This window comes from Comamonas aquatica NBRC 14918, assembly GCF_000739875.1.
Classification (GTDB): Bacteria; Pseudomonadota; Gammaproteobacteria; order Burkholderiales; family Burkholderiaceae_C; genus Comamonas; species Comamonas aquatica.
This window is the reverse complement of sequence record NZ_BBJR01000022.1, coordinates 1-57,671: the sequence shown is the minus strand read 5'-3', so window position 1 is coordinate 57,671 and position 57,671 is coordinate 1. Positions and strand designations below refer to the sequence as shown.

The 57,671-nt window shown below is 63.3% G+C and carries 46 protein-coding genes and 4 tRNA genes; 32 read left to right on the top strand and 18 right to left on the bottom strand.

Annotated features, from left to right (window positions below):
• Positions 1 to 92 precede the first annotated feature (92 nt).
• Positions 93 to 941, bottom strand: coding sequence for a lytic transglycosylase domain-containing protein (locus CA2_RS02435; RefSeq protein WP_042412242.1), 849 nt, complete (start codon positions 939 to 941; stop codon positions 93 to 95).
• Between the two features lie 527 nt (positions 942 to 1,468).
• Between CA2_RS02435 and CA2_RS02430 the strand changes: the two genes are divergently transcribed.
• Together CA2_RS02430 and CA2_RS02425 are read left to right on the top strand one after the other, a co-directional pair.
• Complete coding sequence (locus CA2_RS02430; RefSeq protein ID WP_169741440.1) at positions 1,469 to 5,176, top strand: DUF748 domain-containing protein; 3,708 nt, start codon at positions 1,469 to 1,471, stop codon at positions 5,174 to 5,176.
• Positions 5,177 to 5,325: 149 nt separating this feature from the next.
• Positions 5,326 to 7,854 (top strand): DUF349 domain-containing protein, encoded by a 2,529-nt coding sequence (locus CA2_RS02425; protein WP_042412236.1) that lies wholly within the window; start codon positions 5,326 to 5,328, stop codon positions 7,852 to 7,854.
• A 141-nt stretch (positions 7,855 to 7,995) separates the two neighbouring features.
• On the opposite strand, the gene CA2_RS02420 is transcribed toward CA2_RS02425, so the two are convergent.
• The 4 genes from CA2_RS02420 to CA2_RS02405 form a co-directional block, all read right to left on the bottom strand.
• A tRNA-Leu gene (locus CA2_RS02420) sits at positions 7,996 to 8,080 on the bottom strand.
• Positions 8,081 to 8,158: 78 nt separating this feature from the next.
• A tRNA-Leu gene (locus CA2_RS02415) sits at positions 8,159 to 8,243 on the bottom strand.
• An 87-nt stretch (positions 8,244 to 8,330) separates the two neighbouring features.
• Positions 8,331 to 8,415: transfer RNA gene (locus CA2_RS02410), tRNA-Leu, on the bottom strand.
• Between the two features lie 140 nt (positions 8,416 to 8,555).
• Positions 8,556 to 8,640, bottom strand: a tRNA-Leu gene (locus CA2_RS02405).
• 33 nt (positions 8,641 to 8,673) lie between these two features.
• On the opposite strand from CA2_RS02405, the gene rnr reads away from it, so the two are divergent.
• Positions 8,674 to 10,998 (top strand): ribonuclease R, encoded by a 2,325-nt coding sequence (rnr, locus tag CA2_RS02400; protein WP_081770689.1) that lies wholly within the window; start codon positions 8,674 to 8,676, stop codon positions 10,996 to 10,998.
• A 170-nt stretch (positions 10,999 to 11,168) separates the two neighbouring features.
• Here rnr and CA2_RS02395 read toward each other — a convergent pair whose 3' ends face one another.
• On the bottom strand, positions 11,169 to 12,680 hold the full coding sequence (locus tag CA2_RS02395) for a bifunctional ADP-dependent NAD(P)H-hydrate dehydratase/NAD(P)H-hydrate epimerase (RefSeq protein WP_042412234.1): 1,512 nt from the start codon (positions 12,678 to 12,680) through the stop codon (positions 11,169 to 11,171).
• 8 nt (positions 12,681 to 12,688) lie between these two features.
• A complete protein-coding gene (locus CA2_RS02390) occupies positions 12,689 to 13,939 on the bottom strand; it encodes an NAD(P)/FAD-dependent oxidoreductase (RefSeq protein ID WP_042412233.1) in 1,251 nt (416 codons plus the stop codon).
• A 346-nt stretch (positions 13,940 to 14,285) separates the two neighbouring features.
• On the opposite strand from CA2_RS02390, the gene rpsB reads away from it, so the two are divergent.
• The 21 genes from rpsB (at position 14,286) to CA2_RS02285 (ending at position 36,156) form a co-directional block, all read left to right on the top strand.
• A complete protein-coding gene (gene rpsB, locus CA2_RS02385) occupies positions 14,286 to 15,038 on the top strand; it encodes a 30S ribosomal protein S2 (protein WP_042412231.1) in 753 nt (250 codons plus the stop codon).
• Between the two features lie 105 nt (positions 15,039 to 15,143).
• Positions 15,144 to 16,034 (top strand): translation elongation factor Ts, encoded by an 891-nt coding sequence (tsf, locus tag CA2_RS02380; protein WP_042412229.1) that lies wholly within the window; start codon positions 15,144 to 15,146, stop codon positions 16,032 to 16,034.
• Between the two features lie 69 nt (positions 16,035 to 16,103).
• Positions 16,104 to 16,826, top strand: a complete 723-nt coding sequence (gene pyrH / locus CA2_RS02375; RefSeq protein WP_042412227.1) for a UMP kinase — start codon at positions 16,104 to 16,106, stop codon at positions 16,824 to 16,826.
• A 71-nt stretch (positions 16,827 to 16,897) separates the two neighbouring features.
• Positions 16,898 to 17,458 (top strand): ribosome recycling factor, encoded by a 561-nt coding sequence (frr, locus tag CA2_RS02370; protein WP_042412225.1) that lies wholly within the window; start codon positions 16,898 to 16,900, stop codon positions 17,456 to 17,458.
• Between the two features lie 25 nt (positions 17,459 to 17,483).
• Positions 17,484 to 18,215 carry a polyprenyl diphosphate synthase gene (gene uppS, locus CA2_RS02365; protein WP_042412222.1) on the top strand — a complete coding sequence of 244 codons (732 nt, stop codon included), beginning with the start codon at positions 17,484 to 17,486 and terminating at the stop codon, positions 18,213 to 18,215.
• Positions 18,216 to 18,229: 14 nt separating this feature from the next.
• On the top strand, positions 18,230 to 19,081 hold the full coding sequence (locus CA2_RS02360) for a phosphatidate cytidylyltransferase (RefSeq protein ID WP_042412220.1): 852 nt from the start codon (positions 18,230 to 18,232) through the stop codon (positions 19,079 to 19,081).
• Positions 19,081 to 20,259 carry a 1-deoxy-D-xylulose-5-phosphate reductoisomerase gene (gene ispC / locus CA2_RS02355; protein ID WP_042412219.1) on the top strand — a complete coding sequence of 393 codons (1,179 nt, stop codon included), beginning with the start codon at positions 19,081 to 19,083 and terminating at the stop codon, positions 20,257 to 20,259. Before CA2_RS02360 ends, ispC begins: the two co-directional genes overlap by 1 nt.
• Before the next feature lie 33 nt (positions 20,260 to 20,292).
• Complete coding sequence (gene rseP, locus CA2_RS02350) at positions 20,293 to 21,651, top strand: RIP metalloprotease RseP (protein ID WP_042412218.1); 1,359 nt, start codon at positions 20,293 to 20,295, stop codon at positions 21,649 to 21,651.
• 37 nt (positions 21,652 to 21,688) lie between these two features.
• Positions 21,689 to 24,046 (top strand): outer membrane protein assembly factor BamA, encoded by a 2,358-nt coding sequence (bamA, locus tag CA2_RS02345; protein ID WP_042412216.1) that lies wholly within the window; start codon positions 21,689 to 21,691, stop codon positions 24,044 to 24,046.
• Positions 24,046 to 24,555, top strand: a complete 510-nt coding sequence (locus CA2_RS02340) for an OmpH/Skp family outer membrane protein (RefSeq protein WP_042412214.1) — start codon at positions 24,046 to 24,048, stop codon at positions 24,553 to 24,555. Before bamA ends, CA2_RS02340 begins: the two co-directional genes overlap by 1 nt.
• Positions 24,556 to 24,572: 17 nt before the next feature.
• Positions 24,573 to 25,562, top strand: a complete 990-nt coding sequence (lpxD, locus tag CA2_RS02335) for a UDP-3-O-(3-hydroxymyristoyl)glucosamine N-acyltransferase (protein ID WP_042412504.1) — start codon at positions 24,573 to 24,575, stop codon at positions 25,560 to 25,562.
• Between the two features lie 9 nt (positions 25,563 to 25,571).
• Positions 25,572 to 26,027, top strand: coding sequence for a 3-hydroxyacyl-ACP dehydratase FabZ (gene fabZ, locus CA2_RS02330; RefSeq protein WP_042412211.1), 456 nt, complete (start codon positions 25,572 to 25,574; stop codon positions 26,025 to 26,027).
• Entirely contained in the window at positions 26,027 to 26,818 is a 792-nt protein-coding gene (gene lpxA, locus CA2_RS02325) for an acyl-ACP--UDP-N-acetylglucosamine O-acyltransferase (RefSeq protein ID WP_042412210.1), read from the top strand. Before fabZ ends, lpxA begins: the two co-directional genes overlap by 1 nt.
• A gap of 4 nt (positions 26,819 to 26,822) precedes the next feature.
• Entirely contained in the window at positions 26,823 to 27,992 is a 1,170-nt protein-coding gene (lpxB, locus tag CA2_RS02320; protein ID WP_042412207.1) for a lipid-A-disaccharide synthase, read from the top strand.
• Positions 27,964 to 28,617: a ribonuclease HII gene (gene rnhB, locus CA2_RS02315; RefSeq protein WP_042412204.1), complete on the top strand. Its 654-nt coding sequence runs from the start codon at positions 27,964 to 27,966 to the stop codon at positions 28,615 to 28,617. Before lpxB ends, rnhB begins: the two co-directional genes overlap by 29 nt.
• A complete protein-coding gene (locus CA2_RS02310) occupies positions 28,614 to 29,390 on the top strand; it encodes a TrmH family RNA methyltransferase (RefSeq protein ID WP_042412195.1) in 777 nt (258 codons plus the stop codon). Before rnhB ends, CA2_RS02310 begins: the two co-directional genes overlap by 4 nt.
• Before the next feature lie 189 nt (positions 29,391 to 29,579).
• Positions 29,580 to 30,752: a glutamine-hydrolyzing carbamoyl-phosphate synthase small subunit gene (carA, locus tag CA2_RS02305; RefSeq protein ID WP_042412193.1), complete on the top strand. Its 1,173-nt coding sequence runs from the start codon at positions 29,580 to 29,582 to the stop codon at positions 30,750 to 30,752.
• Positions 30,745 to 33,993 carry a carbamoyl-phosphate synthase large subunit gene (gene carB / locus CA2_RS02300; protein ID WP_042412192.1) on the top strand — a complete coding sequence of 1,083 codons (3,249 nt, stop codon included), beginning with the start codon at positions 30,745 to 30,747 and terminating at the stop codon, positions 33,991 to 33,993. Before carA ends, carB begins: the two co-directional genes overlap by 8 nt.
• 218 nt (positions 33,994 to 34,211) lie before the next feature.
• The gene (gene greA / locus CA2_RS02295; RefSeq protein WP_042412503.1) at positions 34,212 to 34,688 is read left to right on the top strand and encodes a transcription elongation factor GreA; all 477 of its coding nucleotides are present in this window, start codon (positions 34,212 to 34,214) and stop codon (positions 34,686 to 34,688) included.
• A 7-nt stretch (positions 34,689 to 34,695) separates the two neighbouring features.
• Entirely contained in the window at positions 34,696 to 35,142 is a 447-nt protein-coding gene (locus CA2_RS02290) for a hypothetical protein (protein ID WP_052369796.1), read from the top strand.
• A gap of 216 nt (positions 35,143 to 35,358) precedes the next feature.
• Positions 35,359 to 36,156, top strand: coding sequence for a transporter substrate-binding domain-containing protein (locus CA2_RS02285; RefSeq protein ID WP_042412190.1), 798 nt, complete (start codon positions 35,359 to 35,361; stop codon positions 36,154 to 36,156).
• A gap of 76 nt (positions 36,157 to 36,232) precedes the next feature.
• Here the strand turns inward: CA2_RS02285 and fumC are convergent, their stop codons facing one another.
• The 10 genes from fumC to CA2_RS02235 all read right to left on the bottom strand — a co-directional run bounded on the left by fumC (position 36,233) and on the right by CA2_RS02235 (position 48,467).
• Positions 36,233 to 37,624 (bottom strand): class II fumarate hydratase, encoded by a 1,392-nt coding sequence (gene fumC, locus CA2_RS02280; RefSeq protein WP_042412187.1) that lies wholly within the window; start codon positions 37,622 to 37,624, stop codon positions 36,233 to 36,235.
• Positions 37,625 to 38,399: 775 nt separating this feature from the next.
• Positions 38,400 to 39,140, bottom strand: a complete 741-nt coding sequence (locus CA2_RS02275) for an aspartate/glutamate racemase family protein (RefSeq protein WP_042412185.1) — start codon at positions 39,138 to 39,140, stop codon at positions 38,400 to 38,402.
• Entirely contained in the window at positions 39,137 to 39,955 is an 819-nt protein-coding gene (locus CA2_RS02270; protein WP_042412183.1) for a M55 family metallopeptidase, read from the bottom strand. Before CA2_RS02270 ends, CA2_RS02275 begins: the two co-directional genes overlap by 4 nt.
• 59 nt (positions 39,956 to 40,014) lie before the next feature.
• Entirely contained in the window at positions 40,015 to 41,043 is a 1,029-nt protein-coding gene (locus CA2_RS02265) for a P1 family peptidase (protein ID WP_174435593.1), read from the bottom strand.
• Positions 41,040 to 41,948: a glutathione ABC transporter permease GsiD gene (gsiD, locus tag CA2_RS02260; protein WP_042412182.1), complete on the bottom strand. Its 909-nt coding sequence runs from the start codon at positions 41,946 to 41,948 to the stop codon at positions 41,040 to 41,042. Before gsiD ends, CA2_RS02265 begins: the two co-directional genes overlap by 4 nt.
• A gap of 10 nt (positions 41,949 to 41,958) precedes the next feature.
• Positions 41,959 to 42,879 (bottom strand): glutathione ABC transporter permease GsiC, encoded by a 921-nt coding sequence (gsiC, locus tag CA2_RS02255; RefSeq protein WP_042412180.1) that lies wholly within the window; start codon positions 42,877 to 42,879, stop codon positions 41,959 to 41,961.
• Between the two features lie 79 nt (positions 42,880 to 42,958).
• On the bottom strand, positions 42,959 to 44,509 hold the full coding sequence (gsiB, locus tag CA2_RS02250; protein WP_042412178.1) for a glutathione ABC transporter substrate-binding protein GsiB: 1,551 nt from the start codon (positions 44,507 to 44,509) through the stop codon (positions 42,959 to 42,961).
• 87 nt (positions 44,510 to 44,596) lie between these two features.
• Positions 44,597 to 46,462 carry a dipeptide ABC transporter ATP-binding protein gene (locus CA2_RS02245; protein ID WP_042412177.1) on the bottom strand — a complete coding sequence of 622 codons (1,866 nt, stop codon included), beginning with the start codon at positions 46,460 to 46,462 and terminating at the stop codon, positions 44,597 to 44,599.
• A gap of 47 nt (positions 46,463 to 46,509) precedes the next feature.
• Positions 46,510 to 47,490, bottom strand: coding sequence for an isoaspartyl peptidase/L-asparaginase family protein (locus CA2_RS02240; protein WP_439708924.1), 981 nt, complete (start codon positions 47,488 to 47,490; stop codon positions 46,510 to 46,512).
• Positions 47,491 to 47,504: 14 nt separating this feature from the next.
• Positions 47,505 to 48,467 carry a MurR/RpiR family transcriptional regulator gene (locus tag CA2_RS02235; RefSeq protein ID WP_042412173.1) on the bottom strand — a complete coding sequence of 321 codons (963 nt, stop codon included), beginning with the start codon at positions 48,465 to 48,467 and terminating at the stop codon, positions 47,505 to 47,507.
• 472 nt (positions 48,468 to 48,939) lie between these two features.
• On the opposite strand from CA2_RS02235, the gene CA2_RS02230 reads away from it, so the two are divergent.
• From CA2_RS02230 to CA2_RS02195, 8 genes are all read left to right on the top strand, one after another.
• Positions 48,940 to 50,496 carry a fumarate hydratase gene (locus CA2_RS02230; RefSeq protein WP_042412171.1) on the top strand — a complete coding sequence of 519 codons (1,557 nt, stop codon included), beginning with the start codon at positions 48,940 to 48,942 and terminating at the stop codon, positions 50,494 to 50,496.
• A 518-nt stretch (positions 50,497 to 51,014) separates the two neighbouring features.
• The gene (locus tag CA2_RS02225) at positions 51,015 to 51,593 is read left to right on the top strand and encodes an NAD(P)H-dependent oxidoreductase (RefSeq protein ID WP_042412169.1); all 579 of its coding nucleotides are present in this window, start codon (positions 51,015 to 51,017) and stop codon (positions 51,591 to 51,593) included.
• A gap of 120 nt (positions 51,594 to 51,713) precedes the next feature.
• The gene (locus CA2_RS02220; RefSeq protein WP_042412167.1) at positions 51,714 to 51,962 is read left to right on the top strand and encodes a Pathogenicity locus; all 249 of its coding nucleotides are present in this window, start codon (positions 51,714 to 51,716) and stop codon (positions 51,960 to 51,962) included.
• Positions 51,963 to 51,969: 7 nt separating this feature from the next.
• Complete coding sequence (locus tag CA2_RS18710; RefSeq protein WP_269147970.1) at positions 51,970 to 52,107, top strand: VOC family protein; 138 nt, start codon at positions 51,970 to 51,972, stop codon at positions 52,105 to 52,107.
• Between the two features lie 443 nt (positions 52,108 to 52,550).
• The gene (locus CA2_RS02210; protein ID WP_081888832.1) at positions 52,551 to 53,159 is read left to right on the top strand and encodes a DUF938 domain-containing protein; all 609 of its coding nucleotides are present in this window, start codon (positions 52,551 to 52,553) and stop codon (positions 53,157 to 53,159) included.
• A 202-nt stretch (positions 53,160 to 53,361) separates the two neighbouring features.
• Entirely contained in the window at positions 53,362 to 54,093 is a 732-nt protein-coding gene (locus CA2_RS02205) for a hypothetical protein (RefSeq protein WP_217997619.1), read from the top strand.
• Between the two features lie 60 nt (positions 54,094 to 54,153).
• Complete coding sequence (locus tag CA2_RS02200; protein WP_156105942.1) at positions 54,154 to 54,792, top strand: hypothetical protein; 639 nt, start codon at positions 54,154 to 54,156, stop codon at positions 54,790 to 54,792.
• Positions 54,789 to 55,871, top strand: coding sequence for a YcjF family protein (locus tag CA2_RS02195; protein ID WP_042412164.1), 1,083 nt, complete (start codon positions 54,789 to 54,791; stop codon positions 55,869 to 55,871). Before CA2_RS02200 ends, CA2_RS02195 begins: the two co-directional genes overlap by 4 nt.
• Positions 55,872 to 55,888: 17 nt before the next feature.
• Here CA2_RS02195 and CA2_RS02190 read toward each other — a convergent pair whose 3' ends face one another.
• The gene (locus CA2_RS02190) at positions 55,889 to 57,610 is read right to left on the bottom strand and encodes a methyl-accepting chemotaxis protein (protein ID WP_042412162.1); all 1,722 of its coding nucleotides are present in this window, start codon (positions 57,608 to 57,610) and stop codon (positions 55,889 to 55,891) included.
• Between the last annotated feature and the right edge of the window lie 61 nt (positions 57,611 to 57,671).

Genomic DNA, 57,671 nt, shown 5'->3' with positions numbered 1-57,671 from the left:
GCCACCGGGCCCGGAAAACAACACAGCGCAAGCACCGCGTCGGCGCTGGGCCATTGCGGGTGCTTGCGCTGCGGGCGCGATCCAGGCGGGGATTACAGGTTGGAGCTGCGCGCCAGGGTGCCGTCGTCGTGCACGTTGCTGGCGGCCACGGCCTCCGTGGCCTGGGCGGCTTCCGGGGTGATCAGACGCTTGGCCACCAGGGCCGGGCGTGTGGACGTGGTGGGTGTCGATGTGCCCGCGACTTGGCGCAGGCGGCGGTGCTCGGCCATCACCTTGGAGGCGTAGCCACCGTCGGAGTTCAGGTTGGCGGCGCCGACGTAGTACTTCAGCGCCCCTTCCACGGAGCCGGTGATGCGGATGTAGTCCTTGAGGATGGCCACGCCCACGCGCAGATTGCTCAGCGGGTCAAATGCCGCATGGTTGCCACCGAAGTTCTCGTACTTGTCGGTGTGGACCTTGGTCATCACCTGCATCAGGCCTTGCGCGCCGACCGAGCTCTGCGCAAACGGGTTGAAGCTGGACTCCACCGCCATGATCGCCAGGATCAGGGTCGGGTCGATCCGTTGCTGCGTGCCCAGCTCGAAAGCCTCGGCCACGATGGCGGCAATCGGCTCGGCCGCGACCTTGTACTTCTTGCTGATCCAGTAGGCGACCGCGGCCTGCTCCTTGGGCAGCTCTTTGGGGTTGGCCGCTGTGGTGCGCTCGATGGCTTCCGGTTCGGGCGTGTAGCCGACCACGGCCACATGGCGCTCTTGCAGCCAGTCGCGCAGCTGGGCTTCACCCTGGGTGCGCAACTCGGGCTTGGCCACGAAGGCCACCACGGCAAAAGCAACCGCCAGGCCGATCAAGGCGAAGCTGTTGTGAATGATTTCTAAAAAGCCTTCGGTGACATCCGACGCAAAGGTGCGTACGGCGCCCACCCAGTTTCCCGGCTTGGACATGGCGTTTCCTTTCTGGAGGCTGGGGTGGAGTGCCCGTAGGGGCGTTCCTGCGCGCCAGCCTGAGATCCGATAGCTACTGTTTCATGCGCTTACTCAGCGCCTCGAGGGCATGAACATCCCCAGGCGGGGATTGAAGTAACAACGATTGACAATCTTGCGATTTGAAGAGGGCGGATTCTAAATTTGCTCCAAATTACCAGTCAATACTTTAAAAGTAGTTTTTTATTACTTTTGGATCTTATTTGGCGATGTGGAATGCGGGCTACAAGCCGTAACTGCCTGTAAAAGCTGGGTTTGCGGCGTTTGTCAATGCCTTGGGCGCTATCAAACTGGGGGTGTGCTTATTTGATTTTTAAATTCATCAATCTGTTTGATAGTTGAAATATTTGAGAATGGCGCTGGATATGACAATTGATGACGTATCCCTGCTTGGATCAGTGTTAATTTTTTGGCGGGCTTCACCGGGGCGCCGGCGCGCGCGTTAAGGTTCTAGCAGGGCATCACCTATGTACGGAGCAGGTTTAACAATGACAAATACACAAGCACGGCCGGGGATGGGGATGGGGCGCAAGCTGGCGGTGGCCGCGGGCGCCGTGGTCTTGGTTTGGGGCGGGCTCTGGCTGGCCTTGCCCGGTGTGATCGCACGGCAGGTGCAGGACAAGGCCACTGAAGCCTTGGGGCGCACCGTGACCGTGCGCAGCGTCGAGGTGTCGCCCTGGTCGCTGGCCGTGGCGGTGCGGGGGCTGGAAGTGGCTGGCTTGCCGGGTCAGGCGCCCGCACTTTCTATAGAGCGTCTCTATATCAATGCCTCCGCCACCAGCCTGTTGCGCTGGGCGCCGGTGCTGGATGCGCTGGAGCTGGACCAGCCCGTCGTGCGCGTGCGCCAGGATGCCCCCGGCCACTGGGACTTTGCGGATGTGCTGGAAAAGCTGCAGCAGAACCCGGAGCCCAAGGACCCCGAGGCGGGGCTGGTGCGCCTGGCGCTCTACAACATCCAGATCCGAGACGGTCGCGTGGAGCTGGATGACCAGGTCGCTGGGGTGCAGCACAAGATTGAAGCGCTGCAGATGCAACTGCCCTTCATCAGCACGCTGCCTTCGCAGCGTGAGGTGAAGGTACAGCCCCAGTTGTCCATGCGGCTGAATGGCAGCGAGCTGGCCACCCAGGCGGTGGCTACGCCCTTTGATGAGGCGCATCGCGCGCAGGCCAAGCTGCAGATTCAGCAGTTTGATCTGGCGCCGTATGCGCCTTATCTGCCGGCCAGCGTGCCGGTCCAGCTGCAGCAGGGGCAGCTGGATGCCGAGCTGCTGGTGGCCTTCGAACAGGTCGAGCAACCGACGGTGCAACTACAAGGCAGCACGCTGCAGGTGTCCAACCTGCAACTGCAAGACCGTGCGGGCCAGCCATTGGCGGGGTGGTCGCAGCTCAAGGTCGAGCTGGGCGATACGCGCCCCTTGCAGCAGCAGGTGCGTGTGGCGGCGGTCAGCCTGCAGCAGCCTTTCGGGCATGTGCATCGCCGGGCGAATGGGGGATTCTTGCCCGCACCCGCACCCGCACCCGCACCCGCACCCGCACCCGCACCCGCACCCGCACCAGCGGTGGTGCCGGCTGTGGCTGCGACGGATGCTGCACAAAGCATAGCTGCCAGCGCTGAGTGGAAGCTGCTCATCGACCGATTGGATGTGGAAGGCGGTTGGGCCAGTTGGCGCGATGAGATGGGGCAGGTCGGGGCCGCCTTGCGCGTCGACCAGTTGCAGCTGCAAGCCCGGAATCTGGCATGGCCCATGGGGAGCGACGCCCAGTGGACACTGGCGGCGCAGCTGCAGGGGGAAGACCGCGCTGCGCGCGGCAGCCTGCGCAGTACCGGCAGGGGGGGTATCGACCGGGGGCAGGCCTCGGTGGTGGTGGACAAGTTCGATGCCCAGGCGGTCCAGGCCTATGCCCGGCAATGGATCAAGCTGCCGGTGGGCGGCCTGGCCTCGCTGACGGCCGACGTGACTTGGCAGTCTGGCCAGGTCCAGGCCACGGTGCCGACACTGGCCGTGGAGTCGGTGGCACTGGGGCGTGCGGCCGCGCCGGAAGTGGCGTGGACTGGCTTGCAACTGCGCAACCTGCAACTGGATACGGCCCGGCAGCAAGTCCTGGTGGAGCACGTCGGGCTGGAGGCGCCACGGGCCCGGGTGCAACGCAATGCCCAGGGCCGCTGGATGTATGAGCAATGGCTGCAGCCCGTGGCCGGGGCGCCGGCCAAGGGGCGCGAGACGGTCACATCCCCGGCCGGCAAGCCCTGGCAGGTGCTGGTGCAAGACATGGAGCTGGCTGCCGGGCAGGTGGAGCTGACGGATGCCTCGCTGGGCGACATGCCGCTGGCGATCCGCTTGTCGGACGTGCAGCTGCGCATGCAGAACCTGGACAGCGTCAAGGGCACGGCCCAGGCCAAGCTGTCGGCGCGCATGGCCGAGCGCACGGGGCGCGGTGGCTGGGGCAAGCCGGGATCCTTGTCCTACGACGGCGATGTGCAGCTGGACCCGTTGATGACCAAGGGCCGGGTCCAGGTCAACGCCTTGCCCTTGCAGGCGTTCGAGCCGTACATGGCGCCGCATCTGAATGTCCGCCTGGTGCGTGCCCTGGCCAGTTTTGATGGCACGGTGCAGTTCGCCCAGCGCTCCAAGGGGCCGCAGCTGCAGCTCCAGGGTCAGGGGCGGGTGACGGATGTGCACGTCCAAAGCCTGCTGGGGGATGCGCAAGCGGCCCACGCCGTCCAGGGGCCGCATGCGGCGGCCGCCCTGGCCGCCGAAGACCTGCTGCGCTGGAAGCAACTGCGCCTGCAGGGGCTGCGTGTGAACCTGCAGCCGGCGCAACCACCGCACATCCAGGTGCACAGCACCGAGTTGCAGGATTTCTTTGCACGGGTGGTGGTGTTGCCGGAAGGGCGGCTGAATTTGCAGAATCTGGTGAAGACGGCGCAGTCCGAGGGCGTCGCCGCCGCTGATGCGGTTGCTCCAGCCCCTGCGGAGCAGGCCCCAGCCGCCAGTGCCGCGCCCGCAGCGCCGTCGGCGCGCATCGACATGGGGCCGATCACCTTGCAGGGTGGGGTGATCAAGTTTTCGGACTTTTTCATCCGCCCGAACTACACGGCCGACTTGACCGCCCTGCAAGGCAGTTTGGAGGCCTTTTCCTCGCAACCAGTCGCCCAGGGCGAGGCGCCTGCCCTGGCCAAGCTGACTTTGGACGGGATTGCACAAGGCACGGCGCAGTTGCACATCGATGGACTGATCAACCCCCTGGCCCAGCCCTTGAGCATGGATGTGCGTGCCCAGGTACAGGGGCTGGATCTGTCGCCACTCACGCCTTACGCTATTAAATATGTGGGGCACGGGATCGAGAAGGGCAAGTTCAGCATGGATGTGCGCTACCAGGTGCAGCCCGACGGGCAGCTCACGGCGTCCAACCAGCTGGTGCTGAACCAGCTCACCTTCACGGATCCGGTTGAGGGGGCGCCAACGTCCTTGCCCGTGCGTCTCGCGGTGGCGCTGCTGGCTGACAGCCACGGCGTGATTGACTTGAACCTGCCGATCAGTGGCTCGCTCAACGACCCGCAGTTCCGCATCGCACCCGTGGTGTTCAAGATCATCGGCAACATCATTCGCAAGGCTGTGACGGCACCGTTCAGCTTGCTGACGGGGGCGTTTGCGTCCGAGGATGACAAGAGTGACATCGCGTTCGAGCCGGGGCGCGCCAGCCTCAATGCCCAGGCACAGAGCAATTTGCAGCAATTGGCCAAGGCCATGAACAGCAAGCCGCAGCTCAAGCTTACCCTGGTTGGCCAGGCCAATGGCGCCACGGAAGCGGAGGGCTGGAAGCGTGCCCAGCTGGAGCAGTTGATGAATGGCCCCAAAGCCGAATCCGATGACGAGGCGCCACCCGAGCGCAGCGACAAGCAGAAGCTGGCGGCCCTCAAGCAGGCCTATCGCAACACGGTCAAGGACCGTCCACGCAACATGCTGGGCTTGCCCAAGGACTTGCCCGCCGAGGAGATGCAGGCCCTGATCCTGCGGGACATGGTGATTCCCGCCACCGCCTGGCCGGATCTGGCCGCCGCGCGCGCCCAGAACGTGCGCGATTACTTGTTGACCCAGGGGGTGGATCCTGGCCGCGTGTTTCTGGGCAACGCGGAAACCAAGGCTGCCAACCCGGCGACCCCTTCGGTGTTATTGAACATTTCTGTCCAGTGATACTTTGGGTCTTTGCAATTAGCGGCGAAAATACACGCTAACCAGCGCGCAAGCTGGGAGTGCAGCTTGCGCGCAAGACAAAGCCCTTCATACCTTTGGGATGAAGGGCTGTTTTCCTATTTCATGATTCCTAATTTATCCGCAGCCACATGTCTGACGCACCTGAAATGAATCCCTCCCCAGCCAAGCAAGCAGAGGCTCATCCGCTCGATGCATTGACCGGCGGTGCGTTTTCTGCCGCGACCTCGGGTGATCGCGCTGCGCGCATCCGCGAATGGCTGGGCACGCAGCCGTCTGAGGAGCAACTGCAAGAAGTCTTCAAGGAACTGAGTGTGCGAGACAAGAGCGTGGCACGCCTGGTGCGCGAGCGCATCGACGACATCCGCCGTGCCAAGAGCCAGGAAGTGATTGCCGTGGAATGGGCGCAAAAGGCCCAGGACTTGCTGGCCGCGGCGCCGTTGAATGTGGCGGAGGCGGTGGCCTGGCAGCGGGAAGCGGCCAAGGCTGGAGCCCCCTTGTCGCGCGAGCCCTTGGCCGGCTTGAAGCAGCAATTGGCCGAGCGGGTCAAGACCATCGAAGACCTGCAGCACCGTGTGCAGGTGCAGCGTGAGGCTGCGGTGCTGCTGGCGCAGCGCATCGAGGTGTTGTCCACCAAGTCGTGGCACGACGCGGCGGCCGCCCAGGAAGGGCTGCGTGCGGATGTGGCCAACTGGCAGGCCCAGGCGTCCGAGCTGACAGGCGACGCCAGCTGGCCCAGCGTGAATGACCGTTTCCCGCCACAACTGCAAAACTCGCAAGCCCAGCTGCTGGTGGTATGGGAAGCTTTCGAGTCGGCGCTCACCCTGACGCAGGCTGCGGCAGCCGATGAGCAGGCACCTTTGCCGCCTGTGCCCATGTGGGCCGATGAAATCCGCGTGGCCCGAGGCCTGCCTTCCGAGCTGGTCGCGGCCGCACCCGTGAAGGCCGTGGCCAGCAAGCCTGCCAAGCTTGATGCCATGCACAAGCAGCAGGCGGCCGTGCAGGCGGTGCAGCCAGCGTTGCAGGCGCTGGCGGTGGCACAGGACAAGGCGGCGGCGATTGCCGAGGTGCGGGCCTTGCTCAAGCAGCAAGGGCGCTGGCTGGATGCAGCCACGGCACAGCAAGTGCACGAGCAGCTGCTGGCTGCGGGCGACACGCAAGGCTGGCAGCCTCAGCAGGTTGACCGCGTGCGTGAAGAACTGGTGGCCAAGGCGGAAGGCTTGCTGGCCCGTCCTGAAGGTCAGGCCCTGGGCGGACGCAAGCTTCAGGAGGCCTTGCGCCAGTTGCGCGAGCAGTGGAAGCAGGCCGACCAAGGCGCTACGCCCAACCATGCGCTGTGGAAAAAGTTTGACGATGCGTGCAACAGTGCCTACAAGCAGGTGGAAGCCTGGTTGGAGCGTGTGCGCGCGGAAGCCGGACAACACAAGGCCGCGCGCCTAGCGCTGATCGATGAAGTCAAGGCGTGGGCGGCGGCACACGCCCAGACCCAGGACTGGAAGCAGGCCACCCGCGCTTTGCGCCAGTTTGCAGAACGCTGGCGCGATGGTGGTCACGTGGGTGAAAAGCAGTTTGCCGAGTTGCAGACAGCTTGGAAGCAGGCCATGGCCCAGGCTGAAGCGCCGCTGCATGCCGCGCAAAAGGCCAGCATCGATCGCCGCCATGCCATGATTGCCGAGGCACAGGTACTGGCCGATGCACCCAGCCTGCGCATCGACGCCGTCAAGGCGTTGCAGCAGCGCTGGCAGGCCGAGGCGCAGGCCGTGCCTCTGGATCGCAAGCATGAGCAAAAGTTGTGGGACACCTTCCGCAAGCCCCTGGATGAGGCTTTCGACCGCAAGGGTGCTGAGCGCAGCCGTGCGCCTTCTCTGGAGCATCTGCCTCCCCACGATCGTGCGGTGTTGGAAGCTGCCAAAGCCTTGCAGGCAGCGAATGCCTCTGGCGACGCCTCGCAGATCCGGGGTGCCATGGCGGCTTTGGAAGCGGCGTTGCATGCACAGCCATCTGCAGAGACTGACGTTGCGGTGACTGAGGCAGCCTCCCATACAGATGCATCGCCGTCGGCGGTGGTTAAACAAGATCGCCCCGTGGTGGCGGTGCGCGGTGATGACCGTCCGGGCGCGAAGAAAGAAGCCGTTGCGCCGGTGCGCGACCTGCGTGCTTCGGCGCGCAAGGATGCGCGTCCGCAGCGGGCAGAGCGTGGTCCGCGCCTGGGAGATGCGGCTTTTCGTGCCCAGCGTGAAGCACTGGAGGGGGCGCAATTCGCCTTGCGCAAACTGGCCGCGCAAGCCCATGGCGAAGCCGTGTCCCATCTGGTGGATGCCTGGGTGCACCGTGATGCCGAGCGCTTGCCGTCAGCCCAGGAGTTGGGTGGCAAGGTGACAGCGCAGGTGCGCAATGCCTGGGTGCAGGCTGTGGCCGCGCCTGCGACAGGGGATGCGGGCGAAGCCTTGCTGCGCCTGGAGATCGCGGCCGATGTGCCAACGCCTGCCGAGTACTTGTCTGCCCGCCGCATGCTGCAACTGCAACTGCTCACACGCCGCAATGCAGCCACGCCCGACCAAACATGGTCGCAGGACGTGGCCACGGTGCTGGCTGCTGCCCACTCGGATGCTGCGGCACGCCGTTTGCACAACGTGCTCAAGCCGCTGATGCGCAAGTGATGGTGTAATAGTGTGAAGGGGTGGACATGCGTCACCCCAGTCGATGCAAAAAAGCCGCTGGATTCAGCGGCTTTTTTTATGGCGAAGAGTCGTAGGAGCAAACAAAAAAGCCATAGCTATAAGGCGATGGCTGGTTGTGTCTGGTGCCCAGGAGAGGACTCGAACCTCCACGGAGTTACCCGCTAGTACCTGAAACTAGTGCGTCTACCAATTCCGCCTCCTGGGCAAAATCAACTGCTTGCTTGTAGGTGTGGTAGCACCCGACAGTGTGATTTTGTTGGCATTGACAATGCCGCAAATTTTTTGGTGCCCAGGAGAGGACTCGAACCTCCACGGAGTTACCCGCTAGTACCTGAAACTAGTGCGTCTACCAATTCCGCCACCTGGGCAAAAGACAGTTGTTTTTAATGAAGTGAGGTAGCACTCAACAATCTGCTTTTGTTGATGTATGCCGAACAGACATGCATCGCAAATTTTGGTGCCCAGGAGAGGACTCGAACCTCCACGGAGTTACCCGCTAGTACCTGAAACTAGTGCGTCTACCAATTCCGCCACCTGGGCTGATTTCTATTGTCAACTTTTAAGGGTTAACGCTAGATTTCAATTTTTCTGAATTTCAAATTCTACTTCCAAACAAAACGTTCACTTGGTAGTTTGTGAACTTTTTGTTTTCCGACGCTGCATGCAGTTGTCGTTAAACTTGGTGCCCAGGAGAGGACTCGAACCTCCACGGAGTTACCCGCTAGTACCTGAAACTAGTGCGTCTACCAATTCCGCCACCTGGGCTTTCAGGAAAGATTTAGATTGTATAGCAAAAAAATGGACCAACGCACCAATTCACGCAATTCGCTCAAAGAGATTGAAGGCACGGTGCAGGGGCATCGCGATGGGCACGGTTTCATCATCCGTGACGACGGTGAGGCGGACATCTTCATTCCCGCCAATGAGATGCGGGCGGTGCTGCACAAGGACCATGTGCGTGTGACCATCGTGCGCCAGGATCGGCGCGGCCGCCCCGAGGGGCATATCGTTGAAATCATCGACCGTCCCACCAAGACCTTGATCGGTCGCCTGTTGCAGGAAAGCGGCGTGTGGCTGGTGGCCCCGGAAGACAAGCGCTATGGGCAGGATGTGCTGGTGCCGCAGGGGGCCACCAGCCAGGCCAAGACGGGCCAGGTGGTGGTGGTGGAGTTGACGGAGGCGCCGGCGCTGTTTGGTCAGCCCGTGGGGCGCATCGTGGAGGTGCTGGGCGAGGTCGACGACCCCGGCATGGAAATCGAGATCGCGGTGCGCAAATATGGCGTACCGCATGTGTTTTCGGAGGCTTGTCTGGCAGCGGCGAAGGCGCTGCCGGAAAAAGTCATGGCCAAGGACCGCAAGGGCCGTGTGGACCTGCGCGATGTGCCGCTGTGCACCATCGATGGCGAGGATGCCCGCGACTTCGACGATGCCGTGTATTGCGAGCCGGCCAAGGTCGGGCGTGCCAAGGGGTGGCGCCTGCTGGTGGCGATTGCCGATGTGAGCCACTATGTGCAAAACGGCAATGCCATCGACATCGATGCCTACGACCGCGCCACCAGTGTCTATTTCCCGCGCCGCGTGATTCCGATGTTGCCCGAGAAGCTGTCCAACGGCCTGTGCTCGCTGAACCCCGATGTGGATCGACTGTGCATGGTCTGCGACATGCTGGTCACGGCGAAGGGTGAGGTGCATGCCTACCAGTTCTACCCCGGGGTCATGCACAGCCATGCCCGCTTCACCTACACCGAGGTGGCGGCCATCCTGTCGAACACCCGTGGACCCGAGGCAACGCAGCGCAAGGCGCGCGTGCCGGACCTGTTGAACCTGCACGGCGTCTTCCGCGCCTTGCTGGAGGCGCGCAATACGCGTGGTGCGGTCGACTTCGACACGGTGGAGACGCAGATCGTGTGCGATGAGAACGGTCGCATCGAAAAGATCGTGCCCCGAACGCGCAACGATGCGCACCGCCTGATCGAGGAGTGCATGCTGGCGGCCAACGTTTGTGCGGCCGACTTCATTGAACAGAATGGGCGCACGGCCTTGTTCCGCGTGCACGACAAGCCGTCGGCCGAGAAGATTGACTTGCTGCGTGGCTATTTGAGGGCGGTGGGCGTGAATCTGTCGGTGTCGGATACGCCCAGCCCAGCGGAATTCCAGGCGATTGCCGATGCCACCAAGGACCGGCCCGATGCCCAGCAGATCCACACCATGCTGCTGCGCACCATGATGCAGGCCATGTACATGCCGGACAACGGTGGGCACTTTGGCCTGGCGTTCAGTGCCTACACCCACTTCACCAGCCCCATCCGCCGCTATCCGGACCTGCTGGTGCACCGCGTCATCAAGTCCATCCTGAACGATGCCAAGTACAAGCTGCCCAAGCTGCCCGAGCCCGGCGAGGCCCAGGCCAAGCTGGCCAAGCGCCTGGCCAGCCGGGTGGGGGAGCCGCAGATCCAGCCGCGCAGCCGTGCCGTGATGGCTGAGTTGCAGGCCTGGGAAGCTGCAGGCCTGCATTGCAGCGCCAACGAACGCCGTGCCGACGAAGCCAGCCGCGACGTGGAAGCCTGGCTGAAGTGCAAGTACATGCGCGATTACCTGGGTGAGGAATTCGCGGGCACGGTGACGGCGGTGACCTCCTTTGGCATCTTCGTGACCCTGGATGCGATGTATGTCGAAGGTCTGGTGCACATCACCGAGCTGGGGGGGGACTACTTCAAGTTCGATGAGCAGCGCCAGGAGTTGCGCGGCGAGCGCACCGGGGTGAGCTACACGATTGGCACGCGCCTGCAGGTGCAGGTCAGCCGCGTGGACCTGGATGGCCGCAAGATCGACTTCCGCATCGTGCAGGACGAGCAGGAGGCGCTGAACACGCGCAACCGGGGAGGCAAGCGCGCTGCGTTTGCCCCGCGGGGCGAGGGTGATCGCACGCACGAAGAGCCGACACCCCGTGCTCGCAAGGACAAGGGGCGCGGCTATGGCGGCGCCGGTGCTGGTGGAGCCAAGGCCAAGCCGGCGTCCGGCAAGTCCTGGCAGGATCCGGCGGCCGCTGGCTTTGGTGCCGTGCGCGGCAAGCCGCACGCCGAGGACAAGCCGGCGGGCAAGTCTGGACGGCGCCGCCGCTGAGGCAGGCTGCCGCAACCCGGGGCGGGGCCCTGTGGGTTGTGCGGCTGGCGCCCGGCATCATCGGCTGGGCTACCTTGAATTCAGGAGCTGCTCGCGCAGATCTGGCAAGGGTTTTGAATAGTTTTCTATTTGAAACGCTTGTCTAGTCAGCGCGAGCAGCTCTTTTTTATTCAAAGACTTTGTAATTGCGCCTGGGCCAGCGCGGAGGCGATCAGGGCGCGCTGGGCCGGCCACTGGTCGGCCAGGGCGCCATGCTCCCACGCGGCCTGGCTGGCGACGGCGTGGGCGGGCAGGTCGGCTTGCCAGCGCGCGGCCAGGATGCCGGCCAGCACATCGCCGGTGCCGCCGATGGCCAGGCGCGGATTGCCCGTGGGGTTGATGTGCGGGGTCTCGCCCGGGCTGGCGATGATGCTGCCCGAGCCCTTGAGCAGCACCGTGCACTGCAGGTTGTCGGCCAGCGTCTGTGCTGCGGTCAGGCGTTGGGCCTGCACCTCGGCGGTGCTCTGGCGCAGCAGGCGTGCGGCCTCCAGCGGGTGGGGTGTCAGGATGGTGGCGTGGCCGCGTGCACGGCGGGCCTGCACAGCGTGGTGCAGGGTCTCGTCACGGGCCAGTGCATTCAGTGCGTCGGCATCCAGCACCAGGCGCGGCGCCTGTTCCAGCACGGCGGGCAGCCATGCGTGCACGGCCTGCCCACCGCCGCAGCCGCACACCACGGTGGCGTGGGCCAGGTGGCCGCGGGCGCTGTCCGCATCCGGCAGCATCAGGTCGGGCAGTGGCGGGTAGACGCTGAATTCCGGGGTGTTCAACAGGTGCAGCAGGGTGCGGCCTGCGCCGTGGTGCAGCGCAGCACTGGCGGCCAGGATGGCGGCGCCGACCATGCCCGGGGCGCCGCCAATCACCAGCACGTCGCCAAAGCTGCCCTTGTGGCTGTTGTGCCGGCGCCTGGGTTGGGGTGTCGGGCCGCTGAGCCAGGCGCTGGGGGGCTGTTGCTGCAGCCAGTCGGTGCATTCCAAGTCGTCCCACCAGATGTCCCCGCAGGCGTCGCGCCCGTGGGCGGTGAACAGCCCGGGTTTCAGGGTCAGCAGGCTCAGGGTGTGGCGGCTGCTGGGCTGCCAGGTCTCGGGGGGCGTGTAGCCGGGGAGCCAGGTGCCGTGGTCGGTGTCCAGGCCCGTGGGCAGATCGACGGCGATCGAATGCCCGGCGCTGGTGTAACTGCGCTGCAGCAACTGCTGCAGCGGCGTGGCATCGGCATCACTGCGGGAGCGCTGGCCCAGTCCCAGTAGCGCGTCGATGACCACATCTTCGGTGGTCAGCGACGGAGTGGCGTGGGGCGACAGCCACTCCACCGGCGTTTGCCGGGCCTGCTGCCAGGCGGCATGGGTGTCGTCGCTGCACGCGTCTGGGTTGCCCAGCCAGTGCACGCCGACTTTCAAGCCGCGCCGCGCCAGATGGCTGGCTGCCACCAGTCCGTCGCCACCGTTGTTGCCCGGCCCGCACAGCACCCAGGCCTGGCGCGCCTGCGGCGCCACGGTGCGGGTCAGGTCGGCGATGGCCTGGCCGGCGCGCTGCATCAGGCTGGGGTGTTGGGGGTGGGTCAGTGCAGCCTGCTCGATGCTGCGGCTGGCTTGCGCATTCCAGAGGGGCCGTGATGTGGTGGCGTGCCAGTGAATGCGCTGCAGCATGGTGTCTCCTAAAACCGCAGGGGGCTGAAGGCCTGCATGTCGATGGCGGTGGGGCGGCCGGCCAGCATGTCGGCCAGGGCCCGGGCGCAGCCTGCCGCCAGGCTGGCGCCGTGGCTGCCGTGCGCCAGGTTGAGCCACACCCCGGGACGCCCGCTGGCACCCACGGCGGGCAGGCCATCGGGCAGGTGGCCGCGCACGCCGCGCCACACCTGTACCTGCGGGGAGGAGAGGTGTGCGCCACCGGGGAACCAGTCGTTGAGCAGACGGTACATGCGTTGCAGTGTAGCGGTGTGGTGCGGGGTGCTGGCGGTGCTGTCCAGTTCCAGTCCGGCGGTGATGCGCACGCGTTGCCCCATCCGGGTGATGGTGGCCTGCTGCGCCCAGTCCATGACGCTGCCGCGCGGGGCCTGCAGGGCGTCGCGCACGGGGGCGGTCACGCTGTAGCCCCAGTTGGTCATCAGGGGCAGTTGCAGGCCCAGGGCCTGGCTGCTGAGTTGCTGGTGCGCGCCGGTGCACAGCACGATGGCATCGTGCAGGTGCAACTGCTGGGCGGTTTGCACCCCCAGTGGCTGGGTGCTGATGCGCTGAATGGGCACGCCGGTGTGGATGTGCGCGCCCAGGTGCTGGGCCTGCATGCGCAGCAGGTGGGTCCACAGCCGGGGGTTGATGGACTCGCCCTGGGGGAAGTGCAGTGCGCTCAGCCAGGCGATGTCCTGACCCAGGCTGGGTTCGATGCCCAGGGCCTGCTGCGGGCTCAGCAGTTGGCAGGCAATCCCCTGTTCCTGCAACAGTGGCAGGCGCTGCTGCCAGAACTCCAGTTCCTGCGGGTTGCGCAGCAGGATCAGTGCCCCGGGGCGTTGCTCGGCAATCGATTCCGGATCCTCGCAGTCTTGCCAGCGCAGGTCTTGGCTGTAGCTGGACAGGGCCTGCAAGGCGGAGAACAGGGGATGGGTGCCCTGTTTGAGGGCTTGTTTTTCGTGCTTTTTCCACTGGCGCATCCAGCGCCAGGTGTTGCTGCCCAGAAAGGTCGAGGCCTGCAGCAGACCGCTGCCCTTTTGCAGCTGTTTCAGCGGCATGCCCACGCCGGGTGCCGACAGGCTGGGCGCCATGCACGGTGACAGCCAGCCGCCCGGGGCAAAACTGGCCTCCTCGGCGGTGGCGTTCATTTGTTCATAGACGGTGACTTGGTGCCCGTCGCGGGCGAGTTCCAAGGCCGTGGAGATGCCGGTGATACCGGCTCCCACGATGGCGATATTCATGGCGTGTCGGGCGCAATTCGTGAACCCGCGATTTTGACGCGCAATTGCAGTCGTCAAGCACCCACTTCGCAAAGAAATATCAAGTGTGGGTCAGTGGGGCTGCGGGCGGGGCGGTTGGGTGAAATATGTGGGTGGCGGATGGGGTGCAAAAGGGTGAATCCACAGCGCAGCGCTGGAGGGCGGTCTGGCTTGTGCTAAAATTTTTCGGCTTTGCAGTTGACTGTCCGGTAAAACACTGGGCGGGGCTGCCTAAGTGAATCGCAAATCAGCTCTCTTAAGGTGTTGCCAAACCTGGAGGTTTGCAAAATCGAGCTGCATTTAAGACCCAACCTTTTGGAGAAAAAACATGTCCGTTACCATGCGCGAAATGCTGGAAGCTGGTGTCCACTTCGGTCACCAAACTCGTTTCTGGAACCCTAAGATGGCTCCGTTCATCTTCGGTCACCGCAACAAGATCCACATCATCAACCTGGAAAAGTCCCTGCCCATGCTGCAGGACGCCCAGAAGTTTGCCAAGCAACTGGCATCCAATGGCGGCACCATCCTGATGGTCGGTACCAAGCGCCAAGCTCGTGAGCTGGTGGCTGAGCAAGCCCAGCGCGCAGGCGTGCCTTACGTGGATCAGCGTTGGTTGGGCGGTATGCTGACCAACTTCAAGACCGTGAAGACGTCGATCAAGCGTCTGAAGGACATGAAGGCTCAGCAAGAAGCGGGTCTGGAGTCCCTGTCCAAGAAAGAGCAGCTGATGTTCGCTCGCGAACTGGAAAAGCTGGAGAAGGACATCGGCGGTATTCAAGACATGAACACCCTGCCTGACGCCATCTTCGTGATCGACGTGGGCTTCCACAAGATCGCTATTTCCGAAGCCAAGAAGCTGGGTATTCCATTGATCGGTGTGGTGGACTCCAACCACAATCCCGAAGGCGTGGACTACGTGATCCCCGGTAACGATGACTCGGCCAAGGCTGTGGCTCTGTACGCCCGCGCCATCGCTGACGCCATCCTGGAAGGCCGCGAAGCCCGCCTGAACGATGTGGCCAAGGTTGCTGCCGGCGAAGGCTCTGACGAGTTCGTGGAAGTGGATGAATCCGCTGCCTAAGAGCTGGCTGCGCGACTTGTCGCGATAAGAAAGCGGGGCTCACGGTAGCCCCCTTTTTTTAAGCTGAAATCCTGTAACGATTTGAACTGAATACGGAGAAACAAGATGGCTGCAATTACCGCAAGCATGGTGGCTGAACTGCGCGCGAAGACCGACGCGCCCATGATGGAATGCAAAAAGGCCCTGACCGAAGCCGATGGCGACATGGCCAAGGCCGAAGAGTTGCTGCGCGTGAAGCTGGGCACCAAGGCTGGCAAGGCAGCTTCGCGCGTGACGGCTGAAGGCGTGGTGACCTCCTTCATCGACGGCAACGTGGGTGCCCTGATCGAAGTGAACAGCGAAACCGACTTCGTGTCCAAGAACGACAGCTTCCTGGCGATGGCTGCGGCTGCGGCCCAGCTGGTGGCCAAGCACAACCCCGCCAACGTGGAGGCCCTGGGCGCCGTGGCTTACGAGCAAGACGGCTTCGGCCCCACCCTGGAAGACGTGCGCAAGGGCCTGATCGGTAAGATCGGTGAAAACATGTCCTTCCGCCGCTTCAAGCGTTTCGAAGGCAACCTGGCTTCGTACGTGCACGGTTCGCGCATCGGCGTGATCGTGGAATTCGAAGGCGATGCTGCTGCTGCCAAGGATGTGGCGATGCATGTGGCCGCCATGAAGCCTGTGGCACTGACCTCCGCCGACGTGCCTGCCGAGCTGATCGAGAAGGAACGCGCTGTGGCCGAAGGCAAGGCTGCCGAATCCGGCAAGCCTGCCGAGATCGTCGCCAAGATGGTCGAAGGCTCGGTGCAGAAGTACCTGAAGGAAGTGTCGCTGGCCGACCAAGTGTTCGTGAAGGCTGCCGACGGCAAGCAGACCGTGGCACAGATGCTGAAGGCTGCCAACACCACCGTGAAGGGCTTCACCCTGTACGTGGTGGGCGAAGGCATTGAGAAGAAGGCTGACGACTTCGCTGCTGAAGTGGCTGCCCAGATGGCTGCTGCCAAGGGCGCCTGATCCCCCTCTGGCGCTGACTGCTCTCGATCGATTTCCAACCCATAACCACTTACAACACCGGAGTTACTCATGACACAAGTTCAACCAGCCCACAAACGCATCCTGCTGAAGTTGTCTGGCGAAGCGCTCATGGGGGACGACCAGTTCGGCATCAACCGCGCCACCATCGAACGCATGGTGGCCGAGATTGTCGAAGTGACCAAGGTGGGTGTGCAGGTGGCGGTGGTGATCGGCGGGGGCAATATTTTCCGCGGCGTGGCGGGCGGTTCGGTGGGGATGGATCGCGCCACAGCGGATTACATGGGCATGCTGGCCACGGTGATGAATGCACTGGCGCTGGCCGATGCCATGGACAAGCAGGGCTTGACCGCGCGCGTGATGTCGGCGATCGGCATCGAGCAGGTGGTGGAGCCTTATGTGCGCCCCAAGGCGCTGCAGTACTTGGAAGAAGGCAAGGTGGTGGTGTTTGCCGCGGGTACGGGCAATCCTTTCTTCACGACCGACACGGCTGCCGCCCTGCGTGGCGCGGAAATCGGTGCCGAAGTGGTGCTCAAGGCCACCAAGGTGGATGGTGTTTACACCGCAGATCCTATGAAGGATCCCACGGCCACCCGCTACACCAAGCTGGCATTCGACGAGGCGATTGGCCGTAACCTTGGCATCATGGATGCCACGGCTTTTGCGCTGTGTCGTGACCAGAAGCTGCCCATCCGCGTATTCTCCATCGTCAAACCGGGCGCCTTGCTGCGCGTGGTCATGGGCGAGGATGAGGGCACATTGGTACACGCTTGATCCATTAACAGCGAGTAGAGGCCTTCCTTGTGTAAACAATGGAAGGCCATTTGCTTTCAGAGGTGATGAATATGACGATTGCTGAAATCAAGAAGAACGCCGAAACCAAGATGGGCCAATCCCTCGAGGCTTTGAAGAACAACTTGGGGCGTATCCGTACCGGGCGTCCCAGCCCGCAACTGCTGGATGTGATCCAGGTGGAGTACTACGGCTCCATGGTGCCGCTGTCGCAGGTGGCCAACGTGTCCCTGCTGGATGCGCGCACCCTGAGTGTGCAGCCCTGGGAAAAGAACATGGCGGCCAAGGTGGAAAAGGCCATCCGCGAAAGCGACCTGGGCCTGAATCCCGCATCGATGGGCGACCTGATTCGCGTGCCCATGCCTCCGATGAGCGAAGAACGCCGCAAGGAAATGACCAAGCTGGCGCGCAACGAGGGCGAAGCCTCGAAGGTGGCGGTGCGCAACCTGCGTCGCGATGCGAACGAAGCGGTCAAGCGCTTGGTCAAGGACAAGGAAGCTTCCGAAGACGATCAGAAGCGCTCGGAAGCCGACATCCAGAAGATGACCGACAAGCACATTGCCGAGGTCGACGCCCTGGTCGCGGCCAAGGAACAAGACATCCTGGCGGTGTGAAAGCTGGACACAGCCAGGACTGCCCATGACCTTTTCTTCTGCAGTGCCGCGCCATGTGGCGGTCGTGATGGACGGCAACGGCCGTTGGGCCAAGAAGCGGTTTTTGCCGCGCCTGGCCGGTCACAAGCAGGGGCTGGAGTCGCTGCGCCGCTGCGTGCGCCACTGTATTGAGCGTGGCGTGCGTGTGCTGACGGTGTTTGCCTTTTCTTCCGAGAACTGGAGCCGTCCTGCGGAAGAGGTCTCGGGCCTGATGAACCTCCTGGCCGGGGCCCTGGCGCGCGAGGTGCCCAGCCTACACCAGGAGGGGGTGCAGCTGCATTTTGTCGGCGAGCGCAGCAGCTTGTCGGACAAGGTGGTGGCGGGCTTCCTGCAGGCCGAAGCATTGACGGCCAGCAATGACCGTCTGGTGCTGAATGTCTGCTTCAACTATGGCGGGCGCTGGGACATCGCTCAGGCTGCCGCCGGCTTGGCTGCGCAAGGTATTGCTATCACCGAAAGCAGCCTGGGTGCCGCCCTGGCCATGGCCCATGTGCCAGACCCGGACTTGCTGATTCGCACCGGGGGCGAATACCGCATCAGCAATTTCCTGCTGTGGCAGGCCGCATACTCGGAGCTGTATTTCAGCCCCGCCCTGTGGCCCGATTTTGACACGGCGGAGCTGGACGCCGCGATCGCCGAATATGCACGCCGGGAGCGTCGCTTCGGCCAAACTTCTGAACAAATAAATCAGTCATCCGAGCAGCGATTGACTGTCTGAAGGGAGACCATCCCATGCTCAAGCAGCGAGTCATCACTGCCATCCTCTTGCTGGCCATTTTGTTGCCGGCCCTGTTTCACCCGAATGTGTGGCCGTTCAACCTGCTGGTGCTGGTGCTCGTAACGACTGGGGGCTGGGAGTGGGGGCGCCTGAATGGCTTGCAGCCGCTGGGGGCGGTGGCGACGGCCGTGGTGGCGGCGTTGCTGTGCGTGGCGACCTGGCAGATGGGGTGGCTGGCGCAGCCGCACCCTGTGCTGTGGCTGCTGGCCGGCGCGGCCTGGGTGCTGGGCAGTGCCTGTCTGGTGAAGGCTGGCGTGCCGGGCTGGGCGAAGATTCCTTTGATCGTGCGCTGGAGTGCCGGCGTTCTGGCCCTGTGGGTGGCGGGACTGGCCATGGTGCAGGCGCGCCAGATGGGTGTGAATTTCCTGCTTTCCATCCTGGTGCTGGTCTGGGTGGCGGATGTGTTCGCCTATTTTGTCGGCCGGGCGCTGGGGCTGCGCTTCTCGAAGGTGAAGCTGGCGCCCGCCATCAGCCCCGGCAAGAGCTGGGAGGGCGCCTGGGGCGGTGCCCTGGGCGTGGTGGCGCTGGCCTTTGTCTGGGTGGCGTTGGACCGTGCCAACCAGGTGCAGGTGCTGAGTTTTTACAGCCGCGTGTTCGACCGTGGCTGGTGGCTGCTGTTGCTGGCGGCCCTGTTCATGGCGGCCATGAGCGTGGTGGGGGATCTGGTGGAGTCTTTGATCAAGCGCAGCGCTGGGGTCAAAGATAGCAGCCAGCTGCTGCCAGGGCATGGTGGGGTGCTGGATCGCATTGATGCGCTGCTGCCGACCCTGCCTCTGGCCATGATGCTGACTTCTTTGGTGCAGTGATGAAACAACGTTTGACGGTGCTGGGCTCCACGGGCTCGATTGGTACGAATACGCTGGATGTGGTGCGCCGCCACCCGCAGCAGTATGAAGTGTTTGCGCTCAGTGCCTCGACGCAGGTGGAGCTGATGCTGGCCCAGTGCGTGGAATTCCGTCCGCGCTATGCCGTGATGGCCAGTGGTCCCCATGCGGTGCAGCTGGCGCAGGATTTGAAGTCCAATGGCCTTCCAACGCAGGTGTTGCAAGCGCAGGATGCTCTGGAACAGATAGCGTCCCACCCCGAGGTCGATGTGGTCATGGGGGCGATCGTGGGGGCTGCGGGTCTGTCGCCCTGCCTGGCGGCCGCGCAATCGGGCAAGCGCCTGCTGCTGGCGAACAAGGAAGCGCTGGTGGTGGGGGGCGCCCTGTTCATGGACACCGTGCAGCAGAGCGCATGCACGCTGCTGCCGATCGACAGTGAGCACTCGGCGATCTTCCAGTGCCTGCCCGAAGATCGCAGCACCTGGTCCGCGCGCATTGACAGCCTGTTGCTCACCGCATCCGGTGGGCCCTTCCGCCAGCGCGATCCCGCCACACTGGCCGAGATCACGCCATCGCAGGCTTGTAACCACCCCAATTTCTCGATGGGGCGCAAAATCTCGGTGGACTCGGCCACCATGATGAACAAGGCCCTGGAGGTGATCGAAGCCCGCTGGCTGTTTGATGTGGCCCCCGAAAAGATCAAGGTGGTCATTCACCCGCAGCAGATCATCCACTCCATGGTGCAGTTCAAGGATGCGTCCATCCTGGCGCAACTGGGCACGCCGGACATGCGGGTGCCAATTGCCTGTGGTCTGGCCTGGCCGGAGCGCATCGAAAGTGGCGTGGCGCCCCTGGACTTCACGGCATTGGCAGGCTTGACCTTTGAGGAGGCGGATGCGCACCGTTTTCCCGGCCTGCATTTGTCGTGGCAGGCGCTCAACGCGCCGGAGGGCACCACGGCCGTGCTCAATGCGGCCAACGAGGTGGCGGTGGCGGCTTTCCTGGCCGGGCAGCTGCGTTTTGATCGCATCCATGCCGTGAACCTGGAAACCCTGGGAACTTTGACGCCCTCGCAGCCCCGAAACGTGGGGGACCTGCTGGCATTGAACGATGAGGCGCGCAGCGTAGCTGCAGGCGTGCTGGAGCGTTTTGCGGCGTGATCGTGTGCGACGGCTACGGAGGATAAACACTGCATGCTGACCTTGGTTGCCTTCATCGTTGCTCTGGGGCTGCTGATCGCCATCCATGAGTACGGCCACTACCGCGTGGCCGTGGCCTGTGGCGTCAAGGTGCTGCGCTTTTCCATCGGCATGGGCAAACCGCTCCTGCGGTGGACGCGCCCTGGCTCGGACACCGAGTTTGTGATCGCCGTCCTGCCGCTGGGCGGTTATGTGCGCATGTTGGACGAGCGTGAGGGTGCGGTCCCCGCTGAGCAGTTGCACCAGGCGTTCAATCGCCAGCCTTTGCGCAAGAGGGCGGCGATTGTGGCTGCAGGGCCGCTGGCCAACCTGTTGCTGGCCGTGGCGCTCTACAGCGTGGTGAACTGGGTCGGTGTAGAGCAGCCCAAGGCGATCGTCTCCGCGCCGGAGGCCGGGTCACTGGCGCGTGCCGCGGGCCTGCAGGGGGGGGAGTGGGTCCAGTCGGTGCAGCTGGGTCAGGCTCCTGCACAGGCGGTGGAATCGTTCGAGGATTTGCGCTGGCAATTGACACAGGCGGCCTTGAATGCCCAGGACATTCGGCTTTTCTGGCGCGATACGCGCAACGGCCGGCAGGGTGAGGGTGTGCTCAAGCTGGCCGATCTGGGCAGTGCAGCGCTGGATCAAAGCATGCTGACAACGATCGGGATTACTGCGCCTTGGACGCCACCGGTGGTTGGAGAGGTCATGGCCAATATGCCGGCCGCCCGGGCGGGTCTGCAGGCGGGCGACGTGGTGCAGACGGTCAATGGCCAGCCTGTGGTGGATGGGACCCAGTTGCGCAGCCTGATTCGCAACGCCGCGCAGAACCCGCCTGTGGCGCAGGCCTGGGTGGTGGAGCGCCAGTCCCGTTTGCAGACGCTGGAGGTCGTACCCGAGCTGGCAACGACCGAGCAAGGTCAGATTGGTCGCATTGGTGCCTATATCGGTGGCATGCCCGCAATGGTGACGGTGCGCAAAGGCGCCTTAGATGGCGTGGCGGCGGGTGTGGCAAGGACCTGGGACGTCTCGGTCCTCAGCTTGCAAATGATGGGCAAGATGCTGGTGGGCGAGGCATCGCTGAAAAATCTCAGCGGGCCTCTCACCATTGCCGATTACGCCGGCAAATCGGCCAGCCTGGGCTGGATTCAGTATGTCTTGTTCCTTGCGCTCATCAGCGTGAGCCTGGGTGTGCTGAATCTGTTGCCGCTTCCTGTTCTGGATGGCGGGCACCTGATGTATTATCTTTGGGAAGGTGTCACAGGGCATCCCGTCAACGATGTATGGATGGAGCGTCTTCAGCGGGTGGGCATTAGCCTGTTGCTTGTGATGATGTCCATTGCTTTATTTAACGATATCAGCCGCATTTGGGGCTAAATCCCGCTCCTTTTCAATGCTGGCGCCTGCTTCTCACATGAAACTCCCGTTTAATCGATTTGGCGCGCGCACTGCCACGGCGGTTGCTGCGCTGCTCTGTTTGGCCCAAGGGGCTTGGGCTCTCGAGCCGTTCAAGGTCCAGGACATCCGCGTCGAAGGCCTGCAGCGTGTCGAAGCAGGTACCGTGTTCGCCTCTATGCCTTTGCGTGTTGGCGATGAATACAACGACGACAAGGGGGCCGCAGCGATTCGCTCGCTGTTTGCCCTGGGGCTTTTTAAAGACGTCCGCTTGGAAGCCAATGGCAACGTTTTGGTGGTGGTAGTGGAAGAGCGCCCCACGATTGCCGGCGTGGACTTTGTCGGTACCAAGGAGTTCGACAAGGAAGCGTTGCAGAAGGCGATGCGGGATGTGGGCCTGGCAGAAGGTCGTCCTTTCGATAAGGCCCTGGCCGATCGCGCAGAGCAGGAGCTCAAGCGCCAGTACATCAACCGCAGCCTGTATGGTGCGGAGGTCGTGACCACCGTCACACCGATTGAGCGCAACCGGGTCAACCTGACGTTCTCGGTGACCGAAGGCGAGGCCGCGAAGATCAACGACATTCGCATCGTCGGCAACCAAGCGTTCAGCGAATCCACCCTCAAGAAACAGTTCGACCAGGACACGGGCGGCTGGCTGAGCTGGTATACCAAGTCTGACCGCTATGCGCGCAGCAAGCTGAATGCGGATCTGGAAACCTTGCGTTCCTATTACCTGCAACGCGGTTACCTCGATTTCCGGATTGAGTCCACGCAGGTGGCGATTTCGCCCGACAAGCAAAAAATCTCCTTGGTGGTCAACATCCACGAAGGTGAAAAATTCGTGGTCTCTGGCGTGCAGTTGGAAGGCAACTACCTTGAGCGCGAGGACGAGTTCAAGGCCTTGGTGAAAATTCGCCCTGGTCAGCCTTACAACGCCGATTTGGTGACAGAAACCACGAAGGCTTTCTCGGACCACTTCAGCAAGTTTGGCTTCGCGTTTGCGCGTGTCGAAGCAGTGCCTGAAATCGATCGTGAACACAATCGTGTTGCTTTTGTGCTGCGTGCAGAACCGTCGCGCCGTGCGTATGTGCGACGCATTCAAGTGTCTGGCAACGATCGCACCCGCGACGAAGTGATTCGCCGCGAATTCCGTCAGTTTGAGTCCTCGTGGTATGACGGCGACAAGATCAAGCTTTCGCGGGATCGCGTGGACCGTTTGGGCTTTTTCACGGAAGTCGGGGTGGATACCCAGGAAGTGCCAGGAGCCCCTGACCAGGTGGATCTGGTCGTCAGCGTGAAGGAGAAGCCGACCGGGGCGGTCACGCTGGGTGCGGGTTTCTCGAGCGCTGAAAAAGTCTCTCTGACCTTCGGTATCAAGCAAGAAAATGCGTTTGGCTCGGGCAACTATCTGGGCCTGGATGTGAATACCAGCAAGTACAACCGTACGCTGGTGGTGAGCACGACCGATCCATATTTCACACAGGACGGTATTTCGCGCACCGTTGATGCCTACTACCGTACTTCCCGTCCCTATTCGTATGTTTACGATGGGCGCGAGGTGAATACCGACGATATGTACAAGATCGTGTCCAAGGGCGCGTCTGTGCGTTTTGGCGTGCCTTTCAGCGAGCAGGATACAGTCTACTTTGGTCTTGGCTTCGAGCAGACCTCGATCAAGCGTGGCGTTTACATGCCATCGCAGTACGAGCCCTATACGGGCAAGAGCAATACGGCCATTCCGCTGACTTTGGGTTGGGGGCGTGACTCGCGTGACAGCGCCTTGGCACCGAATTCCGGTCGTTATCAGCGCTTCAACGCCGAGTGGTCGGCGGCTGGTGATCTGAATTACGTCAAGGCCAATTACCAGTTCCAGCAATACATCCCGGTGACCAAGGCGATCACTTTCGCGGCGAATGCAGAGTTGGGCTGGGGCAAGGGGTTGGGCGGCAAAGATTTCCCCATCTTCAAGAACTTCTACGCAGGCGGCTTGGGCTCTGTGCGTGGCTTTGAGCAGGGCAGCCTCGGTCCCCGTTCAAGCACCTTTGTGGGGCCTGATGGCACCCCTACCGCCTATGCGTCTGGTAACTACTCTTACCTGGGCGGTGCCAAAAAAGCTGTGATGAACTTCGAGTTGATCGCACCATTCCCAGGCGCGGGCAATGACAAGACCCTGCGTTGGTTCACCTTTGTTGATGTGGGTAATGTTTACGGTGAAAATGACCCCATTCGATTCAGCGACATGCGCGCTTCGGTGGGTATTGGTTTGAGCTGGATTTCACCATTGGGTCCATTGCGACTGGCGTGGGCCAACCCTATCCGCAAGCAACCGGGTGATGAGTTGCAAAAGCTTCAATTTCAAATTGGAACGTCTTTCTGATGAAAAACATGTATCGCACACTGGCAGTTTCTGCCTTGCTGGGTAGCCTGGCACTGACTGCTTACGCACAAGACTTCAAGGCAGGTTTTGTGAATACGGATCGCATCTTCCGCGAGGCGAATTCTGCCAAGGCTGCGCAGGGCAAGCTGGAGCAGGAATTCTCCAAGCGTGAGCGTGAACTCGTTGCCACTGGCAAGGCCTTGAAGACAGCATCGGAAGCGTTTGAGCGCGATGCTCCCACGTTGTCGGAAAGCCAGCGTGTCTCCAAGCAGCGTGAGTTGGTGGAGCGCGACCGTGACTTTCAGCGCAAGAACCGCGAGTTTCAAGAAGACCTGAACGCCCGCAAAAACGAAGAGTTGGCGCGCGTGCTGGAGCAGGCCAATCGCGTGGTGCAGCAGGTTGCTGAGGCTGAAAAGTACGATGTGATCCTGCAAGAAGCCGTGTACGTGAACCCTAAGCACGACATCACAGACAAGGTGATCAAGGCCTTGAACAATTCCGGCAAGTAATCTTCTTGGACATCAAGGTGATTGTTCAGCTGGGACAGATCGTTGATGCCTTGGGTGGGGAGCTGGTAGGAGGAGGTCGGGAAATCGTGATTTCCCGGATTTCTCCCCTGGAAACAGCGCAAGCAGATTCCATCAGCTTCCTTAGCAATCCTCGGTATGCAACGCAAATGGCCGCCTCCAGGGCGGCCTGTGTCGTTGTGGCGCCGGCCATGCGTGAGCTGGCAGCACAGCGCGGGGCATGCATCGTGGCGGCCAATCCGTATGTGTACTTTGCCAAGTTGACCCAGTTCTGGAAGATGCAGCAGCAGGGCATGCGGCCGGTGGGGGTGCACCCTTCGGCGGTGGTCGATCCGACCGCAGAAATCGCCCCAGATGCCTATATCGGACCGCTGTGCGTGGTCGGGGCGGGTGTCCGCATCGGTGCTGCGACGGTGCTGCGTTCGCGCATTACCGTGAGTGATGGCTGTGAGATTGGTGAACGTTGCTTGTTGCACCCCGGTGTGGTCATCGGTGCTGATGGTTTCGGTTTTGCCAACGAGGCAGGGCAGTGGATCAAAATCGAGCAACTGGGCAAGGTGCGGATTGGTAACGATGTTGAAATTGGCGCCAATACCTGTATCGATCGGGGCGCTTTGGACGATACGGTCATCGAAGATGGCGTCAAGCTTGATAATCTGGTCCAGATCGCCCACAACGTGCACGTGGGTGCGCACTCAGTGATCGCCGGCAATGCCGGTGTGGCTGGCAGTGCACGCATCGGGCAGGGATGTTCGATTGGTGGCGCGGCCAACATCTTGGGGCATTTGACGATTGCGGACGGAACCAGTATTTCGCCCACGTCCATGGTGACACGCTCCATTCGCCAACCAGGCTTGTACACTGGAATCTTTCCATTGCAGACAAACGAGCAGTGGGAAAAGAACGCTGCGTCTTTAAAGCAACTGCATGTGCTGAGAGAGCGCATCAAAAAGCTGGAGAGCGCGCTTGAAGGCGCCAAACAGCAATAACGGAAATTCATAATGGATATTCACGCAATTCTCAAGCAACTCCCCCACCGCTACCCTTTCTTGTTGGTGGATCGGGTGGTTGAACTTGAGAGTAACAAGCGCATCCGCGCGATCAAAAATGTTACTTTCAACGAGCCTTATTTCATGGGGCACTTTCCAGGCCGTCCCGTGATGCCGGGTGTGCTGATGCTGGAAGCGCTGGCCCAGGCAGCAGGTTTGTTGGCGTTTGATGCCATGGGCCAGGTGCCTGACGAAAACAATATCTACTACTTCGTGGGGATTGATTCGGCCCGTTTCAAACGTCCCGTGGAGCCCGGTGATCAGCTGATCCTGGAAGCTTCCATCGACCGCGTGCGCGGTGGCATCTGGAAGTTCAAGGGTGTGGCGCGCGTGGGCGAAGAAGTGGCCTGCGAGGCGGAGCTGATGTGCACCATGCGTTACGTGGGTCCTGAAAAGCAGGCCTGATGAGCGAGAACATCCATCCCACCGCGATCGTGCATGAGGGTGCTTGGCTGCACCCTTCTGTGACTGTGGGGGCTTACAGCGTCATCGGCGCCCATGTGAAGGTGGGGGCTGGTACGCGCATTGGCCCGCATTGCGTGATCGAGGGTCACACCACCATCGGTGCAGATAACCAGATTTTCCAGTTCGCATCGTTGGGCGCGCAGCCGCAGGACAAAAAGTATGCGGGCGAGCCGACCGAGCTGGTGATTGGTGATCGCAACACCATCCGCGAGTTCTGTACCTTCAACACCGGCACCAGCCAGGATGCAGGCGTTACCCGCGTGGGGAACGACAACTGGATCATGGCCTATGTCCATATCGCCCACGATTGCGCGGTGGGCAGTCACACCATCCTGGCCAACAACGCAACCTTGGCGGGTCATGTGCATGTGGGTGACTGGGTGATTCTGGGGGGGCTGACCGGTGTGCACCAGTTCGTGAAGATTGGTGCCCATGCCATGGCGGGCTTTGCCAGCCGTGTGGCCCAGGATGTCCCGCCCTTCATGATGATCGAAGGCAACCCCCTGGCGGTGCGCGGCTTCAACATCGAAGGTTTGCGTCGCCGTGGCTTTACGCCCGAACGGCTGAAGGCGGTCAAGCAGATGCACCGCCTGTTGTATCGCCAGGGCTTGACCCTGGAAGACGCGGTCCAGGCGATTGCGTCGCTGGCGGCCGAGATGCCTGAAGCGGCCCAGGATATTGCGCTCATGCAGTCTTTCTTGACTGCTTCGACACGAGGAATTGCGCGTTAAGGCCATGTCTGTCAAAGATACACAGCAACCCCGTGTTGCCATGGTGGCCGGCGAGACGTCAGGAGACTTGCTCGCCGGTTTGCTTTTGGATGGTCTGCAGCGCCAGTGGCCGCAGGTGCAGGCCCTGGGCATTGGCGGGCACCACATGCAGCAGCGCGGTTTTGAGGCGTTGTGGCCCAGTGAGCGGCTGGCCGTGCATGGCTACAGCTTTGAGGTGCTGATGCGTCTGTGGGACATCCTGTCCATCCGCCGGCAGCTGCGTGCGCGTTTGCTGCAGGATCGCCCGGACGTGTTTGTGGGGATTGATGCGCCGGATTTCAACCTGGGGTTGGAGCAGGACCTGCGTGCGGCGGGCATCAAGACGGTGCACTTTGTCTGCCCTTCCATCTGGGCCTGGCGTGCGGAGCGCGTCCACAAGATCCGGGCTGCGGCCGACCATGTGCTGTGCCTGTTTCCGTTTGAACCGGATTTGCTAGCGCAGCATGGGATCGCGGCCACCTACGTCGGGCATCCCTTGGCACAGGTCATTCCGATGGAGCCCGACCGTGCCGCTGCGCGTGCGCGCCTGGGGTTGGTGCAGGAGCATCCGGTCCTGGCTTTGCTGCCGGGCAGTCGCCGTGCCGAGGTGCAATACATCGCCAAGCCCTTCATGCAGGCCGCGGCCTTGCTGCGGCAGCAATGGCCCGATTTGCAGGTGGTGCTGCCGGCCGTGCCGGCCCTGCACGACCGGTTGGTGGCTCTGAGCCAGGAGTTGGGGGTCGCTGCGTGGCTCAAGATCGTGCGTGGCCAGTCGCACGATGTGCTGGCGGCCTGTGACTGCACCTTGATTGCCAGTGGCACGGCCACTTTGGAGGCTGCGTTGTTCAAGCGGCCCATGGTGATCTCCTACAACATGCACCCGTGGAGCTACCGTCTCATGCAACGCAAGCAATTGCAGCCGTGGGTGGGCTTGCCCAACATCCTGTGCTCCGACTTTGTGGTGCCCGAACTGCTGCAGGACCAGGCTTCGCCGCAGGCCTTGGCACATGCCGTGGCGCAGTGGCTGGATGACAGCGCACATGCGCGCGCCAAGGTGCAGGTAGTGGAGCAGCGGTTTGCGGCCTTGCACCGCAGCCTGCACAAAGATACGACGACCTTATCCGCCCATGCCATCCAAAAAGTTCTCTCTGCCTGAGCAAGGTTCCTTGCCCTGGCATGCGCCAGGCCTGGTGGCGGGGGTGGATGAAGCCGGGCGCGGTCCCCTGGCGGGGCCGGTGGTGGCCGCGGCCGTCATTCTGGACGACCTGCACCCGATTGCCGGGCTGGCCGATTCGAAGAAGCTCACGGCTTTGCGCCGCGAAAAGCTGTTCGACGAGATCCGCGCCAAGGCCTTGTGCTTTTGCATTGCCGAAGCGTCGGTGGAAGAGATCGACCGGCTCAACATCCTGCAGGCTACCTTGCTGGCGATGCAGCGGGCGGTGTATGGCTTACGCCTGAAGCCGGCACTGGTCCAGGTCGATGGCAATCGGCTGCCGGTACTGGAGGTGCAGGCCGAGGCGATTGTCAAGGGCGATGCCCTGGTGCAGGCCATTTCGGCCGCCTCGATCCTGGCCAAGGTCCACCGTGACCGCTGGTGCGAGGGTTTTGACCGTGAGTATCCCGGCTACGGTTTTGCCGCGCACAAAGGCTATGGCACCGCCGCGCATTTGCAGGCGCTGCGCGGCTTGGGCGCCACGCCTGCCCACCGGCGCAGCTTTGCCCCGGTGGCGCAGGTGATCCATACATTCGCTGCGCGTGAAACCGCAGCCACCACGGCATGAAATTTACAGAAATCCATTCGCGTGACAACGCCTTCGTCAAAGACCTGCGCCGCCTATCGCGCGAAAGCGGTGTGTATCGCAGGCAAGGGCAGGTGTGGCTGGAGGGTGACCACCTCTGTCGTGCGGCCCTGGCGCGTGGCCTGAAACCCAGTGTGGCGGTGTTTGCGGAGTCTTTTTGGCCGCAGGTGCCCGTGGAATGGGCGCAATGCGCTTCCAAAGTTGTAGTCCTGGCGGATGCACTCTTTGCGGACATCAGCGGTCTGGAGTCGCCGGCCCGCATGGGCTACCTCCTGCCTTGGTCGCCCAGTGTGACCGTGCAATCCGGTGTGCCCAGCGTGGTGCTGGATCGGGTGCAGGATGCCGGCAATGTTGGCTCCATTCTGCGCAGTGCCTCGGCCTTCGGGTTTCGGCAGGTGATTGCGCTCAAGGGTACAGCCGCACTTTGGAGCCAGAAGGTGCTGCGGGCCGGCATGGGCGCGCACTTTGCGCTGCATCTGGTGGAAGGGGTGGAAGCCGATGTGCTGGCGCAACTGCAGGTGCCGCTGCTGGTCACCAGCTCCCACCGCGGCGACCTGATCCACCGCGCGAATCTGCCCTGGCCCTGCGCCTGGGCCATGGGGCATGAAGGCCAGGGCGTGGGGCCTGCGGTCGAGGCGCTCGCGGCGCAGTCGGTGCGGATTGCACAGCCCGGGGGCGAGGAGTCGCTGAACGTCGGCGCGGCCGCCGCTATCTGCCTGCATGCCAGCGCGGTAAGTCAGGCCTTGGAGGGGTAGGGAGAGGGGAATCCCTGGCGTGGCCAGAATGCTGCGAAAGGAAGTGGCTATAATGAGAGGCTTTTCAGCATTCTTTCCATACGCCTAGCGACGCTTTCCTCGTCATCACTGTAGATAAGCAACATGCCGCACGACGCTAGGTCGGGTGGCGCGCGCTGGGCGTAACCGTACTTAGAACCGGAGAATCCAGTGCTTTTGTCTCTTCAGGGAAGCTTCCCATCCGCCATCCTGGCGCTCGCAGACGGCACGGTCTTTGTTGGCAATTCGATTGGTGCGCAAGGCACCACAGTGGGTGAGGTGGTGTTCAACACCGCCATCACGGGCTACCAAGAAATCCTCACCGACCCCAGCTACTGCCAACAGATCGTCACGCTCACCTATCCCCACATTGGCAACTATGGCGTCAATGTCGAGGACATCGAAGCTGACCAAGTCCATGCCGCAGGCTTGATCATCAAGAACCTCCCCCTGCTGGCCAGCAACTTCCGCATGGGCGAGACCCTGTCGCAGTACCTGGTGCGCAACCAGACCGTGGCGATTGCCAACATCGACACCCGCAAGCTGACCCGCCTGCTGCGTGACAAGGGCGCACAGAACGGTGCCATCCTGGGCCTGGCCGCAGGCGAAGCGGTCACCCAGGCGCGCATCGACGAAGCCCTGGCCGCCGCCAAGGCCGCTCCCGCGATGAAGGGCCTGGATCTGGCCAAGGAGGTGACGACGGCAGCCGCCTACGACTGGTCGGAAACCGAGTGGAAGCTGGGCGAAGGCTATGGCCAGCTCGAGAACCCCAAGTTCCACGTCGTGGCCTACGACTTTGGCGTCAAGAAGAACATCCTGCGCATGCTGGCCGAGCGTGGCTGCAAGCTGACCGTGGTGCCGGCCCAGACGCCCGCCAAGGACGTGCTGGCACTGAACCCCGATGGCGTGTTCCTGTCGAATGGCCCTGGCGACCCAGCGCCATGCGACTACGCCATCGCCGCGGCGCAAGAGATCATGGCCGCCAAGAAGCCCTTGTTCGGCATCTGCCTGGGCCACCAGATCATGGCCCTGGCCTCCGGCGCCAAGACCTTCAAGATGCAAAACAGCCACCACGGTGCCAACCACCCCGTGAAGGACCTGGATACGGGCCGCGTCAGCATCACCAGCCAGAACCACGGCTTTGCGGTGGAACTGGAAACGCTGCCGGCCAACCTGCGCGCCACGCACGTCAGCCTGTTTGATGGCACGCTGCAGGGCCTGGAGCGCACCGATGTGCCCGCCTTCTGCTTCCAGGGCCACCCCGAGGCTTCGCCCGGTCCCCACGATATCGCCTACCTGTTCGACCGCTTCACCGCGCTGATGGAGAGCCACAACAATGCCTAAGCGCACCGACCTCAAAAGCATTCTGATCATCGGCGCCGGTCCCATCGTGATCGGCCAGGCCTGTGAATTCGACTACTCCGGCGTGCAGGCCTGCAAGGCGCTGCGCGAAGAGGGGTACAAGGTCATCCTGATCAACAGCAACCCCGCCACGATCATGACCGACCCTGCCACGGCGGACGTGACCTACATCGAGCCCATCACCTGGCAGACGGTCGAGAAGATCATCGCCAAGGAACGCCCCGACGCCATCCTGCCCACCATGGGCGGCCAGACAGCGCTGAACTGCGCCCTGGACCTGTGGAAGCACGGCGTGCTGGACAAGTACCAGGTGGAGCTGATCGGCGCCAAGCCCGAAGCCATCGACAAGGCCGAAGACCGCCTGAAGTTCAAGGACGCCATGACCAAGATCGGTCTGGGCTCCGCGCGCTCCGGCATCGCCCACTCCATGGACGAGGCCTGGGAAGTGCAAAAGCGCGTCGGCTTCCCCACCGTGATCCGCCCCAGCTTCACGCTGGGTGGCACGGGCGGTGGCATTGCCTACAACGCCGAAGAATTCGAGACCATCTGCAAGCGTGGTCTGGAGGCTTCGCCCACCAACGAGCTGCTGATCGAAGAATCGCTGCTGGGCTGGAAAGAGTACGAGATGGAAGTGGTGCGCGACACCGCGGACAACTGCATCATCGTCTGCTCCATCGAGAACCTGGACCCCATGGGCGTACACACCGGTGACTCCATCACCGTAGCACCCGCCCAGACGCTGACCGACAAGGAATACCAGATCATGCGCAACGCCTCGCTGGCGGTGCTGCGTGAGATCGGTGTGGACACGGGCGGTTCCAACGTGCAGTTCTCGGTGAATCCCAAGGACGGTCGCATGATCGTCATCGAGATGAACCCCCGCGTCTCGCGTTCCTCGGCGCTGGCCTCCAAGGCCACGGGCTTCCCGATTGCCAAGATCGCGGCCAAGCTGGCCGTTGGCTTCACGTTGGACGAGCTGAAGAACGAAATCACGGGCGGTGCCACCCCCGCGTCGTTCGAGCCCACCATCGACTACGTGGTCACCAAGATCCCACGTTTCGCGTTCGAGAAGTTCCCCACGGCCGACAACCGCCTGACTACGCAGATGAAGTCCGTGGGCGAAGTGATGGCCATCGGCCGCACCTTCCAGGAATCCTTCCAGAAGGCCCTGCGCGGTCTGGAAGTGGGCGTGGACGGCATGAACGAAAAGACCCAGGACCGCGAAATCCTGGAAAAGGAACTGGGCGAGCCCGGTCCTGACCGCATCTGGTACGTGGGTGACGCGTTCGCGGCCGGTTGGTCGCTGGACGAAGTGCACGCCATCACCAAGATCGACAAGTGGTTCCTGGTGCAGATCGAAGAGATTGTCAAGATCGAGCTGGACTTGGACCAGCACTTCGAAGCCCATGGCGACAAGGCCCTGTCCCTGCTGGACGCCGCCACGCTGCGCACGCTGAAGCAAAAGGGCTTCTCCGACCGTCGCCTGGCCAAGCTGCTGCACACCACCGACAAGGCCGTGCGCGAAGCGCGCAAGGCGTTGAAGGTGCGCCCCGTGTTCAAGCGCGTGGACACCTGCGCGGCCGAATTCGCCTCCAACACGGCGTACATGTACTCCACGTACGACGAGGAGTGCGAAGCCGCACCCACGGACAAGAAGAAGATCATGGTGCTGGGCGGTGGCCCGAACCGCATCGGCCAGGGCATTGAGTTCGACTACTGCTGCGTGCACGCCGCCATGGCCATGCGCGAAGATGGTTACGAAACCATCATGGTCAACTGCAACCCCGAGACCGTGTCCACCGACTACGACACGTCCGACCGCCTGTACTTCGAGCCCCTGACGCTGGAAGACGTGCTGGAAATCGTCGATGTCGAACAGCCCGACGGCGTGATCGTGCAGTACGGCGGCCAGACGCCGCTGAAGCTGGCCCTGGGCCTGGAAGCCGAAGGCGTGAAGATCATCGGCACCACACCCGACATGATCGACGCTGCCGAGGACCGCGAGCGCTTCCAGAAGCTGCTCAACGACCTGGGCCTGCGCCAGCCACCGAACGCCACGGCGCGCACCGAAGGTGAAGCCCTGGAAAAGGCCGCCGGTCTGGGTTACCCCCTGGTCGTGCGCCCCTCCTACGTGCTGGGTGGCCGTGCCATGGAAATCGTGCACGAGCAGCGCGACCTGGAGCGCTACATGCGCGAAGCCGTGAAGGTCTCCAACGACTCGCCCGTGCTGCTGGACCACTTCCTGTCCAACGCCATCGAGTGCGACGTGGACTGTGTGCGCGATGCCACCGGCGCCGTGTACATCGGCGGCGTGATGGAGCACATCGAGCAAGCCGGCGTCCACTCTGGTGACTCCGCCTGCTCCCTGCCGCCTTACTACCTGAAGGCCGACACCATCGCCGAAATCAAGCGCCAGACCGCCGCCATGGCCCAGGGCCTGAACGTGGTCGGCCTGATGAACGTGCAGTTCGCCATCAAGGAGCAGGACGGCCAGGACGTGATCTACGTGCTGGAAGTCAACCCCCGTGCTTCGCGCACTGTGCCCTTTGTCTCCAAGGCCACCGGCGTGCAGCTGGCCAAGGTGGCAGCGCGCTGCATGGCCGGCCAGACCCTGGCCAGCCAGGGCGTGACCAAGGAGATCACGCCGCCTTACTTTAGCGTCAAGGAAGCCGTGTTCCCGTTCGTGAAGTTCCCCGGTGTGGACACCATCCTCGGCCCCGAGATGAAGTCCACCGGTGAAGTCATGGGCGTGGGCAAGACCTTTGGCGAAGCCTTTGTGAAGAGCCAGATGGGTGCCGGCGTGCACCTGCCTGCCGAAGGCAAGGTCTTCCTGTCGGTGAAGAACAACGACAAGGCCCGTGCCGTGGCCGTGGCCAAGGAACTGGCGGCCATGGGCTACACCCTGTGCGCCACCCGCGGTACCGCGGCGGCGATTGCCGAAGCCGGCGTGGAGGTGCAGACCGTTAACAAGGTGGCCGAAGGTCGCCCCCACATCGTGGACATGATCAAGAACGGCGAAATCGCCCTGGTCATCAACACGGTGGAGGAGCGTCGCAACGCCATCGCCGACTCGCGCCAGATCCGTACCAGCGCGCTGCTGGCCCGTGTGACCACCTTCACCACCATCTTCGGCGCGGAAGCGGCCGTGGAAGGCATGAAGGCCATGCGTGGCAACCTGGACGTGCATTCCGTGCAGGAGCTGCACGCCCTGCTGACGCACTAAGTCACAACACGTCGGGTTTTACTGAGGGCATGCCGCTGCAAACGCGGCATAATGAGCCCCTGACCTAGGAACACCGCCGCGCGGCACACTGCGCGGCGGTTTGCTTTTGGGGCGTCCTATCCATACAGCCACGTCGATGTGGCACTCTGGACATGCCCCTGTGGCGCGACTGTGCCGATGTGCGCGTGTACGCCCAGCCGTATGTGGAGAAACTAGACATGGCAACCATTCCAATTACCAAGCGTGGTGCAGAAAAGCTCAAGGAAGAGCTGCACCGTCTCAAGACCGTCGAGCGTCCCAACATCATCCAGGCGATCGCCGAAGCGCGCGCCCAGGGTGACCTGAGCGAAAACGCCGAGTACGAGTCCGCCAAGGACCGCCAGGGCTTCATCGAAGGCCGCATCATGGAAGTCGAGGGCAAGCTGTCCGCAGCCCAGGTCATCGACCCCTCGTCGCTGGATGCCGGTGGCCGCGTGGTGTTCGGCACCACCGTGGAGCTGGAGGACGAAGACAGCGGCGCCGCCGTGACCTACCAGATCGTGGGCGAGGACGAGGCCGACATCAAGCTGGGCCTGATCAACATTTCCAGCCCCATCGCGCGCGCGCTGATCGGCAAGGAAGAAGGCGACACGGCCGTGGTGCAGGCCCCGGGCGGCGAGCGCCGCTACGAAATCGTCGCGGTCAAGTACATCTGAGCGGGTAATGGGCGGCAGCGGCCACAGCCCCGCAGCGGCAGCGCGCACGCCCTGGTGGCTGGCCTGCCTGTGGCTGGGCACGGTCGCGGGCAGCCTGCTGGCGGTGATCGGGCTCTTCGTCACCGAGCCGAACTGGCACCGCATCACCGCGCAGCTGCAGACGCTCAGCCTGGTGCAGACTTGGATTTCCATAGCGGCTTGCGTAGGTCTGCTGGCACTTTCCAGGCGAAAACATGCGGAAACTGAGGAAGCATGGGCGCAAGGCGCTCTGCTGATTTATGTGCTCGGTGGCCTGGTGACGGCGGTGTTGCTGCACTACGGCGTCCTGCCGCAGTGGCTGGCACGTGCACACGCATGGCTGCCACGGATCCAGATGCTGGGCTTGCTGCTGCTGCATGGCGGCTGTGCCTGGCTGGCCTGGCGCAGCCTGTACCGCTACCGCCAACAGGCCTGAGCCTGGCCGGGTCAAAGTCCTTCCAACCTCAGGACCGCCACCCCGACTTCCTACCCACCGCTGGGCGCAAGCCGCAGCGGTTTTTTTATGCCCCGCACGTGCCGGGGTGAGACGCACTGCCGCGCGCGCAGGCATGGTCTGTGCATGGAGGGGCCTTGTCCCGTGCGGCTGCACCAGCGTGCAGCGCCGGGCCGCTTTTCACCTCCGGAGCCTGTCATGCATTTTTCCCCGTCTCGCCGCACCACCTTGATCACCATGGCCGCCTGGGGCTTGGGCGCCCTCGTCACGGCCGCGCATGCGGCCCCGCTGTCCGAGATCCAGGCGCGCAAGACCCTCAACGTCGGCATCCAGACCGACTACCCGCCCTATGGCTTCATTGATGCCAGCCTCAAGCCCCAGGGCTCGGACGTGGCCACGGCCGAGCTGATCGCCAAGCAGATGGGCGTCAAGCTCAACATCGTCACGGTGACGTCGCCGGCCCGCATCCCGGCGCTGCAGGCCGGCAAGGTGGACCTGATCATCTCCTCCATGGGCAAGAACCCCGAGCGCGAGAAGGTCGTGGACTTCAGCATCTCCTATGCGCCGTTTTTCTCCGGCATCTATGCCGCCAAGGGGCTGACCATCCACCAGTTCAGCGATCTGGCCGGCAAGAGCGTGGCCGTGACGCGCGGCTCGCTGCAGGACGATGCGCTGACCAAGCTGGCGCCGGCCGGCACGCAGATCAAGCGTTTCGAGGACGATACGGCCACGATTGCGTCCTTCGTCACCGGGCAAAGCCAGGTGCTGGCCCACAGCGCCGCCGTGGCTGGGCTGACCATGCAGCGCAACCCCAAGCTGGACACCGAATACAAGCTGCTGCTGACCGATGTGCCGTGCTTCATCGGCGTGGCCAAGGGCAACAAGGAGCTGCTGGACCAGGTGAACGTCATCCTGCGCACCGCCAAGGCCGATGGCAGCCTGAACGCCATCTCGCAAAAGTACCTGGGCCGGCCTTTGGGCAACCTGCCCGAGTGAGCCAGGGCCGCCGGGCTCCGGTCATCAAAAAGGCAGCCCGCAGGCTGCCTTTTTCGTGACCGCGTTGGCCCGGTGCTCAGAGGTTGCCGACCATGTGCTTCGGCACCACCCACTGGTCGAACTGCGCGGCCGTCACATGGCCGCTGGCAATCGCGGCATCGCGCAGGCTGGTGCCCTCCTTGTGCGCCTTCTTGGCGATGTAGGCTGCCTTGTCGTAGCCGATGTGGGTATTGAGCGCGGTCACCAGCATCAGCGAGCGGCCGACCAGCTCGGCAATGCGTTCGCGGTTGGGCTCAATGCCCACGGCGCAGTGGTCATTGAAGCAGACCATGCCATCGGCCAGCAGGCGCACGCTCTGCAGGAAGTTGTGCGCCACCAGCGGGCGGAACACGTTCAGCTCGAAGTTGCCGCTGGCGCCACCAAAGTTGATGGCCACATCGTTGCCAAACACCTGGGCGCACAGCATGGTCATGGCTTCGGACTGGGTGGGGTTGACCTTGCCGGGCATGATGGACGAGCCGGGCTCGTTCTCGGGGATCGACAGCTCGCCCAGGCCGCTGCGTGGGCCGCTGGCCAGCCAGCGCACATCGTTGGCAATCTTCATCAGGCTGGCGGCCAGGGTCTTGAGCGCGCCGTGGGCGTGCACCAGACCGTCGCAGCTGGCCAGTGATTCGAACTTGTTGGGCGAGGTGATGAACGGATAACCGGTCAGCCGGGCCAGCTCGGCTGCCACCCCTTCGGCGTAACCCTTGGGCGCGTTCAGGCCGGTGCCCACCGCCGTGCCGCCCAGCGCCAGCTCGTACAGATGGGGCAGGGCGGCACGCACATGCTTTTCACCGTGGGCCAGCTGGGCTACCCAGCCGGAGATCTCCTGGCCCAGCGTCAGCGGCGTGGCGTCCTGCAGGTGGGTGCGGCCGATCTTCACGATGTCGGCAAACGCCTCGCTCTTGGCCTGCAAGGTGGTGCGCAACTGGGCTATCGCCGGCAGCAGCTTCTGCTCGATGGCCGTGACCGCTGCCACATGCATGGCCGTGGGGTAGACGTCGTTGCTGGACTGGCTTTTGTTCACGTCGTCATTCGGGTGCACCAGGCGCGACTCGCCGCGCTCGCCGCCCAGCAGCTCGCTGGCGCGGTTGGCCAGCACCTCGTTGACGTTCATATTGGTCTGCGTGCCCGAACCGGTCTGCCACACCACCAGCGGGAATTCGCCCGGGTGCTGGCCAGCCAGCACCTCATCGGCCGCGGCGTTGATGGCCTGGGATTTCTTGGCATCCAGCAGGCCCAGGGTGCAGTTCACCGTGGCCGATGCCTTTTTCACCTGCACCAGGGCGGCAATGATTTCGCGCGGCTGCTGTTCACCGCTGATGTCGAAGTTCTGCAGCGAACGCTGGGTCTGTGCGCCCCAGAGCCTGTCGGCCGGCACGGCAATCGGGCCGAAAGTGTCTTTTTCCAGGCGGGTGGCTGTCATGCGGTGCAAAGCTTCTCAAAGGTTGTGTGTGGTGACATGGGGGGGCGGGAAGCACGTTCGGGCTGCCTGGAGACCGCGGTAGGGATCAAACTGCCATGGTAGCGCAGCCATTGAGAAAAATTCTCAACACCATGCTGGTGAAACGCCTTCAACGGCTGGCCCAGTTCGGGCGTGGCCCGTGAGCTGGGTCATGCAGGAGGCTGTGATTACCGGGTTGGAGAATACTCCGCAGCGATGCTCAGCGCCGGCAGCTACAGGGCGGGGGCAAAGCCTGCGGGCGGTAATTACGCGTTGGTCATGCGGCCTTCGTCCAGAGTGCATGGACGCCGCACAAGAGATTAGCCCTTGTGGTGATGGGTTGCGACAGCGAAGTCCTTTGGGCTTGCCAAATCCTGCTCTCCAGCTGTCTTCATCATGATGTGACCGTCCTGGGTTGTTGATGTAGCCGCGCAGATGCCAGCCACCGCTTATCAGGTAGCAGTGGACACTGCGGATGCCCGGCGATCCGCAACCGACAGCGCATTCACTCTCGCCAGGGGGCTGAACGGTAGGTGGGCAGGTGCTTCCACTGTGATCACTCCATGTAGAAGCCAACACCTTGCGGGGAAGCCGCCTTTGCCGAAGATCTCGGGCCCGCGTTGCGCCTGTAATGCAGCGGTCTCACTGCAGCAACCAGCCCATCGAGGGGCGGGATGCTGCGCGAGAGGGTGACGGCAGCGTGATGAAAACCGGGTGTCGTGCGGTGCCAGTGCTGGCTTAAAGGCACCCATTTTCCTCAGTGGTGGTAGGCCTTGCGCGCCAGCGCGGCGGCGAGGAGGGCTGTAGGGTCCACTAGGGGCCAGCCTTGGGCTGCTGGTGCTTGTGGCAGGGCCAGGGGGATTTCTGTGCAGGCCATGACCAGGGGAATGTTGCCATGTGTGGCACGTAACTGGGCGCCCACGCTGGCAAAGCGCTCTTGCGCCAGCGCCAGGTTGCCCGCCTTCACGCCGTCATAAATGCCCTGCATCAGCGCCTCGCGCCCGGCCTCATCCGGCAGCACGCAGGTAATGCCGGCAGCTGCAAAGGCGGCGTCGTACAGTCCCTGGCGGTAAGTGCCTTGCGTGGCCAGCAATGCCACGCGGGTCTGGCCCTGGCGCTGCAGTTCGGCCGCTGTTTCGCGGGGCATGTGCAGCAACTCGATCTGCGGCACGCGTGCCTGCAGCGCGGCATGCCAGGCATGGGCGGTGTTGCAGGGTATGGCGGCAGCGCGTGCGCCCAGACCGGCCAGTTGTGTCAATCCGCGCACCAGCGGCTCCAGGGGCTGGGGTGCTCCAGGGTCGATCAGCGCACGGCTGCGGTCCGGCACAGGCAGTTGGGCCATCCAGTGCTCAGGGTAGGCCTGGTCCACCACGTTGTAGTCATGGTGGCGCAGCCAGCCCTCGCAAGCGGCCACAAACAGGCGCACAAAATCGACGCCCGCAGCGGGGCCCATGCCAGCCAGAATGCCCACGGTTTGGGGGGATGGCGTGGTGTTCATCGCAGCATGCTCGACATGGCGGACAGGCAGTTGAGCATGCGCACGGCCGACTCGATATCGGGCGCGGTAAAGCGCAGTGCATCACCATCGGTGCGCTCCAGCGTCGGCCATTGGCAGAACAGTTCGGCCAGCGACGTGGTCTGGGCCAGCAGATCGACGGTGATCGGGCCGTGGATGCGCAGGGGATCCACTTGCTTGGCACGTAGCACAGCCTGTGCCACACCTTCGCGGATGGCTTGGCAAGCCCGTTCGGGCGACAGGCTGACGCCGCTGGAAAAGCCGGTGGCGCGCTTGACCTGCACAAACTGCGTCTGCGGGAACGTGGACTGGTGCTCGGCGATGAACACGTCGTCACCCGAGGCCGCAATCACGGGTGCGCCATAGGCGCCGGCCAGTGCGCCGTACAGGTCCATCTCACTCACTTCCTGGCCATTGAGGCGGACGCGTGCAAACGCAAAGCTGTTGACGGTGTGCGCCAGAATGCCACGCCCTTGGGCGCGTGAGTGGTAGCCGATCATGCAGACGCCGTCGACCTTCAGTTCCACGCCAGCCACCATGCTCAGGTACCGCGGCTTGCCCTGGATGACCTGGGCGCGCGCGTCGAGCAGTTCGGGCGGCATGTTGCGAAAGCCTCCGTGCGAGTCGTTCACATAGACCTCGGTGGCGCCTCCATCAAAAGCTCCGGCAATGGCAGCGCTGGCTTCGGCGGCCATCAGGCGGCGGGCACGTTCGAATTCGGGATTGCCCGCGCGCACCTGCTCGGAGTGGTAAACGCCGGCCACGCCCTCGATGTCAACAGAGATGAGGATTTTCATGGGTCGCTTGAGGTTTTAATAAAAAATGGCCTTAGGGCTTGTTGTGAAAGCGTCAATAGCTATTTTTTTTGATTAATTACTTCGCGCAGCGTTGCACGGTGGTGTCCGTTGCGGCCGGTGACTGGTTCTGCATACCACAGTGCATGGATAATCGATTGCTCTACGCTGTCGGCGGCGGCCTGGAAGAGCCCATCGAGCTTGGCTTCATGCACCATGGCCACAGCGGGCATGGGGGCGTCGGGGGCCTGGGGCAGCGTGTAGGCCGTGGAAAAGGCCACCGCAATGTCGCCACTGCCATGGCCGTACACGGAGCCGGTGCGTGCCAGCCCTGCGGCTGCGCGCAGGGCCAGTCGACCCAACTGGCGGGAATCCAGTGGGGCATCGGTGGCCAGCACCATGATGATGGAGCCTTTCTCGACCGTGGCAGGCTGCTGGGCCGCCAGCCGCTGACCGAGTGGCTCACCACCCCACAGCAGATTGGCCTGCACGCCATAGTTCGCCAGCACCAAGGCACCTACCGTGTAATGGGCGGCGCCGATTGTGACGCAGCGTGAAGCGGTGCCGATGCCCCCCTTGAGCTGAAAACTGGACATGCCGCGCCCGGCACCCACAGCGCCCTGGGCCACATCGACACCTGCATAGGTACACGCCTGCTCGTAGTGCTGCGCAGTCACTGCCATGTGCTGGATATCGTTCAGATAGCCGTCGTTGCACTCCAACACCAGCGCATTCACGGTAGATAGCTCACGCCCGATTTCCGGGTTGGTGCGTGCGCACTGCGCAATTTGCGCTTGTGCCACGGCATGGACCGAGAAGGTGTTGGTCAGCGCAATCGGCGTTTCCAGCTGGCCCAGTTCGGTCAGTTGCATCAGCCCGACGCTTTTGCCAAAGCCGTTGATGATGGCTGCCGCCGCAGGCAGTTTGTGCTGGAACGGGTCCAGCGCATGCGGGTGAATCACGGTCACGCCGGTTTGCACGTCACCATCGGCCAGCGTGGTGTGGCCGACGGTGATGCCCGCCACATCGGTGATGGCATCACGCTGCCCGCTGGGTAGGCTGCCGATGCGCGGTGGGGCGTTGTGCATCATGACTGGCGGTCGATCTTGGGGTCCAGTGCATCACGCAGACCATCGCCCAGCAGGTTGAAGGCCAGCACCGTCAGAAAGATGGCCAGGCTGGGGAACAGCGCCACATGGGGGGCGTTCACCATGTCGGCGCGGGCTTCGTTCAGCATGGCGCCCCATTCGGGAGTTGGAGCCTGCGCGCCCATGCCCAGGAAGGACAGGCTGGCCGCCGTGATGATGGAGGTGCCCACACGCATGGTGAAGTACACCACGATGGAGGAAATCGTGCCCGGCAGGATGTGGCGGGTGATGATGGTCCAGTTGCTGGCGCCAATGCTTTGCGCAGACTCGATGTACGTCATTTGCTTGAGCACCAGCGTATTGCCACGCACCAGGCGTGCAAAGGCAGGCACGCTGAATACGGAGACCGCAACGATCACATTCGTCATGCTGCTGCCCAGAATGGCCACAACGCCCAGGGCCAGCAAGATGCCGGGGAAGGCGAACAGCACATCGGAGATGCGCATCACGATGCGGTCCCACCAGCCTTCGTAGAACCCGGCCAGCAGACCGAGCGCCGTACCGATCACGCAGCCGATGGCCACCGACAAGAAGCCTGCCGTCAGAGAGATGCGGGCACCCATCAGGATGCGGCTGAAGATGTCACGACCCAGCGGGTCTACGCCCAGCCAGTGCACGGCGGATGGACCTTCGTTCAGACGGTCGTAGTCGAAATAGTTTTCGGGGTCAAAAGGCACCAAGACGGGGGCCAAGACGGCCACGAGGACCAGCAGTGCCACGAAGACCAGGGCGGCCACCGCCACACGTTGCTTCTTGAACTTGCGCCAGAACTCGCGCCAGGGCGTGCGCACCTGTTCGGGGGCAGCCGCAGCTTGGGGGGCGGCGGAAGGGGAGACAGAGGTAGTCATACAGCTGGTCTTACTTGTAGCGGATCGTGGGGTTGATGAAGCCGTAAAGCATGTCCACCACCAGGTTGATAAGAATGAATTCCAGCGAGAACAGCAGCACCAGGGTCTGGATCACCGGGTAGTCACGCATGGTCACGGCATCGACCAGCAGACGTCCGAGGCCAGGCCAATTGAACACGGACTCGACCACGATGGAGCCACCCAGTAGGAAGCCGAACTGCAAGCCCATCATGGTGATCACGGGAATCAGTGCATTGCGCAGGCAGTGTTTGAGCACCACGACGCGCTCGTTCAAGCCCTTGGCGCGGGCCGTGCGGACAAAGTCCTCCTGCACAACTTCCACAAAAGAGGCGCGCGTAAAGCGTGCCATCACGGCCGCCACGGCGGCGCCCAGTGTGAGCGAAGGCAGGATGTAGTGGCGCCAGCTATCCGCACCCACGGTGGGGAGCCAGCCCAGATTCACGGAGAAAATCTGCATCAGCAGCATGCCCAGCGCAAATGCGGGGAACGAGATGCCGGAGACCGCCAGCGTCATGCCCAGACGATCTGGCCATTTGTTGCGGTACACCGCGGACATGATTCCAATGCCCATGCCAAAGATGACGGACCAGACCATGCTGGTGACGGTCAGCAGCAGCGTGGGCATGAAGCGCTCGCTGATCTCGACGAGGACGGGGCGGCGTGTGCGCATGGAGGTGCCGAAGTCACCTTGCACCATGTGTATGAAGAAATTCAGAAACTGTTCGGGAAGCGGCTTGTCCAGGCCCAGCTCTTGGCGGACCAGTTGAATCGTGGCTTCATCGGCATCCTGACCCGCGGCAAGGCGCGCTGGGTCACCAGGCAACATATGGACGAAGAAGAACACCAGCACTGCCACGATCAGCAGGGTGGGCAACAGCCCCAGCAGGCGTTTGAGAAAATAGTTCAGCATTATTGAATCGGGGGAGAGTCGCGCCCTCTCCCACGGGCTTGTGCTTGCGGGAGAGGGTCGACGTGAGAGAGTTGGTGTCTTACTTCAGCGCGATTTCGCTGCTGTTGATGTTGCCGTCAGGCATCACGTACACACCAGACAGGCGCTTGGAGTGGGCGTAGAGCACCTTCTCAGTGACCAGCGGAATGCGTGGCAGGTCCTTGGCCAGTTGCTCTTGCGCATTCTTGTAGAGCGTTGCCCGCTCAGCGCTGTCGGTGGACACCAGTGCCTTGGCAATGGATTCATCCACGATCGGGTTGCTGTAGAACGCGTAGTTGGCCAGCTTGGGTGCCCAGGATTCGGTGGCGAACAGGGGGCGCATGGCCCAGTCGGCCTCACCGGTCGAAGAGGACCAGCCGATGTAGTACAGACGTACCTTGGCAGTCTTGGGGTCGGGCCAGGAGTCCACCAGCTCGGCACGCTTGCCGGGCTCCAGTGCCTCGAGCGATACCTTGATGCCGACCTGGGCGAGTTGCTGCTGCAGGAACTGGATGGTTTTTTGGCTGGTGGTGTTGTTGTAGCCGCTCCACAGTGTGGATTCAAAGCCATTGGGGTAGCCAGCTTCCTTCAGCAATTCCTTGGCCTTCTGGACGTTGTAAGGAATAGGCTGCATCTTCACGGCATATTCCACGCCCTGGGGAACGAAACCTTGGGCTGCAAAGGCGTAGCCATTGAATGCCACCTTGGCCAGTGCTTCCTTGTTGATGGCGTAGCCAATGGCTTCACGCACCTTGGGGTTGTCAAAAGGCTTTTGCAGCATGTTGAAGGTCAGGAAACGCTGGATGATGGACGGTGCGGACACCACTTCCACCTTGTCGCTCTTTTCCAGCGTCGCGACCTGTTCGTAAGGCAGTGTGAAGACAAAGTCAGCTTCGCCGGTCTGCAGCATGGCCGCACGTGTGCTGTTTTCGGGCACGGGCTTCCAGCTGACTTGGTCGATCTTGGGGTAGCCCTGTTTCCAGTAACCTGCAAACTTCTTGCCCACGATGGCGTCGGTCTGCTTCCATTCCACGAACTCGAAGGGGCCGGTACCCACGGGGTGGAATGCGATGTCCTTGTTGCCCCACTTCTTCAGTGCAGTCGGGGAGATCATGGCTGCCGAGGCATGGGCCAGGGCGTTGATGAAGGGGCCGAAGGGCTCCTTCAGCGTAATACGCAGTGTCTGTGGGTTGACGGCTTCCACCTTGGCAACGCGGTTGAACTGGTTGGCGCGCAGCAGACGGTTGGCGGGGTCCATCACGCGGTCCAGCGTGGCCTTGGCTGCCTCAGCGTTGAAATCAGTGCCGTCGTGGAATTTGACACCCTTGCGCAGGGTGAAGGTATAGACCAGGCCATCCTTGGAGACCGTATAGCTTTCTGCCAGTACGTTCTGCACCTTCATGTCCTTGTCGAAACCGAACAAGCCTTCGTAAAAGCTCTTGGTGACGGCCGTGGTCAGGGTCGTGTTGGTGTTGTAAGGGTCCAGGGTTTCTGGTGCCTGGTGAATGGCCAGTACGGCATTGCCAGCAGCCAGCACGGAGCCGGATGCTGCAATCGCAGCCAGGGCCAGCAGAGCCTGGGCAGTGCGGTGGATAGAAGCGTTTTTCTTCATGGATGAACTCCGAGGGTGGGTAGGGAAAACAGTTCTCTCTAAACGATGGTCAATGTCTGTCTAGGATCGCTTGCATGAAGCAGGGCTTCAAGCAGCCACCGGTGCGACGAAATGGCCGGGGCCTACCTCCACCATGGGTGGCACGATAGGTTCTTCACCTGCGGGGCGGATGGGGCTGGGAATTTCGCCTTCCAGCAGTACGCGCTTCAGGTGGCGGCGTGCAGGGTCGGCAATCGGCACAGCGGCCATCAGCTTCTTGGTGTAAGGGTGCTGGGGGTTCTCGAAAATGGCCCGGCGAGGACCGATTTCGACAATACGACCCAGATACATGACGGCCACGCGGTGGCTGATGCGTTCTACGACCGCCATGTCGTGCGAGATGAAGAGGAAAGCCACGCCCAGCTCGCGTTGCAGATCCAGCATCAGGTTCACAATCTGCGCCTGGATGGACACGTCCAGGGCGGACACGGATTCATCGGCCACCACCACCTTGGGGTTCAGGGCCAGTGCGCGTGCAATCGCAATACGCTGGCGTTGGCCTCCCGAGAACTCGTGGGGGTAGCGTTGTCCGTATTCGCGTGGCAGTCCGACTTTTTCCAGCAGCCAGTCCACGCGGGCCTGGGCCTCGGCGGGTGAACCGACCTTGTGCACCAAGAGCGGCTCCATGATGGAAAAGCCTACGGTCAGGCGTGGGTCCAGCGATGCAAACGGGTCCTGGAAGATGAACTGGATATCGCGGCGCAGCGACTGCACCTGGCTGCGGGGAAGCTCCAAGATATTGCGGCCACCGAACTCAATGGCGCCACGTTGGCTTTCAACCAGGCGCAGCAGTGAGCGGCCTGTGGTTGATTTGCCGCATCCCGATTCACCGACCAGTGCCAAGGTTTCGCCGGGGTACAGGTCAAAGCTCACTTGCTCCACCGCATGCACGCGGCGTGTGACCTTGTTCATCAAACCGGATCGCAGGTCGAAGCGCGTGACCAGGTTTTGCACGCGCAAAATGGGTTCGGCATTGACTGGGCGGGTGTCCGTGGGAGTGGATTCGCCCATCAGTGTGCTGCCATCGGGGCGCAGCAGGTCAAACTGGCGGGGCAGATCGGTGCCCTGCATGGCCCCCAATTTGGGCACGGCGGACAGCAGTGCACGGGTGTAGGCATGCTGGGGGGCCGCAAAGACCTGATCGGAGCTTCCTTCTTCCACTTTGTCGCCACGGTACATCACCAGTACGCGATCGGCCACTTCGGCAACCACACCCATGTCATGGGTGATAAAGACGACGCCCATGTGCATTTCGTCTTGCAGTTGGCGGATCAGTTGCAGGATCTGCGCCTGAATGGTCACATCCAGCGCGGTAGTCGGTTCGTCAGCGATCAGCAACTGGGGCTTGCAAGACAGCGCCATGGCAATCATCACGCGCTGGCGCATGCCGCCCGAAAGCTGGTGAGGGAAACGGTCCAGGACGTTGCGAGCCTCAGGAATTCGCACCAAATCCAGCATGCGCAGGGCTTCGGCGCGTGCGGCAGCGCGATCCATGCCCTGGTGCACACGAATGGATTCTGCAATCTGATCGCCCGCAGTGAACACGGGGTTCAGCGATGTCATTGGCTCTTGGAAAATCATGGCCACGTCCGCGCCACGGACACTGCGCATTTGCGATTGCGAGGCAGTGGCTACGTTCAGCACCTGGCCATTGCGGCGACGCAGGAGTGCCGAGCCATTCACAATTTTTCCGCCACCGTGCTCCACCAGGCGCATCAGTGCGAGCGAAGTCACGGACTTGCCAGAGCCGGATTCACCGACGATGGCCAGTGTTTCACCACGGTCAACGTGGAAGGAAAGATTGCGCACTGCCTCCACTGTGCGTTCGGAAGTGGCGAAGCGGATGGTCAGGTCGCGGGCTTCCAGCACACGCTGCTCAGGCAACGTCAGGGGGGATGTGGATATCAAAGTCATGGAACAAACTTAAGCAAGATTGGTGCAAAGGCTGTGGCAAACACCAATCAGCGGTAAATAAAAGATTCAGGGACTTGGCCCACACGTGCAATACCGCGGTACATGCCTTCGGTATTGAATGGCAGGCAGACATTCCCGTCGCGGTCCACCGCAATCAGGCCGCCGCTGCCGCCGATGGCAGACAGTGAGTCGTGCACGACGGCTTGTGTCGCAGCCTCCAGTGACAGGCCTCCATAAGCCATGCGTGCGCACACATCGTGTGCTGCCGCCACACGGATGAAGCTCTCTCCGTGACCAGTGCACGACACGGCAGCGGTACGGTCATCGGCATAGGTGCCCGAGCCAATCAAAGGCGAATCCCCCACGCGGCCAGGGCGCTTGTTGGTCAAACCACCTGTGGAAGTGGCGGCGGCCAAGTGGCCATGGGCATCTAAAGCCACGGCACCCACGGTGCCCATTTTGCGCCCCTCATGCAGTGGGGCACTTTCGGGGGTACGTGTCATGGCGGCGGCACCGTCGTGGTCCAGTACAGCGCCTGCTGCGCGGGCCTGCGCAGCTTTCAGTTGTGCCAGACGTGCCTCTGTCGAGAAATAGCTGGGCTCCACCAGCGCCAAGCCAGCATCGCGAGCCAATTGCTCAGCGCCTTCGCCCACCATGAGCACGTGCTGGCCGTTTTGCATCACGGCGCGCGCTGCATGCACAGGATTGCGCACCCGCGTAACGCCTGCCACTGCACCGGCTGCCAAGGTGGCTCCGTCCATCACGGCGGCATCCAGTTCGTGGGTGGCATCCGCAGTGAAGACAGCTCCGCGGCCAGCATTGAACAGTGGGCAGTCTTCCAGTCCTTGGACGGCCACGCAGACGGCTTCCATGGCCGTGCCGCCTTGTTCCAGGACGGCTTGACCGGCGCGCAGCACGGCTTGCAGCGTTGCGTGATAGGCATGTTCTTGTTCTGGGCTGATGTTGGAGCGGCTGAGCGTGCCTGCACCGCCGTGAATGGCAAGGACGGGGGCGGGAGTATGGTTCATCGGGTTCATCGGTGTCATGGGGCCTGCAAATCGCCGTGGTTGTGCTCTGGCGACATGTCCGCGGCGGGCGTTGTGTGGATTCCTTGGCCACGGGGGCTGCCGCCATACAGCCAAGGGCGTACGGATTCCGTCATCCGTGCAGCGTTTTGTAAAGGGTGGTTGGCTTGTAGCGAAACGGCACTTGACAGCGCTTCGATCAAGGCCAGGATGGAGGCTTCTGAAGTTGCCGCATAGTAGTTATCGGTTTGAGCAAACAGGTGGCAGTGCGCCACTTTGCCCAATGGAGATTGGGTGCTGTCGGTCAGTGCCAGCACTCGCACGCCTTGCTGGGCGGCGCTTTGCGCGACCGACACAGTGTCGGCGAGGTAACGGGGGAAACTGATGGCGATCAGCAGGTCTTGTGCGGTCATCCGCGGCAGCAAGCGGGCACTGTGCGAGGCGCCTGCCACACTGGTTAGGAGATGCACGTTATCGCAGTCCAGATCCAATCCGCGTTGTAGCAGGCCCGCCAACCAGCCGCTGGAGCCATAGCCCAGCACATACACGCGCCTAGCGCCCAGAATCAGCTGTACAGCCTCTTCGCAAGCCTGGGGTGTCAGTGCTTCGCGGGTCGCTGCAACGTTTCGCAGGCTTTCTTCCATGGCGGCGACAAAAGCGTCATGCACCGAACATGGCTTTTCCAGACGAATGCGCATTTTTTCCAGCGGCGCCAGCATGGCCTCGAAGCCCTTGACCAACTCGGCACGCAGCATCGGGTAGCCATCTAGGCCGATGGCGCGGGCGAAGCGGTTGGCGGTAGCCACTGAGACGCCGACTGCTGCAGCGAGCTCATCAATTGGCATCGTCGCCGCTTGCAATGGGTGGGCCAGCACGTAGTCCGCAATTTGCCGGTGCGAAGGCGTCAGTGCCGACCGGTGCAGGTCGATGCGGGAGGCAATCGTTACCGCTTCCGCTGAAGATTCCTGCTGCGTGGACATGGAGTGTGTGGCTGAGAAAAAATTTACATTTTTCTATATTAAAGAGAATTTTTGATCATTCAAGATGGCTGGTCGCGATATTCATTAGGGGAATTACGTAAATCGAGGGTGCAGGCCATCACATTCCATTTGCTGGGGATTCGCATTTTGCTCAAACGCTACGTGCTCGGTCGGAGTCCATGTGGGGACTTAGTCAAGCACCGCCATGTCAACATCAGCTCAGTCTTGGCGGGCATGCCAGCACAATGGTTTTTCCGCATGTCTGAGTGGAGGTCATATGGGGGGCTGCTGCCACGGTGTGCTCTAGGAAAGACGGCCTTGCTGATCGCTGGAGAGCTGTGTGGGGCTCTGGTGAATTACAAGTCCTCTATAAGACTTGTCAGCTTTGGCCTGTCAGTTCGACGCTTAGCGGGGATAATCAGCAGGTTTTCCGCGCGCAGCCCCTGCGCACCCACAACAGAGAAGCTTCACGATGACGACCTCCATCCGCCAGCAGGACCTGATCGACTCGATCGCAGGTGCCCTGCAGTACATCAGCTACTACCACACACCGGATTTCATCCAGCATCTGGCCCGCGCCTACGAGCGCGAGCAAAGCCCAGCGGCCAAGGATGCGATGGCGCAAATCCTGACCAACTCCAAGATGAGTGCCACCGGCCAGCGCCCCATCTGCCAGGACACCGGCATCGTCAACGTGTTCCTGAAGGTGGGCATGGACGTCAAGTGGGAAGGCTTCACCATGGGCCTGGAAGACGCCATCAACGAAGGCGTGCGCCGTGGCTACAACCACCCCGACAACACGCTGCGCGCGTCGGTCGTGGCTGACCCCCACTTCAAGCGCAAGAACACCAAGGACAACACCCCCGCCGTGATCAACGTGCAGATCGTGCCCGGCGACAAGGTGGACGTGACCGTGGCGGCCAAGGGCGGCGGCTCCGAGAACAAGTCCAAGATGATCATGATGAACCCCAGCGATTCCATCGTGGACTGGGTGTTGAAGACGGTTCCTGAAATGGGCGCAGGCTGGTGCCCCCCCGGCATGTTGGGCATCGGCATTGGTGGCACGGCGGAAAAGGCTGTCTTGCTGGCCAAGGAAAGCCTGATGGAAGACCTGAACATGTACGAGCTGCAGCAAAAGGCTGCCAGCGGTGCAGAGCTGGATGACGTGGAAAAGCTGCGCCTGGAGCTGTTCGAGAAGATCAACGCCCTGGGCATTGGCGCCCAAGGCCTGGGCGGCCTGACCACGGTGCTGGACGTTAAGATCAATATGTACCCCACGCACGCGGCCTCCAAGCCCGTGGCCATGATCCCCAACTGCGCCGCCACCCGCCACGCCCACTTCGTGATGGACGGCTCCGGCCCCGTGTACCTGGAAGCGCCTTCGCTGGACAGCTGGCCCAAGATCGACTGGGCACCCGACTACAACAAGTCCAAGCGCGTGGACCTGAACACCCTGACCAAGGAAGAGGTCGCCAGCTGGAAGCCCGGCGACACCCTGCTGCTCAACGGCAAGATGCTGACCGGCCGTGACGCCGCCCACAAGCGCATCCAGGACATGCTGGCCAAGGGCGAAAAGCTGCCCGTGGACTTCACCAACCGCGTGATCTACTACGTCGGCCCGGTGGACCCCGTGCGCGACGAAGTGGTTGGCCCTGCCGGCCCCACCACGGCCACCCGCATGGACAAGTTCACCGAGATGATGCTGTCGCAGACCGGCCTGATCTCGATGATCGGCAAGTCCGAGCGAGGCCCCGTCGCCATCGAGGCCATCAAGAAGCACAAGAGTGCCTACCTGATGGCTGTGGGCGGCGCCGCCTACTTGGTGTCCAAGGCCATCAAGCAGGCCAAGGTGGTCGGCTTTGAAGACCTGGGCATGGAAGCCATCTATGAATTCGACGTGGTCGACATGCCCGTGACCGTGGCCGTGGATGCCGGTGGCACCAGCGCCCACATCACCGGCCCCGCGATCTGGAAGGAAAAGATCGCGACCGGCGAATTCAAGGGTATCGAAGTGGCCGCGGCCAAGTAAGCCTGTCTGGCTTGCTCCCTACGAACCGCCTTCGGGCGGTTTTTTCATGGGCGGGTGCTGGGGCTGTGTGGGTCGAGCATGTGGCGGCGGTGCAGGTCTGTGCCAGGCGGGCGCCGGGTCGACGCAGCGCCTGCCGATCACCATCGGCAGAGACAGTGGGGTCGCTCCCGCTTGGCGAAAGCGAGCACTGACGCTGACCGTGGGAGCCGTTGACAGCCCCCACAGGCGCTGATGGGACAGGGCGCTGTGTCTGCGCCAGTGCCTGGCGTTGCCATGCGGGCGGGCCTTGTGCTGTACGGGCGTTTTGCCGATGATGCAGGCCGCACGGGTCGCCATGCACCGTGGCCAGGCTCGATGCCACCGGCCAGGACCGCACCGCGCCCCGGAGCCCTGTTGCGAGGGGGTTGCCGTGGCGGGCACACTGCCTAGTGCCTGCGCTGGAATCCGCATCCGCCAGCACTCCTGCGGGACGCGGTGTGCCACGCACAGGGGCTGTCCCTGGTCCTCTTTACCTGTCCATGCAAAAACGCATTCTTGTCATCATGGGGCACCCCGGCACGCAGAGCTTTTGCGCCAGCCTGGCGGATGCCTATGTCCAGGGCGCTACCGACGCCGGGCATGCCGTCCAGCGCATCGATGTGCGCGATCTGGTGTTCGACCCCATCTTGCATGAGGGCTACCGGCAGATCCAGGCGCTGGAGCCCGATTTGCTGGCGGCCCAGCAGGCGCTGAAGGAGGCCGACCATCTGGTGTTCATCTATCCCACCTGGTGGGGCGGTATGCCGGCCTTGCTGAAAGGCTTTTTTGACCGGGTGCTGCTGCCGGGTTTCGCGTTCAAGTACCGGGCCAATTCCGTGTGGTGGGACAAGTACCTGACGGGCAAGTCGGCCCATGTCCTGACCACCATGGACACCCCACCGTGGTACTTTCGGCTCTTCTACCGCAACCCCGGCAACAACCAGATGCGGCGCACCATCCTGGAGTTTTGCGGTATCCGGCCCGTTCGCATCACCTGCATTGGCCGCGTGCACAATGCACCAGCCAGCTGGACAGCCCGGTGGTTGGACAAGGCGGCCGCCTTCGGGCGCCGCGCCTGAGGGAGGTCAACACAGGCCGGAGATGGCGGGATATGGCGACGGGATGGGGACCGCCGTGCGCCAGGGGCACCGCCACGGCAAGGGCGGCCGGCCCCGTGACTTTTTTTGAGAGGGAGAGGAATGCCTTTTTCGCTGGAAGAACGCCGGGCCTTGCTGGCCGTCAAGGGCGTAGGGCCCACGGTGGTGGCACGGCTGGAGCAGATGGGTTTTCAGACCCTGGCCCACCTGAGCAGGGCGAATGCCTTGGACATCACGGCCAAGGCTTCGGAGATCGTGGGGTCGAGCTGCTGGAAGAACAGCCCCCAGGCACGGGCGGCGATCCAGGCGGCGATTGCCCTGGCGCAGTCGCGCCAGGGCTCCGGGCAGTGAGGCGCGCATGGCGGTTCTGGGCATCAGCCACCTGACGTTCATCGTGCGCGATGTGGAGCGCACGGCGCGCCTGTTTGTCGAGGGACTGGGGGCGACCGAGGTCTACGACAGCCAGGGGCGCAACTTCTCGCTGTCGCGCGAATAATTCCTGCTGCTGGGCGGTGTGTGGCTGGCCTTCATGGAGGGCGAGCCGACGGCGCGTTCCTACCGCCATGTGGCGTTCGAGGTGGCCGAGGCCGATGTGCCCACTTATGCCGCCGCCTTGCAGGCCCTGGGGACCGAGATCCCCCGGCACGCCCGCGTGTCGACGGCGAGGGCCTGTCGCTGTACTTCCATGACTACGACAACCACCTGTTCGAGCTGCATGCCGGCTCCCTGGCCCAGCGGCTGGCGCACTATGCGCAGTGAAGTGCGCACTGGGCAGGCCCCGGCGTGGCCGGCAGCCCGGTCGCAGGGCGCTGGCCCCGGGCCCTGCCGGGTGCTGTCACGGCTTTAAAACAAGAGCTGTCAGCGCTTGTCCAGTCAGCGCCAGAGGCTGAAAACACCTGAAGCGCTCAATGCCGAGGGCTTCGTGCCAAGATGCGCGGTATGAGCCAAGTCTTCGCACCCTCCTGCGCCAACAGCCAGGCGCCGATCCTGGCCGTGCTGCAGCACGCCTTGGCCGGCCGCACCCACGTGCTGGAAATCGGTAGCGGCACCGGCCAGCACAGCGTGTACTTTGCGCCGCGCCTGCCGCACCTGGTGTGGCAGACCAGCGATCTGCCCCAGCACCACGCCAGCATCCAGGCCTGGCATGCCGCAGAGCCCGCACCCAACCTGCGCGCACCGCTGGTGCTGGAGATCGGCGGTGCCACCGCCTGGCCACAGACGGATGACGGCCCCTTCGACGCTGTCTTCACCAGCAACACCTTGCACATCATGGGCTGGCCGCAGGTGCAGCAGCTGCTGGCGCTGGTGGGGCAGCAACTGCCACCTGGCGGGGTGCTGGCGGTGTACGGGCCGTTCAACTATGGCGGGCGTTACACCAGCGACAGCAACCGTGCCTTCGATGCCAGCCTGCGCGCGCGCGATGCAGCCAGCGGCCTGCGCGACCAGGAGGCCGTGGTGGCGCTGGCACAGCAGCAGGGGCTGCTGTTGCGCGATGACCACGCCATGCCGGCCAACAACCGCACCCTGGTGTTTGAGAAGCACGCTTGATAGCCATCCAGCCCTTGCCCAGCTTGCGCCAGATGCTCTGAATTCCGAATCGCTGGCAGGGCCGAGGGGCCTGGCAATTGTGATCAGTGGTAAATACCGTGCGTTGGCGCAGGCCTGCCCCTAAGATGCGAGCCTACAGGGGTCGGGACGTTGTCTGACAGCGCCCAGCCGGCCTGTGCAGGGATGGCACAAGGAGACGGGGATGGGAGTGACAACCACAATCAGTGTCGGGGTGGGGCTGCTGCTGGGCGCGGCGGTGCTGGCGCAGGCCCACACGCTGGAGCCTTTGCCCGCCGGCGTTTCCGCCGGGCAGGTGCTGGTACCGCACGGGGTGTATGCCCACATCGATACGCGGCAGACCCAGGAAATGCTGCAGATCCTGACCCAGGGCAGCGCGGAGCAGCAGCAGGCTGCGCTGGAGCGCGTGCGTGCCGCGCCCGAGCGTTTCCAACCACCGGTGCTGTATGCGATGTCGCAGGTCTTGTTCAAGGCCAAGCTCTACCACGAGGCCGCGTTCTGGTTCTATGCCGGCCAGCTGCGTGCACGCTTCGATGTCAACCGTAGCACCGACCCCACGACCCGGCAGGCGGTCGATGCCTTGAACCAGACCTACGGCGCACCGATCAACCGCTATCTGTTCCAGGACCTGGACCGGGCCTTGGACCTGATCGCGAACGTTGTGGCCTGGGACCGCAAGACCCCCTACGACTACGATCCGCACTGGATCAACCTGCATGGCATGCAGGCCGTGCAGGCCGCGCGCGATCCGCAGTCGGCCGGGGCACGCACCGCGGCATCGCTGAGCCAGCCCCCCTCGGAGTGGGCAGCAATTGCCGAAAGAACGCGGGCCAAGTATTTCAAGAGCTTCCAGGACGCGATCACCGGCATGCAGGACAAGCTGCCGCCCAGCCCGCCGGCGCAGCCGTCCAGGTAAGGGCTGTTGGTGTCGACATCGGGTCGCTGGCAGCGGTGGTTGTGGCCGCCCGGGACGGTGGTGGTCAAAAAAATCTGGATCAGCTGGGTGCTGCTGGTCATGCTGGGGGCGCTGGTGCCCCTGCTGCTGTGGCGCAGCTTTGTCCCCAGTGCCGACACCATGCGCGGGGCGCTGTATCTGTCGCTGGCCCTGCTGCCGGTGCATGGCCTGTGGCTGTGGCGCCTGCGCGCACGCGGCGCCTGGGCACCGTCCGGCACCTGGCTGACCTACGGGCCGGTCAAGCGCTGGGCCATGGGCGTGCTGGTGCTGGGCTTCTGTGCCGCCATCTTGTGGATCGACCTGGCCATCACCCTGCCCAGTCTGTATACACGGTTGTGGGGCGTGCCCAGCGAGCAGGCCACGCAGGTGCAGCCCCACCGCAGCAGCGCCAAGCACAGCTGCCGCCACCAGCTGAAGATCGAGGGCATCCGGTTTCCGCTGTTCGAGTTCTGCATCGACGCCGAGCAGCTGGCGCAGTGGCCCGCCCAGCCCCTGCCGGCCACCGTGCTGCTGCGGCGTTCCGCCCTGGGCATGGAAGTGCTGGGCTTGCGCCTGGTGCGGCCGGCGCCACCCGCTGATGATCCCGAGCCGGGGAACCCGCAGGCCGCGGCAGCACTCAAACCCGCTTTGCCGACACCATTCTTGCAGGGAGCACCATGACACACGACGAAATCCGCGCCACCTTGACCTTGTGCCTGCTGGCCTCGTTTGCCGATGGCGAAAAACACGAGCGCGAGCGCGAACAGATCCGCCAGGTGGCCGAAGGCCTGGCGGGCGCACAGGGCGTCAACCTGCCCGGCCTGTACCAGGAGGTGCTGCTGCGCCGCGTGGACCTGGCCTCGGCCGCGGCCCGCCTGACCAGCCGCGAGGCCCGGCAGCTGGCCTATGAAATGGCGGTGTGCGTGTGCGATGCCGACGGCCACACCAGCCCCAAGGAAGACGCATTTTTGGCCCAGCTGCGCCAAGCCTTGGGCCTGGCCGGCGCTGGCGCGGCGACCCAGGCGGCATCCATTGCTCCTGCAACCGTAGCTGCTGGCGCAGCTGTGGCGGGCGTTGGTGTCGGTTTTGATGCCCAGGCCCGTGCTGTGGCCGATGCCCCGCTGCAGGCCGCCGGCCCCGAGTCCGGCATCCAGCTGCCCGCCGGGGCCAGCGTGCCGCATCCTGCGGCGGTCGACGCCCTGTCCAGCACGGCGGCACAACGCCGCCCCGGCGCGCTGCCGGCCGCCGAGATGGACAGCAAGATCCTCAAGGCCGCCATCTTGAACGGCGCCATCGAGCTGCTGCCCGAGAACCTGTCCACCCTGGCCATCATTCCGCTGCAGATGCGTCTGGTCTACCAGATCGGCCAGAGCTATGGCTACGAGCTGGACCGTGGTCACATCAAGGACCTGCTGGCCGCGCTGGGCGTGGGCCTGACCTCGCAGTACCTGGAGGAGGCCGGGCGCAAGCTGCTGGGGGGGCTGCTGGGCAAGGCGGGCAAGGGCATCTTCGGTGGCCTGGGCAAGCAGGCCGTCAGCAGCGGCATGAGCTTTGCCAGCACCTATGCCTTGGGGCATGTGGCCAACCAGTACTACGCGGGTGGGCGCCAGCTGTCGACCGACATGCTCAAGGACGCCTACCAGCACGTGATGCAGGATGGCCGCCAGCTGCAGGCCCGCTACCTGCCGCAGATGCAGGACACCGCACGCGGGCTGAACACGGCCAAGATCCTGTCCATGGTGCGCGGCGGCGGCCTCTGATTCGGCGCCGGCATGCCCTAGTCCTGCAGCGCGCTGGCGGCGTGCCGCTGTGCCGGGGCGGCCGCTAGCGCCGCCACCCGGGGCAGGGGGACGGCGTGCACGCCCAGGCTGTGCGGCCCCCTGGCGGTCTGCGGGGGCCGTGCGGCTGGTGCAGCCGGTGTCGCCGCCGGCGTTTGCGGCACGGCCTGACCGGCCGTGTGCGGATGCACCTTGAAGCGCTGCACCAGGGTGCGCAACTGCTCGGACTGTTCGCGCAGGCTGTGCGCGGCGGCGGCACTTTCTTCGACCATGGCCGCGTTCTGCTGGGTCATCTGGTCCAGGGCGCCGACGGCCTCGTTCACCTGGGCCACGCCATCGCGCTGCTCGGCCGCGTTGGTGTTGATGGTCTGCATGACCTGGGTGACGTGCTGGATGGATTGCACCACCTCGTCCATGGTGCTGCCCGCGTCCTGCACCAGGCGTGCGCCGTCGGCCATGCGGCTGACGGAGTCCTGGATCAGCAGCTTGATTTCCTTGGCGGCCTGCGCGCTGCGCTGGGCCAGGGTGCGGACTTCGCTGGCGACCACGGCAAAACCGCGGCCCTGCTCGCCGGCGCGTGCGGCCTCCACGGCCGCGTTCAGTGCCAGGATGTTGGTCTGAAAGGCGATGCCGTCGATCACGCCGATGATGTCGGCAATCTGCTGGCTGCGGCTGTGGATGTCGGTCATGGTGGTCACCACCTCGCTGACCACGGCTCCGCCGCGCTGCGCCACGCCCGAAGCCTGGTGGGCCAGTCCGGCAGCCAGCTGCGCGCTGGCGGCCGTGGCCTGCAGGGTCTGGGTGAGCTGCATCATGGCGGCGGCGGCCTGCTGCAGGTGGCTGGCCGTGACCTCGGTGCGCTGCGACAGGTCCTGGTTGCCCGAGGCGATTTCGCCGCTGGCCACCGTGATGGCATCGCCGCTGTCGCGCACGTCGTCGATCATCGCCGAGAGGCTGTGGCTCATGCGCTCCAGCGATTGCAGCAGTTGCCCGAATTCATCGTGGCGCGGCTGGTCGAAGTGGGTGCGCAGGTCGCCGGCGGCAATCTGCTCGGCCACCTGGTTGGCGGCGCGCAGGGCGCGGCGGATGCTGCCAATCAGCAGGTAGGCGCCCACGGCCACGCCCAGCAGCAGGAACACCATGTTCAGCGCGGCCGCCTTGACCACGCCTTGGCGGGCGGCACCCATGTCGGCGCGCATCTCGGCCAGGCGCTGGGCCTGCTGGTGCACATAGGCCGCCAGCGCCTGGGCGTAGGCGTCGGCCGCCTGGCGGTAGCTGCTGCGCGCGGCCTGGCGTGCGGCGTCCAGCTGACCGCTGGCCTGCAGCTGCCGCGCCTGGTCGCCCGCAGCCTGCAGTGCCTGGCGCAACTGCGCCAGCTGCTGCAAGGCGCTTTGGTCCTGGCGGTCCAGGCTGCTGGCCTGCAGGGCCTGCTGCAGGCCGTCGATGGCCTGGTGGGTGGCGGCGATGTGCGCGCCCAGGTCGGCCGCATCCTGGGCCTCGCTGCTGAGCAGCGCCGCCTGGGTGCGCACGATGTTGACCTGGGAGAGGGCGCTCCATTGCGAGGCCTGGTCCAGGCGCTGCGACAGCAGGCTGTCCTGCTGGTTGAAGCGGCGCTGGTGTGCGGCCGAGTTGTAGCCGGCATGGCCGACGATGAGGATGGCGCCCAGCACGATGCTGGCAACACCGAGCCATAGCTTCTGAGTCACACCGATGTGCTTCATTGCAGCCCCTTGGGTCTGGTCGTGGGGTGGCCGTCGCAGGGCGGGGCCACGTGATGGTTGG

Coding starts and splice junctions, on each gene's coding strand:
- CA2_RS02435 (WP_042412242.1), bottom strand. CDS start 941: ATGTCCAAGCCGGGAAACTGGGTGGGCGCCGTACGCACCTTTGCGTCG.
- CA2_RS02430 (WP_169741440.1), top strand. CDS start 1,469: ATGACAAATACACAAGCACGGCCGGGGATGGGGATGGGGCGCAAGCTG.
- CA2_RS02425 (WP_042412236.1), top strand. CDS start 5,326: ATGTCTGACGCACCTGAAATGAATCCCTCCCCAGCCAAGCAAGCAGAG.
- rnr (WP_081770689.1), top strand. CDS start 8,674: ATGGACCAACGCACCAATTCACGCAATTCGCTCAAAGAGATTGAAGGC.
- CA2_RS02395 (WP_042412234.1), bottom strand. CDS start 12,680: ATGCTGCAGCGCATTCACTGGCACGCCACCACATCACGGCCCCTCTGG.
- CA2_RS02390 (WP_042412233.1), bottom strand. CDS start 13,939: ATGAATATCGCCATCGTGGGAGCCGGTATCACCGGCATCTCCACGGCC.
- rpsB (WP_042412231.1), top strand. CDS start 14,286: ATGTCCGTTACCATGCGCGAAATGCTGGAAGCTGGTGTCCACTTCGGT.
- tsf (WP_042412229.1), top strand. CDS start 15,144: ATGGCTGCAATTACCGCAAGCATGGTGGCTGAACTGCGCGCGAAGACC.
- pyrH (WP_042412227.1), top strand. CDS start 16,104: ATGACACAAGTTCAACCAGCCCACAAACGCATCCTGCTGAAGTTGTCT.
- frr (WP_042412225.1), top strand. CDS start 16,898: ATGACGATTGCTGAAATCAAGAAGAACGCCGAAACCAAGATGGGCCAA.
- uppS (WP_042412222.1), top strand. CDS start 17,484: ATGACCTTTTCTTCTGCAGTGCCGCGCCATGTGGCGGTCGTGATGGAC.
- CA2_RS02360 (WP_042412220.1), top strand. CDS start 18,230: ATGCTCAAGCAGCGAGTCATCACTGCCATCCTCTTGCTGGCCATTTTG.
- ispC (WP_042412219.1), top strand. CDS start 19,081: ATGAAACAACGTTTGACGGTGCTGGGCTCCACGGGCTCGATTGGTACG.
- rseP (WP_042412218.1), top strand. CDS start 20,293: ATGCTGACCTTGGTTGCCTTCATCGTTGCTCTGGGGCTGCTGATCGCC.
- bamA (WP_042412216.1), top strand. CDS start 21,689: ATGAAACTCCCGTTTAATCGATTTGGCGCGCGCACTGCCACGGCGGTT.
- CA2_RS02340 (WP_042412214.1), top strand. CDS start 24,046: ATGAAAAACATGTATCGCACACTGGCAGTTTCTGCCTTGCTGGGTAGC.
- lpxA (WP_042412210.1), top strand. CDS start 26,027: ATGAGCGAGAACATCCATCCCACCGCGATCGTGCATGAGGGTGCTTGG.
- lpxB (WP_042412207.1), top strand. CDS start 26,823: ATGTCTGTCAAAGATACACAGCAACCCCGTGTTGCCATGGTGGCCGGC.
- rnhB (WP_042412204.1), top strand. CDS start 27,964: ATGCCATCCAAAAAGTTCTCTCTGCCTGAGCAAGGTTCCTTGCCCTGG.
- CA2_RS02310 (WP_042412195.1), top strand. CDS start 28,614: ATGAAATTTACAGAAATCCATTCGCGTGACAACGCCTTCGTCAAAGAC.
- carB (WP_042412192.1), top strand. CDS start 30,745: ATGCCTAAGCGCACCGACCTCAAAAGCATTCTGATCATCGGCGCCGGT.
- greA (WP_042412503.1), top strand. CDS start 34,212: ATGGCAACCATTCCAATTACCAAGCGTGGTGCAGAAAAGCTCAAGGAA.
- CA2_RS02290 (WP_052369796.1), top strand. CDS start 34,696: ATGGGCGGCAGCGGCCACAGCCCCGCAGCGGCAGCGCGCACGCCCTGG.
- CA2_RS02285 (WP_042412190.1), top strand. CDS start 35,359: ATGCATTTTTCCCCGTCTCGCCGCACCACCTTGATCACCATGGCCGCC.
- fumC (WP_042412187.1), bottom strand. CDS start 37,624: ATGACAGCCACCCGCCTGGAAAAAGACACTTTCGGCCCGATTGCCGTG.
- CA2_RS02275 (WP_042412185.1), bottom strand. CDS start 39,140: ATGAACACCACGCCATCCCCCCAAACCGTGGGCATTCTGGCTGGCATG.
- CA2_RS02270 (WP_042412183.1), bottom strand. CDS start 39,955: ATGAAAATCCTCATCTCTGTTGACATCGAGGGCGTGGCCGGCGTTTAC.
- CA2_RS02265 (WP_174435593.1), bottom strand. CDS start 41,043: ATGATGCACAACGCCCCACCGCGCATCGGCAGCCTACCCAGCGGGCAG.
- gsiD (WP_042412182.1), bottom strand. CDS start 41,948: ATGACTACCTCTGTCTCCCCTTCCGCCGCCCCCCAAGCTGCGGCTGCC.
- gsiC (WP_042412180.1), bottom strand. CDS start 42,879: ATGCTGAACTATTTTCTCAAACGCCTGCTGGGGCTGTTGCCCACCCTG.
- gsiB (WP_042412178.1), bottom strand. CDS start 44,509: ATGAAGAAAAACGCTTCTATCCACCGCACTGCCCAGGCTCTGCTGGCC.
- CA2_RS02245 (WP_042412177.1), bottom strand. CDS start 46,462: ATGACTTTGATATCCACATCCCCCCTGACGTTGCCTGAGCAGCGTGTG.
- CA2_RS02240 (WP_439708924.1), bottom strand. CDS start 47,490: ATGAACCATACTCCCGCCCCCGTCCTTGCCATTCACGGCGGTGCAGGC.
- CA2_RS02235 (WP_042412173.1), bottom strand. CDS start 48,467: ATGTCCACGCAGCAGGAATCTTCAGCGGAAGCGGTAACGATTGCCTCC.
- CA2_RS02230 (WP_042412171.1), top strand. CDS start 48,940: ATGACGACCTCCATCCGCCAGCAGGACCTGATCGACTCGATCGCAGGT.
- CA2_RS02225 (WP_042412169.1), top strand. CDS start 51,015: ATGCAAAAACGCATTCTTGTCATCATGGGGCACCCCGGCACGCAGAGC.
- CA2_RS02220 (WP_042412167.1), top strand. CDS start 51,714: ATGCCTTTTTCGCTGGAAGAACGCCGGGCCTTGCTGGCCGTCAAGGGC.
- CA2_RS18710 (WP_269147970.1), top strand. CDS start 51,970: ATGGCGGTTCTGGGCATCAGCCACCTGACGTTCATCGTGCGCGATGTG.
- CA2_RS02210 (WP_081888832.1), top strand. CDS start 52,551: ATGAGCCAAGTCTTCGCACCCTCCTGCGCCAACAGCCAGGCGCCGATC.
- CA2_RS02205 (WP_217997619.1), top strand. CDS start 53,362: ATGGGAGTGACAACCACAATCAGTGTCGGGGTGGGGCTGCTGCTGGGC.
- CA2_RS02195 (WP_042412164.1), top strand. CDS start 54,789: ATGACACACGACGAAATCCGCGCCACCTTGACCTTGTGCCTGCTGGCC.
- CA2_RS02190 (WP_042412162.1), bottom strand. CDS start 57,610: ATGAAGCACATCGGTGTGACTCAGAAGCTATGGCTCGGTGTTGCCAGC.